Genomic DNA, 51,714 nt, shown 5'->3' on the forward strand with positions numbered 1-51,714 from the left:
TGTCATGCGCAACGCCAATCCTGCCGTCCGGTCCGCTCGGTCACGTTCCCGAAATGACCGGTCACGTTGCCGAAATCCCCGGTCACGATCCCGAAACGGCCGGTCACGTTCATCCGAAATACGCAATAAATACGCGGGCTTCGAGATCAGTCTTGCGAGCAGCCTTCACAGTCACCGAATTAACGGTAAATGGCGTCGGCCGGTCGAACACCTCCGGCATTGCGGCTTTCTCATCCGCTTGCGCGATCTTGGCGACCGCTGTCAGCGTCTGCGCAATTGCGAATGGCAACTGCTGCTTCTCGAGTTGCGACAGCGATTTCGTGAGCGCCTTCAGGTCTGCCGAGACGCTGATCGCGAAGTCCATGGACTAAAGAATAGAAAAGCCCGGCGCGTGGCCAGGCAGATCCGTCGACCGGGGTCGCGGGAGGAGACAGGTAGAGAACGTGTGCTCTCAGATTGACGTCGGCCGGATGTGCCCCGCGTAGCCGACCTACGCGTTGCGGCGTCAACCTGAAAACACATTGAGACCCGCTCGCGGCTCGTTACCCTCTGGGTTGCATATAGCTCCCAGACGCCGTTGGCCTTGAGCGGTCCCGACATATACGCGCCGTGTGCGCAGGAATCGAATCCAGTCTCAAGCACCGATAGGCGTCGCTATAGCTCACACAGAGCCGTTTTTGTGAAATCGTACGATGGTGAATGCCATGCTCGCGATTGAGCGTTTATGTGGCGGTCGTCTCGCTTATCGCTTCATGGCTCACCCCGGCTTCAAAACGCGCGCTGAAATGAAAAAAGCCCGCTAGCTTTCGCTTAGCAGGCTTTTTCTACCGACGCCTATGCCTCCCATCAGGGAAGCAAAAGCTCACGCGCGAGGCGGATTCGGTCATCGAGTCCCGACTATAAAACACTTTTCGCGGGTTTACAACCATCCGCGCGAACAATTTTGATGATTTCTTTCGCGGACAGCGCGGCGATGCGTTTCGAGATCGCCGCGTGCGCCTCGGCGAGCACGAGCTCGAAGCGCCGGCCGCGCAGCACTGCACGATGCGTCTTGCGCATTCTCGTCTGCACCTGCTCAGGCGACATGCGCAAAACGTACGTGTACTTCAGCACCCACTTCGACACGTGGTCGGGCATCGACGACCATGCCGCCTCGATCAGCCAACCGTCCTTCTCCACCGGCGTCACGGTCGACGGCGCACCGGCCCCATCCCGCAGCGCGACGCATAGCCGCGCCCATTGCGCGCACACGCCGTCATGGAACTTCGGGGAGCGCACGGTAAATCCCCAGTTGTCCAGCCGTTCCTCAATGCTCTGAAAATCGCTCATCTATCCCCCGTGCGGTATTTTGCTGCATCTGTCCTGTTGCCCTGCTGGCCTCACACGCAGCCCACCGACGCGCGGTACTTCGCGTAGGGCTTGCGAATGTGCTGGTCGAATTTCGCGCGCGCCGCGGCGTCGTGATCGAGCTGCGCGCGGCTGCCGATGCCGCACACTGCGCGGACGAATGCGGCCGCGCCGGCGGCGTTGTTGCACGGGTTGGCCTGGATCGTCTCCACCCATTCCCTAAACGCGCGCTCGCCGCACCACCGGCCGGCCAGCTTGGCGAGTTCACCGCCCTTCGGTCGTTGCGTTGTCGTGCTCATCACATGACCACCGTGAAGTGAATGCCGTGGTACCAGAACCAGTCGACCAACGAGTGGCGCAGATCTGGGCTGCGGGGAAACGGATACTCCACCTGCAACGACTTCCCTTGCGTGAGCTGGCCGCTCAGCGGGCAGCCTTCGAAAGCCACAATCTGAGCCTCCGTGATCTCGTCGATGTGTTGGCGGCTCGTGTCGATCAATCGCTGCGGCACGTCCGACCATTGGATGTATGCGTGTGCGCTCATGCGGTCACCTCGTTATGGATTTCCTCATCTACAGGAACGCCGCTTATCGGGCGCAGCCAAGAATCCAGCAAAGCACCGTCGAGAAACATGACGCCGTGGTCGTTAAACCACGCGGCCTTCCATGCGCACCACCACGCCGGTCGCTGGTCCCAATGCGGGTCGGGGCCACGCGGAGACACAAAGCGAATGACTTCGACCACAAGGCCGTCGAGTGTTCGCTTCATCGGCGCCGAACGCTTCACGCGGGCTCCTCGAGGAGTTCGACCACCGCATCCTGCGAGATCACCGCGAACTCGCCAGTGAGGCCGATCAGGTGCTTCGCCTGGAAGACTCGGAGACCGAGGCCACGCACGATGGCGTGCTCAAGCGTGGCGCCCCGCGATTGCTCCCAGCCCGGCAACAGCGCAACACCGTCGCAGTCGACCAGCTGCTTGATGTCGGCGCGCATGCAGTCGAGCCATTCGGCGGCCGGGTCGGCATTGATCTCTGCCGGGTTGACGATTTCAAAGCCGAGGCCGCGGAGTCGCGCCGTCTCGGCGTGGAACAGGGGGAAGTTGAGCTCGGGGTAACCCGTCATCGGGCCAGCGAGATAGAGCTTCATGCGGCCACCTGTTTTATGAGGGAGAAGAAAGGGTTGCCCTGACCGGCACGAATCATTCGGCGCTCCTGCGCATCGCGGTTCGCCACCGATGAGGCTTTCCGCGGCGGCCGAGGCGCGTCCGGGCCACCACCAAGCTCCCAGAGCCCTGCGTGATCGCCGTACGTCGCCAGGCGCGCCCACTCGCCGACGCGAAACGTGATCCCGCGCTCCTTGCGCAGCGCTTTGTCCACCGCACTACACGACGCGCCGGTGCGCTCTGAGAGTTGATCGATCGTCAGGCGCTGGCCGTCTTGCAGCACGTCTGCGCAAGCGCGAGCGACCCACGAATAGCCAGTGCGCCCAGTGCGTGCCTTGCACCCAGAAATGCCCAGCCGCTGCGCCTCCGCGCGCGCGGCAAGATAACCACGGTGCGGGAGCAAGCGCGCGACCGCTGCCTTGATCGATTCGTTGCCGCGCCAGATCTTCTTCAGCAGACGGATTTCCTCCGGCGACCACACTTCAGCGGCGCGGAGAGCAAGACCATTCCGGCATGCGTGGTTGCGAGCCGCAGCCCATGTGCGGCCGGGCAGGCGATGCATCTGAGACAGCAGCGTAAGATCGCTTTCCGCGACCTCTCTCAATACCGCCTCTTCGGCGGCGCTCCAGCGGCGCGCGCCCATTACGCTGCCTCTCCACTCAATTCCTTCACCTCGACCTCGACGCGCGGCTCCATCGCGTACTTTTTCGTCACCGCAATGTCGACCACCTGCGAGTCGTCCTCGTAGACGATCTCGTTCATGCCATCCTTGATAGCTTTCAGCACGTTGTCGGCGTCTGGCTTGTTCGTCGCGCAGATCACGCCGATGCGTGCTTTCGTCTGGCGAATCTTCGGCCAGCTCAGCGGGATTTCGAGATAGATCGCGACCTTCAGCGACACCGGCCGACCGAACGGGATGCGGCCATGCATCGCCACGCGCGCTGCGGTGCGGATCTTCCGCTCGTACGCCTTAGTCTTGGCCGGCGTGTGCATCCGGATGCCCTCGTCCGTCATTCCGGCCCGCGGCCGACCCTTGGCAACTGGCTGACCATCGACCACGAACGACACGCTGCTCAGCACCGGCGGCTCATGCAGCGTCACTCCGTCGAACTCGTCCGGCTCGCTCGCCGGCGGATTGCCGGTGTTGCGCTCGATCTGGCGCGCGGCGTAGCCAACCTCGCGCACGCGCGCCGTGCCGAACCGGCCATCCTCAATCGCGCCTTCCGGGAATCGAAGTGATGTCTTGCTCACGCTCGCTTTTCGCTGTCGATGTATCTGCGCAGTTCGCGCTCTTGAATCTCTGCTGCCTCGTCGCCGTACCGCTTACGCACCGATTCGACGAGATCCCATGCCTTGTTGCCCCTGCCTTCACGCGCCGCGCGCACCGCAGCCATAAACCGCTCGCGGCATTCCTCAGGCGTCACGCGGCGTCCGTGTTGCCGCTCTTGTCACGGGGGATGTCGTTAAAGTAGCCGTACAGAGCGTCGTATTGCTCGTTGCCGAAGCGCGCCGCGTCGCGCAGCATGTCTTCCATCCATTCGCCGGGGCCCGACGCTTTGACGACCCGCGCCTTGAAGCGCATGAACACTTCGCCCTCTTTCTGCGTGATGCCGAACCGCTTGCCCTGTTCCGCGACGCCCGCATGCGACTTGTGCCAATCGGCCGGCACCGAGCCTGCAGCAGCAGCCACTGCTTCGTCTTTGGCTTCCCAGATCCCGGTCCAGCCGCGCAGCACCGACTCCTCAATCGCAGCGATAACATCGAGACCGCGCTCGTGCAGTTTCGCCAGCTTCTTCAACGAGACCGCGCAAGCGGGGCGAGTCCATGGAACGTCAGCCTTCTTTTCTTTCGCCTCGCGGTGTTCGCACCACATGTCCCACGAATCGAACGGCAGCCATGCGGGCAAATCGATGTTCAGCAGTTCGGCATGCAACGCAATTCGCGGCGCTCGCCGCGCGCCTTGACGGTTCTCTGACGGTTCAGTGGTGGTTCCTGACGAGTCGGGTGCAAAGCTTTTGCACCCTTTAGCGTCGTCGTTTGCACCCTTTGTGTCGTCAGTTGCACCCTTTATGTCGCCGTTTTCACCCTTTCCATTCGGTGCAGAATCTGCGCCCTTTGATCCAGCCAAAATGGGTGCAAGGTCTGCGCCCTTTAGCCAATCAGGGCTGATGCGGTATTCGCGGGCACGTCCACGACCGCCGCCCTGGTTTGCAACGAGGATCAACCAGCCGCGCTTGATCATTCGCTTGATCTGGTATTGCACCGCGCGCTCAGACTGACGCGTCTTGGCCGCCATCGTCTCGATGCTCGGAAAGATGTGCGTACCGTCGTCGTCGGCGTAGTCAGCGAGCTTCAGCGCGAGATTGAGTTCGCCACCACCCTCGGGGTAGCGATCCCACACCTTGTCCATGACCTTGATGCTCATGCGGCCGCTCCGAGCTTCACGCGGTAGACGATGCCATCCGCCTGCTTCTCGATGTCGACGAGGCCGGCCTTGTTCAGCGCCTTGATCTGAGCGCGCACAGCCGATGCGGACAGGCCACACTTAGCCGACAGCACGCGGACGGATGGGAAGCACTCGCCGGTCGACTGAACCGCGAAATCGGCGAGCGCGAGCAGGACGATCTTCGGCGAGTGCGTCAGATCCTTCCGCCAAGCGAGATTGACGAGGTGGAAGCTCACGCGACCGCCTTCGGTGCGATGTCCAGAAGCTGCTGCTTCGTTTGCGTGGCCAGATCCTTGCGCGTACCGACAACCACGAGGCGGCCAGCGTCGAGCAGTTCGCGCACGCGGCCACAGACGCTGCTCAACTTCAGATTTGTGATCGCGGCAATGTCCTCGCGCGTCAGCGGCGGACGGCCGTCGCGGAACGCGTCGATCACCATCTGCTGCTTGGCGGCGAGAAGCTTCACCGGCATGGCGTGATATGCGTCGCTCTGCGTTTCGGCGACGCGACGGTCTGAGCGACCGCTAAAAAAGCTCGCTTCCATATGGGCTCCAATGAGGAGTACTAAATCGGAACATAAGACGCCTGGCTCGCAAGAGGCTTATGTCTCGACTCATCCCATCTGAGGCGCCGGCCGGTCCCCGGCTTGCTGCACTGCCCTACTTCGTCCCCTCGTGTCCCTTCTTGGGACGCGCTTCAAATGCCATCACCAGCGGGTGTGAGTACCCGTATGCGCTTTTCAGGACGTGATACCCCAGCAATTCCGGCGTCGAGACACCTTCACGCGCCGCGCGCACCGCCAAATCGGCCGCTTCCGGAGCAGGGAGCTCAACAACGAGGCTGGTATTGCTCTGCGTCATGCGGCCACCGGCGTCCCAGTGTCGGCCGAGTTGGCACTGCGATCGATCAGGTTCGATGGCAAATTCCCAACCGTGCCAAACAAAAACAGATCTGCCATGCGAGCCATCGCCGCCGAATCACTCTCAATGCCCTGCAATGCCTTGAAAGCCTGCATGCCGTCATATGTACGATCGGAAAGCCGTGTTTTCACTTCGTTTCGGTACTCGGTGCGACGAGACATTTCTTCCTCCTCTCTAAAGGGACTGCCAATGAAACCGGTAAGCGCCCGCGATCTCTTCAAGAGTTCAGATCGCCATCCGCGCAGACTTGGTGCTCTTGTTCGTGCCACCGACTGGCGGCTGAACGTCGTCGGAAGCATCCTGCCTCGCCGGCTCGACCAGTTCAGGCCAGATCGACTGCCAGTCATCGGGCCGCAGCATCTGTCGGGTTACGATCCCGTTGGTAGCCTGCTCGATCGGGGTACAGTGTTCGATGGGAACCTTGCGCTCGGGAGACATCCACTGATGGACAGCACCCTTCGTTACGCCGAGCTTTTCAGCAAGCGCTTTAAAGCCGCCCACTTCGGCTGCGGCAATCGCTATGGGGTGCTTGTTCATGTCGGGGCCGGGCAATGAGTGGTGTCCGAAGCAAGTATAGAGATTCTAGACATGAAAGTAAAGAAAATCGCGACCCGTCTCGTTTAGATTTCCTATACTCTCCGCGCATGGAAATGAGAAACTGGATCCGGTCTGCCCGAAAGAAAGCCGACCTAACACAAGAACAGCTCGGCGAAAAGCTCGGAGTGACCAAGGGAAACGTGTCTGCTTGGGAAAACGGCAGGCACGAGCCCAGCTATGCTCAAATCCAAGAGATTTCGGTCGTCACCAAGTGCCCGATGCCAGACTCTCAGCCAGGCGCTTCCGCCGCAGCCGCCATCGATAGCAAAGATGTGGCAGAGCGCGTCCAAGAAATGCTGACGGAAACAGGTATGGATGCAGCCGCTTTCGCTGCCAAGATCGGCATCCCGCTGGATCGCGTCGGAGCGTGGCTCAAGGGCGCGGCAATTAGCGTGGCCGAGGCAGTCGCGATCCAGAACGTTTTTGGCTACAACAGCGCCTGGGTCCTAGCCCGTGTGGGCGAGAAAAAGGCCGCTATCCAGTACAACGACGAGTACCGGCCGAAGGCACTCGGTAAAAGAAAGGCACTTGCGGTGGTCGGAATGGCTCAGCTGGGAGATAACGGTTTTTGGGCGGAAGTCGAGTACCCAGTCGGTCATGGCGACGGTTACATCGACTGGCCGACAACAGATCCAGATGCATACGCAATCGAATGCTCAGGCGACTCGATGCGGCCCCGTATTAAGCATGGCGAGTTCGTGATTATCGAACCGAACCACCCGTTCCAACCGGGAGACGAGGTCATTGTCAAGGCGAAAGACGGTCGTGTCATGGTCAAAGAGCTCGCATACAAAACCAGCGGCCGCTACACGCTGCTCTCGATCAACGAAGCGCATGGGAAAGTCGTGATCGAAGAAGCGCAGATCGACAAGATTCACTATGTCGCCGGCATCGCGAAGCCGTCGATGTGGCGCCCAGACTGAAGATGCAGTGATGCGCTCGGGGGAGCGCAAAAGGATAAGGGCCGACCTGAGACGGCCTTCGTAGGAGACCAATAATGTCTACGATTAAGGACAACGACGGCCAGCCCGTCATTCGGGGATTCCGCGCAACCGCTGTCACCCAGCGAAAAATCGATGAGCTGCTTGGCATTATCAAGGGCGTGCTTGTTGACGGCGTCGTTAGCCAAGGTGAAGCCGAATATCTCCTCAACTGGATGCAAACGAATCGCGAAGCCGCGAACGTTTGGCCAGCGAGCGTCATCTATCCACGTATCGCCGATGTATTAGCTGACGGTGTCTTGGACCTAGACGAATCCAAAGAAATATTGGATTTGCTCATGTCCACGGTCGGCGGAAACACTGCACCAAATATCGGCGAAGCCTCGAATTCGACCAAACTTCCCGTAACCGACCCGGCTCCTCGAATCGAGTTCGCAGACCGCACTTTTTGCTTCACGGGCAAGTTCTTCAGCGGATCGCGAGATTGGTGCCGCGAACAGGTGACCGCTCGAGGCGGAATCGCCATGGACTCGATCACAAAAAAACTGCACTACCTCGTCATAGGGGAAATCGGATCCCGCGACTGGCTGCATTCCACCTTTGGGACGAAGATCCAAAAGGCGGCGACGTATGCCAGCGACGGCGCACCGCTCGTGATCGTTACGGAGCAGCACTGGGTCGAGCATCTGGACGCCTAACCTCCGGCACAAAGGAAACGACATGAAACGAGTTCCCGCCGGTGCGATAGATTTTGCAGACCACCGTGGCGAGATCGCAGGCTTTGCGCGCGATTGGTTCTTCTGGGTACATCAAAGCTTCAAGCCAGCCTTGGACATCACCTATTCGGAGGTGATCGACCCAGACAAGACTAAAGCGATTCGCGATGCGGAGGCACAACGCCGCGGCTACCGATCGCTCGAGGCGATGCAGGCTTCCATAAAGGAAGCGGGCGAAACACTTGGTGATTCAGTGGAGAATGCTGCTGTGATGCGCTACGCAGTCCACAAGTCATTTGAATCACAAGGGATGCCTCCGCTGTACCGTTTTCGCGCCACTGACGGGTTCGAGAGCCGGTGCGGCAGATGGTATTTGCAGATCTTGCAGGCAACCGAAGATAGAGCCGGCGACGATGGTCCGTCGACAGGCGGCGTGGGCGTGCAAATCTACGCGCGCAGCACAGACGACGGAAATTTGCCTTGGAGCGCCCATCAATGGCATTCCATGAGTCAAGCGCAGTTTGTTGAACTACTCAAAAGCGGGCAAAACGACACTCTCAGCTTGCTTCCCGACGCACCAGACGCGGCGACGACGCCGCCCCTGATCCAAGCTGATCTATTCGCTATGTAAACGTAGGGTTGGGCTTTCGTAAGCACACCCCGTCATCTGTTACAAATCACGGGTCACGATTTTCTTGACTTCCGTTGTCTAGTTTTTCTATACTTCATCTCAAGCGCTGAGTGATCAGCGCGGACGTGCGGAGTGCCCTAAGCGGTGGAGATTGCTCAGTTCAGTCTCCAGTACTTAGGGCGCATCTCACATACCACCAGATTTTCTGGAGTGAGAGATGAACGTCAGAAAAGCCATGCAGCGCGCTCAAGCAAAAAGCCTCGACGGCCATTGCCGGTTCGTCGCGCAGCTCGGCCGCACCGCCGTTGTTCTCTCACTCTCAGATCTGGCCCATTGTCCGAAGGTCCGCATTCAAATGGCCTTCGAGCGCGGTCGCGAAGGTTCGCCGCGGTGACAGGAGCCCATGAGATGAGCACTTTGCACGTACCAGCGCCGCGATTCACGGAGAAAACGCGCGCTCACAATGAGATCGACTACTTCGTCGACGGTGGCATGACCGATGCCGAGCTCGAGCAGTACGCTCGCCGCACCACGAAACGCCCGCTTCTCTGCTTCGCGTTCCTCGCTGCTTCGCCCTTCATCGTCGAAGGCATCTGCCGATGGCTGGGAGTGTGGTAATGCGCGACGTGAAATTCTGCCTGCGCTTGTGCGCTGCTTTCGTCGCGATCGTCGTCATCCTCGGTATCGCCCAGAAGGGGGACGACGAGCAGACCGAGCAAGTGCGCGTTTCGATGCCCAACACCTGATCCCGTAAAGGCTCACCGATGACTTCCTTCTTTTGGTCTCAGTTAGTACTTCTACTGATCGTGGCGTTCGTCTGTGGGTGCTTCGGGTTCATCTTGGGAAGCCTTTGCACCACCAGTGCGCGCGTAGATCGGATCGCCCCCTTCCTGCCGCGCGAGTACGAACACGAATGCGATGCGCACTATCCGTGCATTGGTGATTGATTAGCCCCGACTTGTGGGCGCTGTACCGGCCCACTCTTTTTGGATACCGATATGGCCTCATCAATACGAAGCACGAGTTCAGTCGATGCGACCTTCGGAGTTCAACTCGTCAAGCTGGTTTGCAATTTCATGACTTACCGATCTGATGAGCGGCGGCATAACCTCGCATTCGAACGCTTCCTCACTGCTCAAGCGCCGCTGTCTGCAAATGGAAATCAGCTTCGTCATGCAGGTACGGGTCCTAGTGACGGCTACGACGTGCGGTCGACTGAGTTGGTTAAGCGGCAAGTCATCAAACGCAGAGCGACGATCACGAAGAACTTCGACCGCATTTTCGCTTTCCCGCTTCGCGAATTCCATTTTCTTGGACGACAGTTCGAGTGCCTTACTTGTTTCAAGAGCGTGTTCAACAAAGACCTGCGCAAGTCTGAGCGCCGTTCTTTGATCTCGCTGTGCATCTTTCCTTCGATTCGATTCCAGCAACCAATGTTGATAAAAAACGACCGCGAATGCGCCTATCACAGCAAGCGTGGCTGCAATTGCCTGTGCCAACGAAAGATAGTCTCCATGGTGCCAAGACATGCGTGAACTCCCGATTTTATTTTCTGGCGCGATGGTACGGGTGAACCTCGACCGCAGCAAGACCGCAGCCGCGGCCAGCACAAATGACCTCACCTGAGCGAGACAGCGGTGCAACGCGAACTTCCCCTCAGCACAGACAGCTTCGATCCGGCCACGTATTGGGCCGACAAGCCGTTCAAGAAATGGGTTGTCATGGTCGGACGCTGGAACGGCAACCGGATTGTTGGCCAGACGCTCTACGTCACCGCGTCCACTCGAGAGGGCGCCGAACAAACGGCGCTCGACAACGTCGCAGGTACGAAGCGGCTTGAGGCGCGCGCTCGGCTCGCAACTCCGCGCGATCTCGGCTGCGTGCGCGATGACTCGGCAATCCGCAAGCCGTACGCGTACGAGGTGACCAACGCCCTCGGCGAGCGCGAGCTGATCTTTGCGGATCTCGCCACTCCTGACGACTTGAAGCGCGCTGCCATGCCGCTCTACCGATGAGCCGACCGCAATGAGCACCAACGTTACGACAGCAATGCTGCTCCCGGGCGAGACGACATATGAAGCCGCCGAGCGCATCCGCAGAATTCGCGTGCTGCGCCGCGAGCGCCGCGCGCCAATCGACAAGCTGGTGGAGCGCGACAGGCTGGTAAAGCTCTGGAAGGTGTCCTATCCCATGCACCAGCCCGAACTCTGCCGAATCAAGCCGAGCTTTGCGCTAGTCCACGTTGGCTCGTTCCGGCGTGGGTTGCTTCACGGCCACTTGAGCCTGCTTCCGGGTCGAGTCCCCGCGCACTTGCAGTCGAAATACCGGCGGCATTCGAAGATCGAGCCGCGCGCCCAAGGCGATCTGTTCGCCGCCTAACCGAGTACAACACCATGACCACTAATACAGACGCATTGCCGACAGAAGCCAAACGCGGCACCGATGCCCAGGTCCTGTTCGAACGAGAGCTGACTTGCGAAGCGATCAATGGCGCGATGGCGTTCGGCTACCAGAACACGAACGTGCCGCCGAGCGACGACCACTGGCTCGCACCGTTCTGGAAGATCGGCTGCAAGCAAGCAGAGCTCGAAGCCGCTCTCGGTGCTGGTCGGGCGATGCAGCTTGCCGAAGTTTGCGAAGACGCTGACGGCACGAGGCATATCGAATCGGTCGTCGAGGATCTGGACGATGTGCCCGCGGGCACGAAACTCTACGCCGCTCCACTCCCTCGCGAAGCCGCGACTGCGCCGAGCACCGATGCGCAAGTGCTGGACGGCTCGACCAAGAAGCTGATCGAAGCTGTTTCTGAGCTTTGCGACGAAATGTTCAGTCACGCCAACAACAAGGACAACTCTGCCGGGTTCAGAACGACCACGAACACCGTAGCGCTTCGACTTAACAAAATCGTCGAATCCCACGCCGCACATATCGCCACCGCTCCCCAAGCTACTGCGACTGTGCCACTGAATGACGCAGCGCGCGATGTGCTGGCCGAGCGTCAGCGCCAAGTGACTGCCGAATGCTGGACCCCTGCGCATGACGACGAGCACGACAGCGGTGAAATGGCTGATGCGGCTGCGGCCTATGCGCTGCACGCCTCTGGCTGGACTGAAACGATGCCGCGCGAGGTTTGGCCCGCCGACTGGTCGCAAAAGTGGTGGAAGCCCACCACCTCGCGCCGTGACCTTGTGAAGGCCGGTGCGCTAATCCTCGCTGAAATCGAACGCATTGACCGCGCCGCTATCACGGCATCCGCCGATAAGGAGACTGATCGTGCCTAGACCGCTAGCCCGTAACGCCCAAGCCGAGCTCGTCGTCATCGTCGATGGCGTCGGGATCCTCGCCCAACGCTCGCAACACGTCGCGCAGAAATTCCTCCTCGGCAACCATGAATTCGGGCGTACCGGGTACGAGGTCCTTGAGGCTCTTCTTTCCCTGGGCTTTACGGATAGCGTCAACGCTCATTCCCAATGCCTGCGATTCCAAAAATCGCGGGTGACCGGGGCCAAATTTGGGTTCTTTATCGTCTTCCATTAATCCGTTGTCGGAAATGGATACAAAAACTTTAGGGTGATGGTGTGAGCGAGAACAGCAAAATCGAGTGGACAGACCACACGTTCGGTCCACGGGAGTTTTACCACCTAGCCCTGCGGTCTTGCTGCACGTTGCGGTGGCGTATCGTCCGGTGCGATTCTAATTGGTCGCCTCCCTCCGAACACTTCCGCTGCGCCGTCCAGCATTGCCAACTGCTTTTCTTCGATCATGCCGTGGGCCATCGGCGCGTAGGCTCCCTTCTTGAGCTGCACACGATCGAACGAGAAACGGCGCTCCTTAGCGAGAGCCACGAGGAGGTTTATGAAAAGCTCTTCCCTGCTCCCGTAGAAAGCAGATTTGGCAGCCTCTTGCGTCGGCTCTGCGGTCGAAAGATGGTCGAGATATTCCTTCCATGCGTCCAAAACAGCCTGTTCAGCCTTGCTACGCTGATTACGTCCAAGGCGGACAGGCCCGTAGTAAGTCAGGTCAATCATATTCAGAGCGCCAACATGCTCCCGAGAAAGCCGCGCGCCACGCGTCGCCATAAGCGTTTGGAAGAGCGCTTTCTTTCGGTTTTCCGAATCTTTACTGAGTTCGATCCACTTTTGCGCTTGCACCGCAAAAACTGGCCCCGCAAATGTCGCGAAGGCGATTACCCACTCACCCGTTGTCATTTCCAAGCATCCCATAGCGAAAAAAGAAAGTATGACCGAAGCCGCACAACAAATGATTGAAACCAAGCGCAAACAGTGGGGTGTAAATTGAGCATCGTCACGAATGCAGAGCTGGTCGAACTGACCGGCGGCCTGACGCAAGGCGCAGCGCAAACGCGCTGGATTAAAAAGGCGCTCGGAATCGATGCGCCAAGGAAGGCGGACGGCCACCCGATGTTGACGTGGGAGCAGGTCAACCGTGAGCCGGGCGCTGCCGCGCGCCGCACGGCACCGAAATGGAAGAACGCAGCATGAGAAAACCAATGCGCGACGGCCTCCTGCCGCGAATGGAAGCTCGCCCGACGAAGTCCGGCTTTACATACCGCTATCACCCGGTCGGCGCGAAGCCGATCAACCTCGGCAGCGATCGCGTTGAGGCTATCCGGAAGGTGCTCGACATCACAGGCGCCGGCGACGACCTTGGCACCATCCGGCGCCTGTGGGAGCAGTTTCAGGAGACGCCGGGCTGGAAGCGCTATTCGCCGTACACGCGCGCCGATTACACCCAGTGCTCGCTGAAGCTGCTGGAGATCTTCGGCGACATGCGCGCCTCGGACATCGACGCAACCGACGTCGCACGATACCTTCGGAAAGAGCGCGCCGACGCGCCGGTTCGCGCAAACCGCGAGGCGGCGTTGCTTTCCAATTTGATCGGACTGGCGATCGAGCGCGGTGAGGCGAAGCACAATCCCTGCCGCGAGGTGAAACGCAACGAAGAGCAGCCGCGCACGGAGGCGCCCGAGCCGGCCGATTTCACCGCGTTCGCACATTGGCTCGCGGAGCAGCGTGGCCAGCGCGCAATGATCGGCATGGCCGCCGAATACGCCGCATGCGCCGGCAACCGAAAAGTCGAATTTCTCGACCTGTCCTGGCCACAGATCGACGAGGTGGCCGGCCACATCCGGATCAAGCGCGCGAAGCAACGAGGCAAGAAGCGTGGCGAGGTGATCGAGCAGATAGAGATAACGGCGCAGGTCGCCGCACTGATTGCCCGGCTGAAGGTCGCGCGCGCCGCGCTGAAGAACGACGAATGCATCTACGTCTTCCCAACCCGATACGGTACCGCCTACACGCAGGCCGGGTTCAAGGCGATGTGGCAGAAGTTGATGGTCGAGGCGCTGGAGAAAAAAGTGATCGTGCACCGGTTCACGTTCCACGATCTCCGCGCCTACTACGTGACCCAGCACAAGGCGGAACGCGGCGCACTTCCAGACCTGCACGCCAACCCGGCGACGACCGCGCGCGTCTATGACCGCAGCCGGATTGTGAAGCGTAAAGCGCTTTGAATTGTAAAAGTCGGAATCCAACCTTAAAGATTGTTAAATAAATGCCGACATAAGTTCCAACTCGGCTGCGAGCCATATCTCTCGGTAGAACCACCGGTTATCAAACAATGAAGAAAACTCTGATCCTTCTCGTACGAGTACCCGACCTAGGTGCCCATGGTGAGATCAATGTGTTCACTTATGGCGCCGATGGAAAGGCCGGTGGCGACGGAAGCGACGCCGATATTAGATCGTGGCAGTGAAAAGGGGCCGACGGCGTCGCAAGCGGCTGCCCACTGTGACCGTGGCTGCCCGACCGCCCGTAAATGAAGCCGCAACAGCTTCGACGGCGACAATGGCTTGCGAACGTACGCGAGGCAAGTTAGCAATCACATAACTACGGAAGCGAGAATGACAACAGAGTCGAAGGGGAAAATTAGCCCCAAAAAAGGATTTAAAAAAATAAAGCCCGCCACGGCTGCCGTAGCGTTGTTAGTGGAATTCATAGCGCTCCATTTTTTATATTCCGCAATTTATGATTTCTCCGATGTCAAAAGCGTTGTGGCGGAAGTTGAATTTGGCGCGACATTGATTTCAATCGTCCTCGCCGTGGTCGCAATTCTCTACACATTTTGGCAGGGAACTTCTCAAGCCAATTTTAATGCCGATCTAATGGGGCAAATGGGAAGATTGGAGGCCGTCGGTGATAGTTTGACCACGAATAATGAGAGACTCCACGAAAATGTTCTACACTCCCAGAAAATTTCTGATGGATTGTTGAGAATAGAGTCCGGCGTTTTTAGCGCAAAAAACGAAATATCGAATCTCGGGGGGGCATTGCAATCAATGCTGCCCGGGGAGAAATCGACGACTCCTCCAAACAACGACCAAGCGCGCGACACCACATCGAAAACGAGCGGAATAAAGCCTAATAAATCTGAAATTTATAAATTACGAGATCTACTTAGTTCTGAAGTTGCGAAGAAAAGCTTGCTTTACATGATTTTCGGTTGCGCATCTGAGATGGAAAAGGTACGTAAGCACGTCTTTGATTTTTCTTCGCATTTCGATGGGAAACCGAAGGACGAAAAAAATGAAAGTCGCCTCATGTTCGTCGGCGTTTTTTTAACCGTGATGACGGCGCTTAGACGGACCGGAATTATCAAGACGAAAAACACAGATAATTGGATAGATTGCTCTATTGAAGTTGCAGAAGAATGGCGGGATGCAGTTAAAGACTATATTGATGAGCAACGCAAGAGCGGCAAATATACGGCGTTCATAGAATCGATTTCCAATTCAGAATCGGAAGATGAAAAATCAGAGACGGCGATGGAAGTGTAGCCATTTATTTTGCATAGCGATCTGTACCGCACACGCTCGGCACGTGCGCACACCAACGCCATTGCGGCTGAAGTCACCCGCCGGAGGGGCGACAACCGGATCCATGCCAGTTCCGAAGTCCAAGGCTGTCCTTCGCGTATCGGCATAGAAGCAGGCGCGGAGGTCCATTTCTGCTCCGAACTGAGCTAACGATCTGACATCGCGTGTCCGATCATGTCCAGTTTCACGTTTGAATCGTGGGAACGAAGCTTGAAAATGCCTTATAAATCAGTGGGCAATTTTTGATTTGCATTCCCATTTATGGGTCTCAAACCCGTGTCGGTACTGGATGGATGTACAAGATTGTGATTCCTGTCGTCGTGGGTTCGAGTCCCATCAGCCACCCCAAAGAATTCAAGCAAACGGCGGTGTGAGCAATCACAACGCCGTTTTTGTTTTGCCGGCCGCTTTTCCCGTTTCCCATGATGAACGTGCGGTCTTCCGGGCCCGCACCGCTCCTTCCCGCCCTGTTCCGAGCCGCAAAAAACCGTTTGGCCAACGGGGACGGATCCCCGCTCTGCCTTGCCGCGCTTACGTCTGAACGATTGTTTCTTCGCCGGGAATAGTAATTTCAGATTATCGGCACAAATTCTCGATAGTAGGGGTATACACTGCCTTCCATCGACGTTGCAGACACCTGGTTCACTGGCTCCTGCAACATCTTCCTGAAATGCAGTCGAAACGTTATCGGAGTCCTACCATGAAGACCAAGTTTATCGCCGCCCTGCTGGTTGCCGCTTCCGCCTCGATCGCCGCTCCCGCTTTCGCAAGCGGCTATGGTCCGGCGCCGTATTATCGTCCGTCGGTTGGCGCGCCGGCTTCGCAACAAGGCCAGAACGCGCAGACCGTCGCTGCGGAACGCGCCGACGCGCAATCGAATGCGTACGGTGGCGTGAATAGCGTGTCGACCCAATCGGGCTCGCGCAGCGAACCCAAGTCGGGCCCGCAATCGGTGTACTTCGGCCACTAAGCCACCAGCAGTAGCAGTACCGTCAGATCCGCTGCCGCTGAAGGCAGCGATCAAACTGGGCGCCGCGCATGCAGTATCGATGCCGGCGCCCAGTTGCGTTTACGCCGGCCGGCTCTAGTGCGCCCGGCATCCTTCCGTCGCGATCCGGCTATCCGCCTTAGCTTGCCAGCCCCGCATCGATCAACTCGCGCGCCGCGCTAAAAGCCGCCTGGGCGGCCGCATTCTCGGTGGACCACAAGCTATCGATATGCACGAGTTGCCAGTCGACCACCGTCGAATCCTCGCGCAGCACGCGGAAATGCGCCTTGACGCCGGTCAGCACCTGTTCGACGGCCACCTCGATGTCATAGTCGCCATAGCGCGCCTCGTAGTCGCCCATGTCGACGCCCTTCGGCTCCATGTTCGTCTCCGTGGTTTCGCTGATCGCGGGCAAATGAACGAAACGAACGCGCGCGACTCACCCGCGACGCGCCGCCTCGCTCTTCACCCCCGCCATGCGGCCGGCCGCCTAGCAGCAGATCAATTGCAGTCGCCGGAAAGATACTGCCGGCCGTTGCAGTTGATTTCGACCCCACCGCTGCCCGCTTCGGCAACGAGGTCGCATGCCAGCAACTCCGCCGCGACGGACTGCGCGACTTCGGGCGCCGTCTGTCCGACGCCGACGTCGTTCAGACGCCGCAACGCTTCGACCGCTTCGGGACTCAAGGACTTCGACATGGCCGTCTCCGTCGGAATGCTCAATTCATCGTAGCAAGTTTCATCGGCGGATGCAGGCGTGCCGCGTCCGCAGCGGCCCCGGAACACGGTCTGCTACTAGTGAATTGTGCACACAGCCGCGTGTCTACAAACGACGCGCGACATCGAAGGAGAACGACATGAAGCGAGGCAATTGGGCCACTGTAACGGCCACTGCTGCAGCGCTGGCGGCGCTGCTCGCGAGCGGTGTGAACGCCGTCGCGCAGACGGCGTCCAGCGCGCCGCCGGAAAGCCATGCGCCGATGGTCAAACCGCCCGAGGCGGCATCGGGCGCCGGGGGTTCGAGCAACCCGGACAACATGCCGATCAAGCGACCGGCGAAGCCGACCAACGACCACATGTCGCACGAGCCGCCGGCAAGCGGCGCAAACGCGAAGTAGCCGCCGCGCACGCCGCTCGCACTAGCGCAACGTGATCAAAGCCGCGCGATCGACACCTCGGTCGACTTCACCAGCGCGACTACCTCCGAGCCGACTTTCAGTTCGAGTTCGTCGACCGAGCGCGTCGTGATCACCGACGTAACGATGCCGAACGGCGTCTCCACGTCGACTTCGGACACCACCGAGCCGCGGATGATTTCCTTGACCTTGCCTTTGAACTGATTGCGCACGTTGATGGCGGAAATGCTCATTTCAGATGACTCCACAGAAGCGGTTGATAACGGAATGGATCAAATGGGATCGACTTGCTGGAAAGCTCAGACGGCCCAGCGCACCTCGGTCGGCCGCGTCAGACGGCCCGGTTCCGGCAGGCCGTACGGGTCATAGGCCTCGTACGCGCGATGCGCGAGCGTGTCGTCGTTCGGCGCGTTTTTCAGTACGCGTTGCAGCACGTGGTCTTCGAGCGCCGCGAAGCCCGCCGACGCCCGCGCACGCGGCCGCGCAAGCGCGACCGGCTGATCGAGCGCGATGCGGCCGTCCTCGATCAGCAGAATCCGGTCGCCGAGCGCGACGGCTTCGTGCACGTCGTGTGTGACGAGCAGCGCGGTGAAGCGATGCTCACGCCACAGCCGTTCGATCAGCGTGTGCATTTCGATGCGCGTCAACGCATCGAGCGCACCGAGCGGCTCGTCGAGCAGCAGCAATTGCGGACGATGCACGAGCGCCCGCGCGAGCGCGACGCGCTGCCGCTGACCGCCCGAGAGTTGCGCGGGCCAGTCGTTCGCGCGTTCGAGCAGGCCGACTTCGGCGAGCACCGCGCGCGCATCGTCGCGCGCGCCTCGGCCGCGGCCGAGGCCGAGCATCACGTTCTGCAGCACGCTTTTCCACGGCAGCAGACGCGCATCCTGAAACATGATGCGGGTGTCGAGCGGACCGCCATTACCAGCGCGTTTTTCGAGCACGCCCGAGCTGGCTTCTTCGAGACCGGCGACGAGTCGCAGCAACGTCGACTTGCCGCAGCCGCTGCGGCCGACGATCGCGACGAAGCTGCCCCGCTCGATCGACAGATCAAAGCCCGACAGTACCTCGCGCTCGCCATAGCGTTTGCCGACACCGCGCAACTGCACCGCGTAGTCGCTTGCTGGGCGCGCGTCGCTACGGGTCAGTGCGATGGCGGGTTGCAAGCCGGCCGCCCCGTCCCGCTCACTCTCCGCGGCCTCGTTGGCGTCGTGATCCGCGAGCCGCGGCTGCGCGAGTTCGGTCTCGAGGTCGCTGCCGGCGATGCCGCCGAACGTCGTCGCTAGTGTCGTTGCGCTCATGCTTTTGCTCCTCGCTGATAGGCCGGATGCCAGCGCAGCGACACGCGCTCGAGGCTCTTCGCGAGCATGTCCGCGAGCTTGCCGAGCGCCGCGTACAGCAGAATGCCGACCACCACCACATCGGTTTGCAGGAATTCGCGCGCGTTCATCGTCATGTAGCCGATGCCCGATTGAGCGGAAATCGTCTCGGCGACGATCAGCGTGACCCACATCAGGCCGAACGCGAAGCGCACGCCGACCAGAATCGACGGCAGCGCGCCCGGCAGGATCACGTGGCGGTACAGCGCGAAACCTTTGACGCCATAACTGCGCGCCATCTCGATCAGGTTCGCATCGACCGAACGGATGCCGTGGAACGTGTTCACATAGACCGGGAAGAACACGCCGAGCGCGACGAGGAACACCTTCGCCTGTTCCTCGATACCGAACCACAGGATCACGAGCGGAATCATCGCCAGCGCGGGAATGTTGCGAATCATCTGCACCGTCGAATCGAGCACGATTTCCGCGGGCTTGAACAAACCCGTCGCGAGTCCGAGCACGAGGCCGATGCCGCCGCCGATCGCGAAACCGGACACCGCGCGCCACGTGCTGACCTTCACATCCGCCCACATTTCGCCGGACTGGATCAGCGACCATGCGGCCTTCACGACCGCGAGCGGCTCGGGCAGCACGCGTGTCGAGAGCGCGCCGCTGCGCGCGGCGATTTCCCACGCGAGCAGGATCGCGATCGGCGCGAGCCACGGCACCAGATGCGCGCCGAAACGGCGCAACGCGGCAGCGCGGGCGTTGGACGCGGGCTGCGGGGTTGCCCCCGTGGCCGCGCTCAAAGCAGTGTCACTCATGTTGGCTTTTCTCCTTGCCGGTCGATCAGCTCGCGCTCGCCGCCTTCGGCAGATCGCTGGTCCCGACGATTTCGCCGAACGGTCCCGACAGCGGCCCGTTGGCGACCTTGCTCAAGCGTTGCGGCAGCAGCGGAAACACGAGTTCGGCGAAGCGGTAGGATTCCTCGAGATGCGGATAGCCGGACAGGATGAACGTCTCGATGCCGAGCGCCGCGTACTCCTTCATACGCGCGGCCACCTGCTCCGGACTACCGACCAGCGCGGTGCCCGCGCCGCCGCGCACGAGCCCGACGCCCGCCCACAGATTCGGATAGACCTCGAGCTGCTCGCGCCCGCCGCGCTTGCCGCCGTGCAGCGCGGCCATGCGGCGCTGCCCTTCGGAATCCATCTTTGCGAACGACGCCTGCGCACGCGCAATCGTGTCGTCGTCGAGCTTGCTGATCAGCTTGTCAGCGGCGGCCCACGCTTCTTCCTCGGTCTCGCGCACGATCACGTGCAGACGGATGCCGAAGCGGATCTGCCGGCCGCGTGCCGCGGCGCGTGCGCGAATGTCCGCGATCTTCTTCGCGACCGCTTCGGGCGGCTCGCCCCACGTCAGATAGGTATCGATGTGCTCGGCCGCGATATCGTGCGCGGCCGCCGACGAGCCGCCGAACCACAGCGGCGGATGCGGGTTCTGCACCGGCGGATACAGCGCCTTGCCGCCCTTCGACTGCAGATGCTCGCCGTCGAAATCGATCGCTTCGTTGCTGTGCGAGGCCGTAAGCAGCTTGCGCCAGATATGCAGGAATTCGTCGGTGATTTCGTAGCGCGTGTCGTGATCGACGAACACGCCGTCGCCGGCCAGTTCGGCCGCGTCGCCGCCCGTCACCACATTGATCAGCAGCCGCCCGTTCGACAGCCTGTCGAACGTCGCCGCCATGCGTGCGGCGAGTCCCGGCGACGACAGTCCCGGGCGAATCGCGACGAGGAACTTGAGCCGCTGGGTCGCGGGAATCAGGCTCGACGCGACGACCCAGGCGTCCTCGCACGAGCGGCCGGTCGGCAGCAGCACGCCCTCGTAGCCGAGCGTATCGGCGGCGACGGCGATCTGCCGGAAGTAGTCGTAATCGGCTGCGCGTGCGCCTTGGGACGTACCGAGATAGCGGCTGTCGCCGTGAGTCGGAATGAACCAGAACACATTCATGTTGTTGCTCCTGCCTGCTCTTGAAAGAAAACGGTGGGCGCGAGCGCCGGCCGCACGCATCGAGCCGGCAATCGGCAAGGCGCTGCGACGTGTTGAAGGATTGCGAAACGGACGGTGGACTCAGGCCACCGGCAAAAGCGCTGAAAGCCTATGCGCCGGGCGGACGACACCGCGGACACGACCACGCGCGGGCCCTGCTGCAACGAAGATTCGGCATGAGGCTCGACATGGCGACGGTTTTCCTCGACCAACGTGCGCGTGGTGCGCTCGATTCAACGGATGACGGCGACACCGGCGCCGTCTGCATGAGGAAACAGTCTATGGAGCGGTCCGCGGCTTTTGAACGATTTTTTTTAGCTTAGGAATTCCGCTTTCGTGATTAGCCCGGCGCTACCGCATACGGTTGTTGCGCTTTACACACGCGGCCCCGGCCGCCGCACCCCGATCGATATAATGGCGCTCGTTTCCAATCACCCGGTACAGGCCTTGCGATTCGCGTCGCCAGTACGTTGCCGGTGCAATGCATGCACAAAATAATTCTGCCGTTCGTCGCCGGTTTTCTGGCTTCCTTGTTCTTCCGCGAATCGACGCTGGCGCTGATGCACGCCGCCGGCATGATCGACCCCACAGGTTTTTCGACCGCGCCGTTTTTGCCGCTCGGCCTGCCTGAATTCGTCGCAAACGCAATCTGGAGCGCGTGCTGGGCCGTGCTGATGGCCTGGCTCCTGCGCGTCGCGCCGCATCGACACGCGCCGTGGGTACCGGCGTTCGTGTTCGGTGGCATCGTGCTGACGGCCGCGAGCGTGTTCGTCGTCGATCCGCTGCGCGGCATCTGGCCGAGCGGCAACATGCTGCCGCGCCTCGCAGTGGGCTTCGCGGCCAATGCGATGTGGGGCTGGGGCGCGCTCGTGTTCATGCGCGCGTTCATGGCGAGCGAGGCTGAGGAATAAGCGCGTAGCGCGTCAGTTCGCGCAACGCGTAGATTCGCGCGGGCGGGTTCGGGAGACGGCGCGCTCAGTGCACGTTCACCCGCGCAGCGCGGCTAGCGGGTGTCCGTCCGCCGGCCACGGACTGTCGAACATCTTCTCCACATCGGCCTGGTCGACGTCCTCGATGCGCGCGAAACGCCAGCGCGGCGCGTTGTCCTTGTCGATGATGCGCGCGCGAATGCCTTCCACCGTATCGCCGAGCAGGAAGCTCGAGCGAGTCAGATCGAGATCGACACGCAGCACATCGGCCATCGACCCTTCCGCGCGCGTGACCACTTCGAGCGAGACCGCCATCGACAGCGGCGAGCGCTCGCGCAGCACCGCGATCGTCCGCTCGGCCCACTCGGCCGAGTCGCCGCCGCGCTCGCGTTCCTGTTCGAGCGACGCGAGTATCCGCGCGACGTCGGGCAGCGCGAAATGCCGGTCGATCAACGGGCGCGCCTTCGCGAGCGCACTCTCCTCGGGCTGCGGCGAGACTTGATACGCGAGCGTCTCGCGCTCGACGCATGCAACCACATCCGCGCCGCGCTCGAACTCTTCGCGGCTCAACGTAGCGACGAGCGCGGGCAACGCCGCGTCGTCAATATAGACATCGGCGAGGCCCGCGTACAACGCGTCGGCCGCGCCGATCGTCTCGCCCGTCACCGCAAGATAGCGACCGATCGCGCCGGGCGTACGCGCGAGAAACCAGCTCGCACCGACGTCCGGAAAAAGGCCGATACGCGTTTCGGGCATCGCCATCTTCGTCGATTGCGTGACGACGCGCAGGCCGCCGGTGCGATGCGCGCCCTGCGAAATGCCCATGCCGCCGCCCATCACGATGCCGTTCATCAACGCGATATACGGTTTCGGGTACACGAAGATCGCGTGATTGAGGCGGTATTCCTCGCTGAAGAACGTGTCGCGTGCCTGCTGGTCGCCGCGTTGCGCCGCCTCGTACATGAAGCGGATGTCGCCGCCCGCGCAGAACGCGCGCTCATGCCGGCTGCGCACGACGACGGCCAGCACCTCGGGGTCGTCGCGCCACTGGTCGAGCGCCGCATGGATCGCGCGGATCATGCCGGTCGACAGCGCGTTCAGCGCTTTCGGCCGCTCCAGTTCGATGAAACCGATGCGGTTGGTTACGTGGGTCGCGATTTCGTCGCTAGTGGCGGGCGAGGCGGACGTGGACATGGAGAACTGGGCGCGGCGGCGCGGGTTGACGTGGAACTGAACGTTATCACGTGCCTGCCGCTTTGCGTTTGGTGACGGGCTTGGGGGCCGTGTCCGGGGATTCGGCAGGTTCGGATTGGCGCCGCGCGACGGTTTTCTTGCCGCGCACTGCGGCGCTCTTCGATGCGCCCGCTGCCACGGGCTGCGGCGCGCCAAGCCATGCGTCGAGCGTGACGCCGACGAGCGTCTCGAGCGGCGCACTCGGAAACACCGGACACGTGAGATTCAACGCGACGATGCCATGCAGACTCGCCCACAACGCTTCGGCCCACACGGCCGACTCCATCGATGCAACCGACGCCGACAGACGCCCCGCTGCTCGCAATTCGTCGAGCGCGTCGATCATGATGCGCAGCGCAGCGTCGCCGGGGTCGTCGTCGGCGTTGCCTCGGGACGCGGTTGAACCACCGGTCCCGCCGTTCGCGCTTGCATCTTCCGCGTTGCCGCCGTCTTTGCCAGCAGCCGCCGCGCCACCGAGCGCCGCGCCCGTATAGCTCGGATCCTCCATGAAAATCAGCCGGTACGTTTCCGGATGCTCGACGCCGAACGCGACGTACGCGCGCCCGAGCGCCTTCAGCCGTTCGGCGGGATCTGCGATGTGCACTCGCGGCACGAAGCTCGCGAGCAACTGCGCGTAGCCCTCCTCGCACAAGGCCCGCGCGATGTCGTCGCGACTCGCGAAATGCAGATACAACGTGGCGGGCGAATATTCGATTGCGTCGGCGATCTTGCGCATCGACAGCGCGGCAAAGCCTTCGCGCACGACGATGCGCCGCGCGGCATCGAGGATGCGTTCGCGCAGCGCCTGTTTCTGGCGGTGTTTTCGTTCAGCGATTCCCATGATCCGCAATTTACAGGTTGACAAACTGAAAAGTCAATTTAAACTGAACACCGTTTACTGAACGTCGTTTAGTAAATTTTCGTCAGTCAACGAAGTAGCCACGAGCGCACGCGACGAGGTCGCGCCGCCATCTGAAGGAGTCGTCATGCAAGCCACGGGAAAGGTCGGTTTATTCGGTGCCGCGGGCGCGGCGGGTCAAAGCATTGCCGCGGCGCTTGGTGCGGCGGGCCGCGATTATCGGGTGGTCGGCCGTTCACGCGAGGCATTGCAACGGACCTTCGGTGACGACCCGCACGCGGAGATCGTCACCTGGAACCCCGACGACCCCGCCTCGATCCGCGCCGCTGCCGCCGGTCTGCAGACCGTGATCTACCTCGTCGGCGTGCCCTACGACCAGTTCGCGCAGCACCCGCCGTTGATGGAGAAAACGCTGGCTGGCGTGACGGCCGCCGGCGTCGAGCGCTTCATTCTGATCGGCACCGTCTATCCGTATGGCCGCGCGCGCGGCAATCCGATTCGCGAAGATCATCCGCGCGAGCCGCATACGTTCAAGGGCCGCATGCGGCTCGAACAGGAAAAGCTCGTGCTGGCCGCGCATGGCCAGAAAGGTCTCGAAACGCTGGTATTGCGGCTGCCCGATTTCTACGGACCGGGGGTTGAGCGCAGCCTGTTGCACGGTGTCTTCGTTGGCGCCGCTACCGGTAAGCGCGCGCAGGTGCTCGGTCCCATCGACGTACCGCACGAATTCATCTTTCTGCCGGATGTCGGTCCCGTGGTCGAACGACTCACGCGCACGCCCGAGGCTTACGGCCGCTGGTGGCATCTCGGGGGCGCCGGCACGATCACGCAGCGGGAAGTGGCACGCGAGGCGTACGCGCTCGCGGGCCGCGAGCCGAAGCTGATGGTGGCCGGTAAGGGCATGCTGCGCGTGCTCGGGTTATTCAATCCGCTGATGCGCGAACTGGTCGAGATGAACTATCTGTTGACCGAGCCTGTCGTGCTCGATGATTCGGCGCTGGCCACGTTGATAGGGCCGCTCAACAAAACTTCGTATCAGGAAGGGATCAGGCGGTGCTTCGAAGCGGCGCGCGAGGCAGTGCCGGTGCACGGAGTGAATTAGCGGCAACGCGTTGGCGATGCGTTGGCGGAAGGACAGTTCCGCTCAGCCTGCCATCTGCCCGGGCGGAAAATGACCACTCTTGAGTAGTACGGGTGTGCCGTTGCTGATCTGCAAATGCTCGCGCGCAACGGCCTCGATGCGCGGCCGGCCCGCATCGAACGCACGCAGCCAGCCGTCGAGGTCCTCGCTGTAAGCGCCGAAATGATCCTCGAGCGCTTCCACCGAGATCGCGCACGGCACCGGCTCACCGTCTACCAGCGCGGAAAACACGACGGTCAGGTTGGAGTCGCGGTAAGCAGGCGCGTCTTCGGGAAAACGGATTTCCATGGTCGCCTCGTCAAAAGGTGGCGGCGGGAACGTAGCACGCGAGGAAGGCCGCTATGCGCCGCCGATCCTCGCGGGTCCCGCTATGGTACTCGCGCCGCCGGATCACGGTCCAGCGTGCGCGGGCGCCTGATTCAGGGCATCGCGCGCTACGGTGGCGAGTGCTTCGGCCGGCGCTTCGCGCGGCAATCGCCGACACGCTCACTGCCCATCCAGCAAGCGGTCGACGTACTCGCGGGCCGCCCGTTCGACGAACGCGAGCGCCTCTTCTTCGCTGCTGAAGCGTTGCCGGTCGCCGAGTTCGAGCAACGTTTCCATCCGATGCGGATCGTCCGGGCCGGCTTCGGCGAGGCTCACCGAGCCGACGTAAGTACCATCCGCTTTGGCGTGCGCTTCGCCCGACGCGCCCGACGTGCTGCCCCCTGGCACGAGGCGCGCGGCGGCGCTGATGTAATAGCCGCGATAAGGGCCACTGACCCGTTCAGCCATCTTCGTCCTCCTGTTGCGGTTGCGGAGCTGGCGCCAGTCGCGACGGCGCCGCCTTGATGCTTCAGCATGCGGCGCGCCGCTGCACTGGAGGTGTGCGGGCGGCCCGCCCCATTACGATAAGGCGCGTTGCAGCGCGATAAGTTCTGCCCGCGAGCTGCACTCTCCCCGTACCGGAGTCGCGCTGCACGTCAGCCACGCGCGCCGGTCGAACGGTGCAGATCGGCATGCTCCATGCTGTCGAAAAGTACCTATGACGACGCCATTTCGAGGCCAGCGAGCGCAATATGGGAAAATATTTTCTGCAGAATCACGAACTGCCCGAGCCGGATGCGGCGAACCGCTGGTTTGAGTACGCCGAAAGTCATGGCATCGACATCCCCAAAGCGATCAGCATCTGGGAAGACGCGGCCACCGTAGAAGGCGCGGAAGCCCGGCGGCTTGTCAGCGCGGCGGGCATCACCGTCGAAACGACCTGAGCCTCGGCGCGCGCCCCCGCGTTGCACACCGACCGCCTCCAGCCCGGCAGCAACCTCTATCTGAATGAAAGGACACAACACGATGCAATTCACGACGCAACCGCGGCGCGCCGGCCGATTCCACCGCCTCCGATCCAGCGCCGCGCTTGCCCTCGTGCGTCGCGCGTCGCTGTCGGCCGCATTGCCCGCCGCGCTGCTGCTCGCCGCGGGACTGGGCGGCTGCGCGTCGTCGAACACGACCACGCTGATCAATCTGCCGAACGGCCAGACCGGCTTCGCGGTCAACTGCAGCGGCGCCAACGCCGGCTCGAGCTGGGCCTCGTGCTACGTGCAAGCGGGTAAGGCCTGCGGCGCGACCGGCTACGACATCGTGTCGAAAGATAACGACGAAGGCGGCACCGCTGGAGGCAGCGTCGCGAACGTGGCGTCGGCGAATGTGAAAGGCCGCTCGATGATCGTGCGCTGCAAATGAGCCGATTTAAGTTCCGTGCGGCGAGCGAGCCGACTTACGCGGGCGCTCAATGCGCCTGCATCTTCGAGAAGAGATTCAACACCGCGACGCCAGCGACGATCAATCCCAGCCCGATGATCGCCGGCACGTCGGGTACCTGCCGGTACAGCACCAGCGCGACCAGCGTGATCAGCACGATCCCGGCACCGGACCAGATCGCATAGACGATGCCGACCGGAATGCTCCTGAGCGTCAGCGACAGGCAATAAAACGCGATGCCGTAGCCGAGCACGACGACTATCGACGGCAGCAGGCGCGAGAAACCGTCAGAGGCCCGCATCGCGGAAGTCGCGATGACTTCGGCGACGATCGCGATCGCGAGCAGCGCATACGGGGGTACGCGCATCGCGTCAGCTTTTCGCGAGCGCGAGCTTGCCGTAATCGTGACCCAGATGCGCGCACAGCGCTTCGACCACCAGTTCATGATCGGCGCGCTGCGGCAGACCGGACACCGTGATCGAACCGATCACGCCCGCGCCTTCCACCGTCAGCGGGAACGCGCCGCCGTGCGACGCGTACTCGGTGGCCGGCAGACCGTGCTTGTCGGCGAGCGTCGCGCCCGCGAGCTGCATTTTCAGACCGATCGCATACGAGCTACGGCGAAATTGCGCGACGGTGTTGCCCTTGCGGCGCACCCAGTCGACGTTGTCGGGTGTCGCGCCGTCGAGCAGGCTGAAGAACAGCGGCTGGCCGAACGTGCGCACGTCGATCGCGGCGCCAATGCCGCGCGCTTTCGCGACCTCGTGCAGATACGCGCCGACTTGCCACGCACGATCGGCATCGAAACGGGGAAACACAAGGGTCTTTTCCTGAAGGGCGATGACCTGCAGATCGTGAGCGATATCCATGGAGTTCAGAACGGGTCGGAGAATCGGAGTCGATGAGGTCGCCGTCGTGAAGATCCGGCGAGCCTCGTGGAGAATCTGAATTCTAGCGCAGCGTCTGCGCCCGGCTTTCCAGAGCCTTTCCGATAGATGCCGTAGCGGTGGCGGCGCGAAGCTCAATGAAGCCAATCCTTACATGGCTATTGCGCTGGCTGTCTGGCTGGTCTATAATCTTTTCTTCGACGGACGCGGGGTGGAGCAGTCTGGCAGCTCGTCGGGCTCATAACCCGAAGGTCGTAGGTTCAAATCCTACCCCCGCAACCAGAACGAAATCATTGAAGGGTTACAACGCATTGGCGTGTAACCGTTTTTTGTTTTTGTAGCCATGAGCTGACGATTCTCTTGACCGTCAAACCTCAGTCCAACCTCAGGCGAAAAAAAAAAGCGCGTCAACTGAATGGCGCGCCAAACTACGAGGCAATGTACAAGAGAGAAAAGATGACTGTGACGGACGCGGGAGCCTCCATCGCAACCATCACGACCGATGCTATCAGCGCATCCGAAAATCGACTGTCAAGCAACGTCAGACGCGGCGGCGCTCGCCGCATCGAACCTCCCATCGCGCAGTCCCTGCCGGCGCCTCAGTAATCGCCCGGCCGGGTGATAAACTCCTATCACCCTTTCTCGTTCCCTTTCCAATGAAATTCTGTTCTGTCTGCGGCCACGGCGTCAGCCTGAGCATTCCGCCGGGCGACAATCGCGAGCGCTTCGTATGCGGCAGTTGCGGCACCGTGCATTATCAGAATCCGCGTAATGTGGTCGGCACCGTTCCCGTATGGGACGACAAGGTGCTGCTGTGCCGTCGCGCGATCGAGCCACGCTACGGTTACTGGACGCTGCCCGCCGGCTTCATGGAAATGGGAGAAACAACGGCCGAAGCCGCCTCGCGCGAAACGCTTGAGGAAGCCGGCGCGCGCGTCGAGGTGCAGAACCTGTTTTCGCTGCTGAACGTGCCGCACGTGCATCAGGTGCATCTGTTCTACATGGCGCGTCTGCTCGATCTCGACATCGCCGCCGGCGAGGAAAGCCTCGAAGTGAAGCTGTTCGAGGAGCACGAGATTCCGTGGGACGAGATCGCTTTTCCAACCGTCGGCCAGACGCTGCGCTTTTTTTTCGCCGACCGCGCGGCCGGCAGTTTCGGCCTGCATACCGGCGACATCTTCCGCTCCCTGCGCGAAGGTTGAGCGGCGCGCATGGTTCCCTGGCTCGGAGCTGACGATCCGTTTCCGCCCGTCGAGCGCGCACTCGGCGCCGCGAGCGGCGCGCCCGGTCTGCTCGCGGCAAGCGGCGATCTGCTGCCGTCGCGCCTGATCGACGCTTATCGGCGCGGCATTTTCCCGTGGTATTCGGACGGTCAGCCGGTGTTGTGGTGGAGCCCCGATCCGCGCATGATCCTGCGCCCCGTCGAATTCAAGCTGTCGCCGTCGCTGCGTAAGACGCTCAAGCGGATGTTGCGCGACGACGCGTGGGAAATCCGCGTCGATCAGGATTTCGCCGCCGTGATGCGCGCCTGCGCGCAGGCGCCGCGCCGCGGCCAGCGTGGCACGTGGATTACCGCCGACGTCGTCGAAGCCTATTCGTCGCTGCATCGCCTCGGCGACGCGCACAGCATCGAAACCTGGTTCGAGGGTAAGCGTGTAGCGGGCTTGTACGGCGTGTCGCTCGGCCGGATGTTCTTCGGCGAATCGATGTATACCGACGTCACCGACGGCTCGAAAATGGCGCTGGCCGCGCTGGTCGGCCACTTGCGACGTCACGAAATAGAAATGATAGACTGCCAGCAGAACACGTCGCATCTGGCGTCGCTCGGCGGCCGCGAGATAGCGCGCAAGGCGTTCGTCGCGCATGTTCGCGCGTCTGTCGGCGCACCGGCCATCCCTTGGCGCTTCGACAAGACCGCCCTGCTCGAAATCCTCGCGCGCGCGGCGTAGGAAAAATCAGGCCGAATCCGGGTCCGCCGCCCATCGAATCGCGGCATCAACCGCCAGGCGCGCCGGGTTTGCATTACCAGAGACGCTTCGAGAGCTGCCAACGTGACTCATCCCAACGAGCTGCCTCTTTCGCCGCTTTCCGCGCTGCAATTTTATGCAACGGCGCCCTATCCCTGCAGTTACCTGGACGGCCGCATCGCGCGCTCGCAGGTCGCCACACCCAGTCACCTGATCAATTCGGACGTCTACACGGATCTCGTCAAGGCCGGCTTCCGGCGCTCGGGCGTGTTCACCTACCGTCCGTATTGCGACGGCTGCCGCGCGTGCGTGCCGGTGCGCGTGCCGGTCGAGCGTTTTCAGCCGAACCGCACTCAGCGGCGGGTATGGAGAAAGCACGGCGACCTGATCGCGACCGTCGCACCGCTGCATTACGACGAGGAGCATTACGCGCTGTATATGCGCTACCAGTCGGCGCGCCACGCGGGCGGCGGCATGGATCGCGACAGCCGCGACCAGTACGAGCAGTTCCTGCTGCAAAGCCGGATCAACTCGCGGCTCGTCGAGTTTCGCGAGCCGGCGCCGCTGCGGCCCGATGGACGGCCTGATCCGCGCCCCGATGCCCAAGGCGCGCTGCGCATGATCAGCATGATCGATATCCTCGGCGACGGCTTGTCGTCGGTATACACGTTCTTCGAGCCGAGCCAGCCGCATGCGAGCTTCGGCACCTACAACATCTTCTGGCAGATCGAGCAGGCGCGCAGCCTGAACCTGCCGTATGTGTATCTCGGCTACTGGATTCGCGAGAGCCCGAAGATGGCGTACAAGGCGAATTTCCGCCCGCTCGAAGGCTTGATCGACGGCGAGTGGCGCGTGCTCGATCCGGCCAGCATCGACCTTCCGCCGGTCGATCTGCCGATGCATGGGCGACGCGGACCGCTCAGGCCGTAGCCGAAGCGCCGTCCGTCGAGTCGTCGCCAGGTCCGGCTCGCCGCCAGCAACGCCCTGCCAGTCTCATCGAAGCCCAAAGCCGGTAAAATAGCGGGTTCCCATTTTCCGGCCGTCCGGCTTCATCCCGTGTTCAGTTCCCTTTATCCGCTCGTTCGCGCCCAACTCTTTCGCATGGACGCGGAAGACGCTCACCATCTGACTTTGCGCATGCTCGGCGCCGCCGGCCGCACCGGCCTCGCGGGCGCGCTCGCCTCGCGCGTACCGGATTCGCCGCGCACCGTGATGGGCCTCACGTTCCGCAACCCGGTCGGACTCGCGGCGGGCCTCGACAAGGACGGCGCGTGCATCGACGGTCTGGCGGCGCTCGGCTTCGGCTTCATCGAAGTGGGCACCGTGACGCCGCGCGCGCAGCCGGGCAATCCGCGCCCGCGCATGTTCCGGCTGCCGCAGGCGAACGCGGTGATCAACCGGATGGGCTTCAACAACGCCGGCGTCGACCAGTTCGTGAAGAACGTCCAGGCCGCGCGCTATCGCGGCATCCTCGGTCTGAACATCGGCAAGAACGCCGACACGCCGATCGAGCGCGCCGCTGAAGACTACCTGTACTGCCTCGAGCGCGTGTACCCGTTCGCGAGCTACGTGACGGTCAACATCTCGTCGCCGAATACGAAGAACCTGCGCCAGCTGCAAGGCGCCGACGAGCTCGACGCGCTGCTCGCCGCGCTGAAGGACAAGCAGCAACGGCTCGCCGACATGCACGGCAAGCTCGTGCCGCTCGCGCTCAAGATCGCCCCGGACCTCGACGACGAGCAGATCAAGTCGATCGCCGACACCCTGCTGCGCCACCAATTCGAAGGCGTAATCGCGACCAACACGACGCTGTCGCGCGCTGCCGTCACCGGCATGCCCCATGCTGACGAAGCCGGCGGCCTGTCGGGCAAGCCGGTGTTCGATGCGTCGAACGAGGTGATCCGCAAGCTGCGCGCCGAAGTCGGCGAGGCGGTGCCGATCATCGGCGTCGGCGGGATCTTCTCGGGGGAAGACGCACGCGCGAAGCTCGCGGCCGGCGCGTCACTGGTGCAGCTTTATACTGGTTTCATCTACCGCGGTCCGGCGCTCGTCGCCGAATGCGCGCAGGCGCTGCGCTAAGTATCCGCATCGGCGGCGCATATAGACATAAACAAACGGTATTTAGATGGCGATAGTCTCGTTTGCTATGCTCTCGACCGTCAAAACGTCAGACGTACAAAGGAACACGATGAAATTTGGCCTGCTCAAGAAACTCCTCGCCACCGCGCTGATCGGCGCGTCGTTGACCGCCGTCGCCGCGCACGCGGAAGACCTGCTCGACCAGGTCAAGCAGCGCGGCACGCTGCGCGTCGGTCTCGAAGGCACCTTCCCGCCGTTCAATTCGAAAGCGCCGTCGGGCGAGCTGGTCGGCTATGACGTCGACATCGCCAAAGCCGTCGCGGCCAAGCTCGGCGTGAAGCCGGTGTTCGTCACGACCGAATGGAGCGGCATCATCGCCGGTCTGCAGGCGGGCAAGTTCGATGTGATCGTCAACCAGGTCGGCATCACCGACGCGCGCAAGCAGACCCTCGACTTCTCGCCGGCCTACACGTACTCGGCCGCGCAGCTGATCCAGCGCAAGGACGACACGCGCCAGTTCACGTCGCTCGAAGACCTGAAGGGCAAGAAGCTCGGCGTCGGTCTCGGCACCAACTACATGGACATGGCGAAGTCGGTACCCGGCATCGACGTGAAGACCTATCCGGGCGCACCCGAATACCTGCGCGATCTGGCCGCCGGCCGGCTCGACGCGGCGTTGAACGACCGGCTGATGCTCGCGTACCTGCTGAAGAACTCGAACCTGCCGCTGCGCACCGGCGCTAATGTCGGCACCGGCAACCCGTCGGGCATTCCGTTCAAAAAGGGCAACCCGAAGTTCGCGCAGGCGATCGACGAAGCGATGACCCAGCTCGAAGCGGACGGCACCTTCACGAAGATCTCGGACAAGTGGTTCGGCATCGACGTCAGCAAGCCGATCAAGTAACAACCGCGTAGTCAAACGAAGGGCGGCATCGATCACGATGCCGCCCTTCGCGTTTTTGCGGCCCGTGCGGGGCCTTGGACCCGAACCGCGCGTCGCGTATACCCCAAGCCGCATTGCGCGACCCGCGCCTGAACGCGCGCCAAAGTTTATGATGTGCGCTTTGTGCGTCAATAAGAACACTACCCATGTCCATCACATCCCTGCTGCTCCAATCGCTGCCGGTACTCGCACAAGGCGCCTTGCTGACGATCAAGTTCGCGATCCTGTCGATGATCTTCGGCCTGATCGGCGGCGCCGTGCTCGCACTGATGGGAATCAGCCACAGCCGGCCGCTGAACTGGATCGCACGCGTGTATGTGAGCGTGATGCGCGGCACGCCGCTACTGGTGCAGATCTTCGTGATTTACTACGGCCTGCCGAGCTTCGGCATTTCGCTCGAACCGACGCCGGCCGGCGTGATCGCGCTGTCGGCGAACGTCGCCGCCTATCTGTCCGAGAGCATGCGCGGCGCGATTCTGGGCATCCACCAGGGCCAGTGGCTCGCGTCGTATAGCCTTGGGCTGTCGCGGCGCCAGACGCTGCGCTACGTGATCGCGCCGCAGGCGCTGCGCATCGCGGTGCCGAGTCTGTCGAACAGCCTGATCAGCCTGGTCAAGGACACCTCGCTCGTGTCCGTGATCACGGTGACCGAGTTGCTGCGCAGCGCGCAGGAAATGATCGCGTCGACCTATCAGCCGCTGCCGCTTTATCTGGCCGCCGCGGCCGTGTACTGGGTGCTGTGCCAGGTGCTCGAGTGGGCGCAGCGCTGGTACGAGCGGCGGCTGTCGCTGCCGACGCGGCACTGAGCGCCGCGCACACCCTTTCTTCGCCGTGGCGGCTCATTCGCCAGCGAACTTGAGCCCCAACGCCGCGCGCGCCGCGTCGGCCATCGCGATCATCTGTCGCGACTTGTCGTGCGGCATCAGCGGACTCTCCAGCACACCCGCGCGGATCAGCTCGCAAAAGTGCGCGGTCTCGTAGTTCAAACCACCGCCTTCGAACGGCTCGTCGAGTTCGACGACGCGGCCGTCCGCGTAACGGATGGTCGCGCGCGACGGGTTCCACCACGGCTCGTGCAGCGTCACGTGACCGCCTTTGGCCATCAGCAGCGCATCGCCCTTGCCATGCAGATCGAGCCCGCAGAAGAGCTGCGCGATGCCGCCGCGCTCGTGCTGGCTGTTCAGACTCGCGAACGTATCGACGCCGGTCGTGCCGAGCCGGCCGAAGGTCTGCACGTCGCGCGGCGCGCCGAGCCAGTCCACTGCGAGAAACATCTCGTAGATGCCGATATCGAGCAGCGCGCCGCCCGCGTGCTCGAACGACAGCGACGGATGATCGGCCGGCACGCCAGGCACCGAGCAGCCCGCGCGCACAAGGCCGACCTCGCCGATCGGATCGGCCGCGAGGTGCTCGCGCAACCTTCTGTAGAGCGGATAGAACGGCGGCTTCATCGCTTCCATGAAGAGCCGTTGCGAAGCGCGCGCGGTCTCGAGCACGCGCTCGAGCTGGGCACGATTGATACACGCGGGTTTCTCGCACAGCACGTGCAGCCCGGCTTGCAACGCGGCGATCGCATAGTCGGCGTGGCTGTCCTGCAGCGTCGCGATATAGAGCGCGTCGATGCCGCTCGCGAGCAGCGTATCGAAACTGTCGTAGACGGTACCGCCGAATTCATCGGCGAACGCCTGGGCCGGTTCCGCGCGACGCGACCACAGCGCGGCGAGCCGCGCCCGCGGCACGAAGGCGAGACCTTGCGCGAAGCGGCGCGCAATCCGGCCGGTGCCGACGATCCCCCAACGGATCTCACGTGATGAAGTGGTGTCCCGCGCTGCCCGATCGGTCGGTTGGGCGGTGGCTGCCTGCGGTGCCGCTGTCGTGTCTGTCATCGTGTGTGCAAGGGTCCATGCGGTTCAGAACAGCCGCTATTGTCGCCGATGCCGTTTGAGAATGCGGCGCCCGCGACCAATACGAACCATGCGGCATCACCGCCGCGCACCGACCTTCCACACCCGCGCCGCCGCTGTCACGGCCAGGCACTCACGCATCCAGGCTCACACCGAGGCTCAAACCCGCGCCGGCGGCTCCGCGGAAAACCGGCCGCCGACTTCCTCGGCCGAGTAATCGATCATCGCGAGCGAGGCGAGCTCGGCCTCCTTCGGATCGCGCCGCTCGATCGCTTCGACGACACGCTGATGCGACGCGATCGCGCCCTCCCACTCCCCGCTCCGGTCGTGCACGATCGGGGTAACGGTCGACAGCGCGCCGCGAATGATCGCCGCCATCTGCTTGAAGAACTGGTTGCCGCTCGCGATCACGATACGCGTATGGAACAGTTCGTCGGCTTCCTGATAGCCGGGCTCGCCCGGACGGATCACGCGAAACGCCTCGAAGGCCTCGCGAATCGCCGCGACGTCCGCGGCACTGCCGCGCGCGGCCGCCTGCGCCGAAGCGCGCGGTTCGATCAGGATGCGAAACTCGATCACGTCACGCAGAAACATCGGATCGGGCTTCGCGCGAAAACGCCAGTTGACGACGTCCTCGTCGATCATGCGCCAGTCGCTCATCGGCCGGATGCGCGTGCCGATCTTCGGGCGCACGTCGAGCATGTCGCGCGCGAGCAGCATCGATAGCGCCTCGCGCATCACGGTGCGGCTCACGTCGAATTCCTTCGACAGCACATCCTGCGGCGGCAGAATCGCGCCGTACTTTTCCTCGACGATGCCGCTGACGAGCCCGTCCATTACTTTGCTCACCAGCGAGCGATCCTTGTTTGCGTGTTCCATGACATATCCCCGAAGCGGTGTTGACCCCGCGTGGCCTGTTAATGAAGGGCCCGTACGTATCTGTTATGCAAATAGGATCGTTTTCCGATACGTTGCTAGCTTCGAAACGGTTGCGCCAGTTGGGACACTTCCTGACAGGGTTATCCCTCTGAAGATTTGTTTCGTTCGTGTAACGCAATCTGTTCCGCCAGGCTCAAAGCTCGCTCGTCAAAGCGTGCCTGCGTTACTGGGTTTAATTAGTGCGCATTCGCACGTTGGCGCGATGAAATTGTCTGATTTGCACGGACGTGGTCCGGCGATTGCGTGTTACGGCGAACAAACATGCGGTGGCAAGCCGATCAGGCCGAGTCTTCGTTCGACGCGCTCGCCGCCACCGACGCATAGCGGCCGCCAAAGAACAGCAGCGGCGCGTGCTCGTCGAGCGAGAACACCAGCACCTCGCCGACGAACAGCGTATGGTCGCCGCACGGATGGCGGTCCACCACGCGCGCCGCGAAGCGCGCGGCCGCGTGCTCGAGCAGCACGACGCCGGCAAGGCCATCGACCGCCGCGAAGCGCGGAGCGCAAGTGGGCGCGAAGCGGCTTTGAGCCTCGCCCGCGAAATGGCGGCTGTGCGACTCCTGCGCCTCCGACAGCACGCTGACGCCGAACAGCTCGGCATCCATCAGCCGTGCATGCATGCGCGCACGATGCCCGACCGACACGACGATCAGCGGCGGCTTCAGCGACCCCGACATGAACGCGTTGGCGGTCATCGCGTGAAGGCTGTCGCCGCTGCCGGTCGAGATCACCACCACGCCGGTTGCGAAGCGCCCGAGCGCGTGACGAAAGCGCCGCTCGTCGAATGACGGCGACCGCGCTTCATCGGCTGGCCTATCGGTTTGAGCTGCATTGACGCGCATGGGCGCTCCCCTGCTCGCGGCCGTGCCGCTCGTGGAAGCGCACGATGTCGTCTTCGCCGAGATAGCCGCCCGAATGCACTTCGATGATTTCCAGCGGCGTCTTGCCGGGATTTTCGAGCCCATGCGTGACACCGAGCGGAATGAACGTCGACTGATTCTCCGACAGCGCGAAGCGCTCGATGCCGCGCGTGACGAGCGCGGTACCGCGCACCACGACCCAGTGCTCGGCGTGATCATGATGCCTCTGCAGCGGCAGCCGCCCGCCCGGCTTCACGACGAAGCGCTTCACCTGCAAGCGCTCTCCGTGTTCGAGCGAATCGTAAAAACCCCACGGCCGCGCGACCTTGCGATACCCGTCGGCCTCGCCGGCTTGCTGCGTCTTCAGCTGTGCGACGATCGCCTTCACGTCCTCTACGTGATCCTTCGCGGCGACCAGCACGGCGTCGGCGGTCTCGACCACCACCACGCCGCTCACGCCGACACACGCGACGAGCCGGCCGTCCGAATGCGCGAAGCGGTCGCGCGAACCGTGGAACATCGCGCGGCCGTGCGCAACGTTGCCATCGCTGTCCTTGTTCGACGCATCCCACACCGGATCCGCCGCGCCGACGTCCGGCCAGCCCGCGCCGAGCGGTACCGTCACGCCGACAAGACGCGCGTCGGTACCGATGCGCTCCATCACCGCATGGTCGACCGAGTCGGACGGACACGCGGCGAACGCGTCGTGCGCGAGATGGAGCGCACCGGCATCGTCGATGCTCGCGCCCGCGAATGCGTCCTTGCAGGCCGCCGCGATCAGCGGACGGCACAAGCCGATCGCGTCGAGCCACACCGACGCGCGCACCACGAACATGCCGCTGTTCCACCAGTACTCGCCCGCTGCGAAGTAGCGCTCGGCCAGCTCGGCATCGGGCTTTTCGACGAAGCGCTCGATCGTCCGCGCGCCCCGGTTGCCCAGGGGCGCGTCGGTGCGGATATAGCTATAGCCGATCGCCGCGCGCTGCGGCGGCACCCCGAACGCGACGATCGCGCCGCGCGAAGCATGCGCGAGCGCCTCGTTGAGCGCCGCGCCGAATGCAGCGTGATCGGCGCTCGGATGATCGGCGGGCAGCGCGACCAGGATCGGATCGTCGCCAGCCACGGCCGACGCGCGCGCGGCGAGCGCCGCGACCGTCAGCGCCGGCGCAGTGTTGCGCGCCATCGGTTCGAGCAGCAAGCGCGCAGGCTTGCGGTACGGCTCGACTCGCTCTAGCGTCGGCAACCGCAGATCCTCGCGGCAGACCACCAGCGGCGCGGCGCACGGCGTGGTACGGGCCGCGTCGTGCGCGGCCGAGTCGAATGCATTGCCGAGCCAACGCAGCGTCGCTTCGAGCCGCGAGCGGTCGTCCATCGGACCGGCCAGCTGCCTCGAATTGCGTTCGCGCGACAGCGGCCACGGCCTCCTACCGGAGTCGCCCACGAGAATCACCGGTTGCGCGGTCAGCTCGTGAAGCGCGGCGGCGGATCGGGCCCGCGGCGCGAGCGGATTACCTGGCTCTACTATTCGGTTCATTTGCGATCCTCTCGAATCCAACTCCTGTTCACCGGCCGTTATCACGCCAGCAAGTGCCTCGTGGTCGCAATCGTTTCTAGTCGTACGCGCGTGCCCCTCTGTGCGCGCGTGCTCCCTATGCTTCTCCAAACGGACGCAACGCCCCCGCGCCGCGATGCTCATCGTGTTCCGGCTGCTGCCTGTGCAGCTCGCCGTCGAGCGCGGCGCTGTCGGGCTGACGCAGCTTCGTGAAACCGCCGCGATAGACGTTCTCGACGTAGGACATGATGTTTTCCTGCGCCACCGACGACAGGATCGCGTGATCGGTGTGCTTGCAGAAGGCCACGTGAATGCGCGTGAAACGCGCGAGCCGCGTGCCGCGAGCACCGAAGTAGCGCTCGAGTTCCTCGACGCCTTCGTCGAGCACACCGAACACGAGGTGCGTGTCGACGCCCCGCGCATCGAGGTTGGCGAACATATGCCGCTCGTCCCGAGCGCCGAGTTCGAGGCCGCATAGCCGCTCGATCCGGTCGGCCAGCGTTTCGCCGGTCTTCGCGAGCTGGCGTACCACCAGCTCGCGCACGAGGCCCCAGCCGCCCGTCTCGCCCTTGAGCACGCGCAGCCATTTGCCCGGCTGCTTCATCGAGCGCATGTAGTTGCGCGTCGATCCGAACGCGGAGACGGGAATCATCGGCTTGCCGTGTTCATCGCAGACGTTATGCCATCTGAACTTCTGCACGTTGACGATCACCGCGCCCACCACCGCGGGTTCGCGCGTCGCTGCATGCAGGCCGGTGTAGGCGCCCGAGCAGATACCGACCGGCACCGCGCCCGCATGACCGCGCGCGACGAGCCAGCGCGATGCGCACGCAGCGTCGGCGGCGCCCGCTTGCGAGTACAGCGCGTCGAGGCTCAGCGTGTCGCACGACGGCATGCTGTCGCCGACACCGCCGACGTCGATGCGCAGCGAAGCGATCCCCTGGCGGGCAAGCCGCCGCGCGAAATGTACGCCGAAACGCCCGTTGCCGATTCGCGACACCGCGCCGGTATTGAGCAGCAGCACCGCCGGCGCGTGCGCCGCCGCGGCGCCGTCGGGCCGGCAGTAGATGCCGAACACCTTGCCGTCGTTCAGCCATACCGGCGTCTCGTGCAGCGTCGGCGCGACATAATGGCCGCCCGCCGGCTCTTCGCCTCGCTCGGGCACGCGCGCCACCGCCTGGCTTGTTCGCGTGCTGCCCGCGAGCAGCCAGTTCTCGATGGTTTCGAACGCGGCGTGCGGTATTTCGCTTTCGAGCGGCTCCATCATGAAGCGGCTGTATTCGTCGAACGGGTGACGTTCGAGCTCCACGCCATGTTCGCTGTAATGCGCGGCGAGCGCACCGGTACGCACGGGGTTCAGTGAATCGAGCAGCAGCACGCGCGCGGCCGGCCGGCTCGTCGCGCGATACAGATCCGCCGTGTGCAGGCTTTCCAGCGTATCGCGGTACATGCGAAAGCCATACGCTTCAATGAACTCGTCGGTATCGGGTTCGACCACGCAATCCATCGCCGCCGGATCGTTCAGCCACTGCCGGTAATGCGCGCGCAATTCACGCTGGTAATTCTTGCCCGACAGCACCGGCGACATCAGCACGAGACCGTGCACGTCGCCGAGTTCCTGCGCGGCAAGCGCGGCCAGCATGCCGCCAAGACGCAGACCGCACAAGCTGACCCGCTCGACGCCGGTCGCCGCGCGCAGCTGCGCGACCGCCTGTTTGACGCTGTCGATCCACGCGCGCCACAGGCCGGCGTCGGTCGGATCGCCGGCCGAATCGCCGGTCGCCGGGTAATCGAAGCGCAGCACCGGCATGCCGCGGGCGGCGAGGCGCTCGGCGAGCCGCCGCATGCCGCGATAAGTGCACAGCGTGTCATAGCCAAACGGGGAACACATCACAACGCCATCCGGGCCGTGGGCTGAATGCAACCAGCCGAAGTTGCCGTCGAAGACGATGGGTCTCACAGTCCGCTCCTTACGTTTTCTTTCTTTTGATGTGATTACAACAAAGGTGCTGTCGCCCATATGTGCGTCCTGCCACATTGGTTTGGGCTCCGAATCGAGCAGGGCTCGCGTGTGTCGATGAGCAGGCTGTGCAGTGCAGCATGCCCCGCGCATGGACCGAAGCGCGGCTGATCGCGTCGTTCATGCGCTGTATTGAATGCCGGCGGCCAGGTTGCGCGTGCCGCGAGCATCAGGTGATGGAGAAGGTGCGCCGCGCTCGGACACGCGACACCAAGGCTCGTGGCCAATCACCACGCTACCCTATGACCATTGCCATTTAACTCCCCCCGATCGCGGCTATCTGTACGGCCACCCACACAGTTACGCGGCGCGTGGGGGCAAGATGCAAGACCTGCGACGGCGCCGACCGGGAAAGTCATACGATTGGCTCGCCCGTCACCCGCCGGACAAGGGACCATGGAACGAAGCATCGTCAGGAACATCTTCATCAACTTTGCCGGAGCCGTCGCGCCGACCTTCGTGTCCCTCGTGACCGTGCCGGCCTACATTCATCTGCTGGGCGCCGAGCGCTATGGGGTGATCAATCTGGTGTGGGCTCTGATCGGCTACTTCAGCGTCCTCGATCTGGGCACCAGCCTCGCGACGGAAAACCAGATCGCCAAGGCGCGCGCAACCAACGACGATTCGATCGAACCGATTTTCTGGAGTGCGTGGTTCATGAATCTCGGCACCGGCATCATCGGCGGGGCGCTGATTTATGGCGGCACCATCGTCTACATCACCTACGGCGTAAAAATCGAGCCGGCGTTCCAGCGTGAAGTGATGGCGAGCCTGCCGTGGATCGCGGTCGCGGTGCCGATCACGAACGTCACTTGGGTATTCGCGGGCGCGATTACCGGCGTCGAATGCTTCGCGAGCTACAACATCAACCAGATGCTCGGCACCGCGCTGTTCCAGCTGCTGCCGATCGCGGCGATCTTCTGCTTTTCGCCGTCGCTGGCGTTCGTGATTCCGGCCGCGGTGATCGCGCGCTTCATCGCCGGCCTGATGCTCGGCGTGGCCGCGATTCGCGCGCTCGGCATTCGCCGCATGCGGCTGCCGCAATGGCGCCTGATGATCGGGCTGTTCCGCTACGGCCGCTGGCTGCTGATGTTTTCCGGCGCCAACATGATTGCCTCGACGCTCGACCGCGTGTTCGTCGGCGGACTGCTCGGCGCGCGCTTCGTCACCTACTACGCGACCCCGCAAAATCTGATCAATCGTTTGAACATGCTGCCGCTCGCGATGGTGCGCACGCTGTTTCCGCGCCTGTCGGCGGCGTCGCGCGAGGATGCCGATGCGCTCGCGCACCACGCGCTCGCGTTTCTCAATGGCGCTTTTACGCCGTGCGTGATCGTCGCGCTGTTCGCCTTGAAGCCGTTCCTGCTGCTGTGGCTCGGTCCGCAGCTCGCCGCATCGGCGCCGGTCGCGAGCGTGCTGATCGTCGGCGTGTGGCTGAGCGGCCAGTCGAGCATCCTCGGCAGCCTGTTGCAGGCGCAGACCCATCCCGCGGCGGTAGCGAGCGTCAGCTGGCTTCAGTTGCCGTTTTTCACCGGCGCGTTGTGGTGCGGCATCCACTGGTTCGGCATCATGGGCGCGGCGCTCGTCGTCGTGCTGAAGGCGCTCTTCGATTACGCGGTGCTGCTCGCGTTTTCACGGCTGCATGCGTGGACGATCGTGCGCAACATGCTCGCGCATCTGGCGTTTCTCCTCGTCGCGCTCGCGCTCGCGGATTCGCTCAACTCTCTGCTGCTGGCGATCGTCGCTGCGCTCGCGTTGAGCGCAGCGAACTTCGGCATGTCGCTGCGCGGGTCCAGCGAGTTGCGCGCCGCGCTTTACCGGCTCTGGCTGCGTTTGGTGCCGTCCTCCGGTCGGGCACAAGGCTGAGACCCCCCATCACAACAGTTCGAACGTATTGACGAACGATGCGCCGTCGCGCTCGCGCCGCCGCTGCCCGAAGCGTGCCTGAGCGCCGCGCACCTGACGCGTGAGACCGATGTACGGCACACCGTGTTCGAGGTACGGGCCCTCGGTTTTGCGAAAGCCGAACTGCTCGTAGAACCCGCGCAAGCCAAGCGGCGCACTCACGCGCGTGGCGCGGCCCGGCCAGCGTTCGGCGACCGCTTCGAGCACACGCTCGATCAGCATCTCGGCGGTGCCGTCGCCGCGCCGCAGCGGACTCGTCAGCACCTTGTCGATCGTGACTTCCGGATCTTCCGAATCGCCGGGCTGCACCCGCGCATAGGCGAGCACCGGCATAGGACGTGCCATGTCGTCGACCGCGAACACATGCAAAGCGTGCTCGTCGCGACCGTCCGCGTCGAGGCACACATGCGACTGCTCGACGACGAATACCGCACTGCGCGCACGCAGCAGGACATACAACTCACGTGCAGATAGCTGATCGAACTCCAGCGTTTTCCAGTTCATCACGCCCCCGGCGGTCAAAATATTTGGCGAGACCGGCGATGGCTGCCGTGCGCGACGGCAGGCCGATCCATGACGGTCCCTCATCATCGACTACACGGTAGCCTGCGCGAAAGACGTGCTTCCGTGCGCCATCGCACTGACGCTCGGGGTTGCCGATTCTTAAATACGAGCCAACGAAGCGCAGTCTCACCACGTGCCCCGGTATCGCAGATGGCTTCACACAGCCCGCCTGCATCACCGCACTGCACCATCGCGCACACACACTGCGGTCTTCGCACCGCACGAACCCACCTACGAAAATCAGGCGCCCACGATCATTCGATCGCGGCACCCATCGGCAGACCTTTGACCATAAGGGGGAGCACTGCATGAAAACTGCATTGAGACGCATCCTTTCAGAATCCGCACGCCTGGATGTCCCGGTGGAAAACCTCGCCGACGACGCCGATCTCTATGCTGCCGGACTCTCATCGCTCGCGACCGTGCATCTGATGCTCGCTATGGAAGACGAATTCAACGTCGAAATTCCTGACCGAATGCTGACGCGCCGCCTGTTCTCGAGCATCGACTCGATGGCCGCCGCGATGACGGAGTTGCAGCAGGCCAAGGCGGCAGCATGAGTGCGCCGCTGCTGGATCAGGCCGCCGCAGCGGCCTGCGGGGCGGCCGCGAACTCGACTACCGATGCACAGACCGGCGCTGGCGAGAGCCCTGCCGCCGGGGCGCTGACCGCGCTCGACAGCGGTCCCGAATGGCGTGCTGCAGCGCATCGGTGCGCGGCGATCGCCGCGCAGTACGCGGACGCCGTCGACCGTGACGCGCGCTTTCCGGTCGAGGCGTTCGACGCGCTGAAGGCCGAGCGTTTGTTATCAGCGATGGTGCCGACCGCTTACGGTGGCGCGGGTCTGTCGCTTGCCGATATCGGCGCGATCTGCGAAACGCTTGCCCAGGGTTGCGCATCGACGGCGATGATCTATGCGATGCATCAGATCCAGGTCGCGTGCATCGACTCTCATCGCGGCAACTCGGCCTGGCAAGCGAGCCTGCTCTCGCAACTGGCCGAGCAGCAATGGCTGCTCGCGTCGGCGACCTCGGAAGAAACGATCGGCGGCAACATGCGCACGAGCGCGTGCTCGGTCGAGCTCGATGGCGCGCGTTTCCGGATCGAAAAGCTGGCACCGACGATCTCGTATGGCGCGCACGCCGACGGCATTCTCGTTACCGCGCGGCGCACCGCCGAAGCGGCCGCGTCCGACCAGGTGCTGATCGTCGCGCTGCGCGCCGAAACGCAGCTCGAGCGACGCGGCGGCTGGGACGCGATGGGCATGCGCGGCACCTGCAGCGAGGGCTTCCGGCTCATCGCGACGGGACTCGCAGAACAGATCCTCGCGACGCCGTTCGCCGACATCGCAGATCAGACCATGCTGCCCGTGTCGCACACGCTGTGGGCGTCGGTGTGGACCGGCATCGCGATCGACGCGGTCAATCGCGCGAAAGCGTTCTTCCGCGCACAGGCGCGCGCGAAGCCCGGCACCATGCCGCCGGCCGGTCTGCGGCTTGCCGAAGCGGTCGGGCTGCTGCAGATGATGCAGGCGCGTCTGTCGGTCGCGCTGGAAGCCGCGCGCGCCGCGCATCAGGCGCGCGAGGGCGCAATCCCGGCGGACGCCCCGCTCGCGGCGATGCTCGGGTTCGCGTCGGACATGAACACGCTGAAGACCAGCATCTCGACCACCGCGCTGCAGGTCGTACAGGAAGTGCTGATGATCTGCGGCATGGCGGGTTACAAAAACGGCACCCCGTATAGCGTCGGCCGCCATCTGCGCGACCTGCACTCGGCGCCCCTGATGATCAATAACGACCGTATCGCGCAGAACACCGCGAGTCTGCTGCTCGCGCAACGTCCTGCCGCGCCGGGGAGACCCTGAATGAAGCTGATGACCGATACCGCCGCTGCTGCCACTGCAGCGGCGGCCTGCGCCGCCGAAGTGAGGCCTTCGCTCACGCTGCGCGACGAGATGCTGGCCGCCGGCCTGCTGATCGACACCGGCGAGAACGGACTGTATGGCCGCAGCCAGATTTTCGAGGACGTGATCGATCGATTGAACGTGGCGATCACGCATCTCGGCAAAGATCAGCAACCCGAAGTGCTGCGCTTTCCGCCCGCGATGCGCCGCACCGACTTCGAGGACAGCGAGTATCTGAAGAGCTTTCCGAATCTCGCGGGCACCATCCATTCGTTCTGCGGCGACGACATGGGCCACCACCGTCTGCTGCGCGCGCTCGACGATGCGATGGCCGACAGCGACGACGACCGCGGCGACGCGTGGCTCGCGCAACAGAAACCGACGCGCGTCGTACTGACGCCGGCCGCCTGCTATCCGATCTATCCGGTGATGGCGCGGCGCGGCCCCCTGCCCGCCGGCGGCCGCACTATCGACGTGCTGTCGTACTGCTTCCGCCATGAGCCGTCGCTCGATCCGGGCCGGATGCAAATGTTCCGTCAACGCGAATACGTGCGTCTCGGCAGCCCCGAGCAGGTGATGGCGTTCCGGCAGATGTGGATCGAGCGCGGCTCGTTGCTCGTGAAGCTGTTGGGCCTGCCCGCCGAAGTCGATCTCGCGAACGATCCGTTCTTCGGCCGCGGCGGCAAGATCGTCGCCGATAGCCAGCGCGCGCAGGCGCTCAAGTTCGAATTGCTGATCTCGGTCGCCGATCCGCGCGGCAAGACGGCCTGCCTGTCGTTCAACTATCACATGGACCACTTCGGCGCGATCTGGAAGATTGCGTGCGACGACGGCACGACCGCGCATACCGGTTGCGTCGGCTTCGGCATGGAACGCATCACGCTCGCGCTGTTCCGTCATCATGGGCTCGACGTCGACGCGTGGCCCGACGACGTGCGCGCGCTCCTGTGGGGCGATACCGGGACCCGCGTCGCGGATGCGCTGCAGGCGGCGCAATCTACGCAAACCGCAGCCGTCGCCGGGGAGCACGCATGAATCCAGCGCCGACTTCCGCGCTTGCCGGCTCGCTCACCGACTCGTCGCTGCCGCAACGCGCAGGCGCTCCGCCGACGCATCGGGAGACCCACGCGGCGCCCCGTGCCGGCAGGCAGCCGCGCGAGCACGTAGCGCACGCGCTGCATCAGGGCGAACGCGTGTGGCAGGAGACCAACTGCTACGTCGATCTGTGGATCGAGCTGCTGCACGGCTTCGGGCTCGATCCGCGCGCGGCGCTCGCGTTCACGGTCACGCAGGATTTCGAAGGCGATCAGTTCACTTTCTTCAAGTTTCCGCTCGACGATCTCGAACGGCTGTATGGCACCCAGGTGCAGGAGCTCGCGATCTACGATTCGCTCGAAGAACGCGTGCTCGCGCAAACATTGCGCGGCCACACCGTGCTCGTCGAAGTCGACGGCTACTACCTGCCCGATACGCGCGCGACCTCGTATCGCAGCGAGCATCCGAAGACCACGATCGGCATCGACTTCGTCGACACCGCCGCGCGCCGCCTCGGCTATTTCCACAATACCGGCTACCACCAGCTCGAAGGCGACGATTACGACGGCGTGTTTCGCAAGCTGCCGCATTTCACCGGCCAGCCCGATCTGCTGTTTCCGTACGTCGAGTTCGCCAAGCAGGCGCGGCCCGCGCTCGAAGGCACCGCGCTCGCAAAGGCGTCGGCAGAACTGCTGTGCGCGCATCTGGAGCGGCGTCCGTTGAGCAATCCGATTTCGCAATGGCGTGCGGCGTTTCCCGCGCATCTCGATACGCTGTTCGAGCGCGACGAGGCGTACTTCCATCTGTACTCGTTCAATCTGATGCGGCAGCTCGGTGCGAACTTCGAGTTTCTGTCGAAGTATCTGCAATGGCTGTCCGCGCAAGGCTTCGAGACGCCGCCGACGATCCCGGCCGCCGCGCAACGCATCGCGTCGGAGTCGATGGTGATGCAGTTCCGGCTGATTCGCGCGCTCGCGCGCGGTCGTCGCGATAGCTGTGAAGACTGCTTCGATGTGCTTGAAAGCGCCTATGAACAAACGCTGCCGCCGCTAGCCGCTCTGGTGCGCTAATGCGTTGATCCGTTGATGCGCGTGCTTCGTGCCGCGCGGCTTTTCCGGGAATTGACCGTGGATGTATCGACACTCGATCCGGCGGCTGACGAGAGCGGCGCCGGCCGTCCGCGCGCGGCCGGCGCGCTCTCTCTATGGCCGCAACGGCTCGACACCGGCTGGGCTTGTCTGAGCACCCCACCCAACGCCTATGCGTCACCAGTCGATCTGCCCGCGCAAGGTTGGCTCGCCGCGCCCGTACCCGGCACCATCGCGAGCGCGCGGCGCGCCGCCGGACTGCTCGATGTCGATCACCCGCCGCCGCTCGCGTTCGACGATCACTGGTATCGCGTTACGCTGATCGGCACCGGTCGGCGCCGCTTGCGCTTTCATGGACTCGCGACGCTCGCGCAAGTGTGGCTCGACGATGTGAAGCGGCTCGATTGCGCATCGATGTTCATCGCCCATGATCTGGATATCGAACTGAATGGCCGTGCGACGCTCGTGCTGTGCTTTCGCTCGCTGACGCCGGCGCTGGCGGCTAAACGCCCGCGTGCGCGCTGGCGGCCACGGCTCGTCTCGCCGCCGACGCTTCGCAACGTGCGCACCACGCTGCTCGGCCATATGCCCGGCTGGTGTCCGTCCATCCAGGCGGTCGGGCCGTGGCGTCCGATCGAGATGCTCGGCGACGCGCCGCACGCATTCGACACCATTGATCTGACCAGCCGGCTCGAGCACGAGGATGGGGTTGTTTCGTTGACGTTACGTTTCGTACACCCCCACGACGTCGCCGCCTGCCGCGCGTCACTTGCGTGCGGCAACCATGTTTCGTCTTTGCAATGGCACGATGCATATACACTCACCGGCGACGTGCGCGTGCCTGACGCGAAACGCTGGTGGCCGCATACGCACGGAGAGCCCGCTTTATATCCTCTGACGTTGCAACTCGCCGATGGCGACGTGATCAGTGAGTCGCTGGGCTCGATCGGCTTTCGTCGTATCGAAGTGGATCACGGCGCCGATGCCGCGGGCTTTACCTTGCGCGTGAATGACGTGCCAGTGTTCTGTCGCGGTGCGTGCTGGACCAGCGCCGATCTCGTCACGCTGGCAGGCACCGAAACGCAGTTGCGCCATACGTTCGAGCTCGCGCGCGCCGCCGGCATGAACATGCTGCGCGTCGGCGGCACGATGCTCTATGAATCAGATCTGTTTTATGTCCTCGCCGATGAGTACGGCATGCTGATATGGCAGGACTTCGCGCTGGCGAATTTCGATTACCCGAACGATGCCGCATTCAGCGCACTGATCGAGCGCGAAGCGAGCCAGTTCCTGACCCGCACGCGTCGCTTCGCGTCGCTCGCGGTGCTGTGCGGCGGCAGCGAGGTCGACCAGCAGGCGGCGATGTTCGGACTGCCCGCGGCGCGACGCGCGCAACCGTTGTTTACCGAGCTGCTGCCCGCGCTCGTCGCGCGCGAACGCGCGGACGTGCCCTATGTCAGCAATTCGCCATCGGGCGGCGCGTGGCCGTTTTCGACTAACGAGGGCGTCACGCACTACTACGGCGTCGGCGCGTATCAACGGCCGCTCGCCGACGTGCGACGCGCGCAGGTGCGCTTCGCGGCCGAATGCCTGGCATTCGCCAACGTCCCCGACGACGCGACACTGCACGACTCGCTCGGCACGATCCACACGCACGATCCGCGCTGGAAAGCCGCCGTGCCGCGCGATGCCGGCGCAGGCTGGGATTTCGACGACGTGCGCGATCATTATCTGCAGGCGCTTTACGGCGTCGAGCCGGCGCGCTTGCGCTATGAAGACCCGGCGCGCTATCTGGATCTGTCGCGCGCGGTGGTTGCCGATCTGATCAGCGACGTGTTCGCCGAGTGGCGGCGCGCGGGCTCACCGTGCGGCGGCGGCCTCGTGTGGCAGTTGCAGGATCTGCGCGCGGGCGCGGGCTGGGGCTTGATCGACGCGACGGGACGGCCGAAAAGCGCGCTGCACGGCTTCGCGCAGACGCTTCAGCCATTGCAGGTCACGCTGACCGACGAAGGCCTCAACGGCCTCGATATCCATCTGATCAACGAGCGGGCGCAAACGTTTAGCGGCGAACTCGAACTGGTCTGTCTGCGCGACGGCAGCGTGAAGATCACGTCCGCACGCAGCGCGCTGACGCTTGCCCCGCGCAGCCTGCAACGCCTCAGCGCGGCCGCGCTGCTCGGCCAGTTCTTCGATCTGACGCACGCGTACCGCTTCGGCCCGCGCGCGCACGATGTCACCATTGCAACGCTATACGATGGCGCGAGCGGCGAGATCGTCTCCGAGGCGTTTCACCTGCCCGAGCGTAGCGTGCACGCGCATCATGACCTCGGTATGACCGTTGAGGTCGAGCGTCGTGGCGACGGCAGCGGCTGGCAGCTCGCGATCGAAACGAAGCGCTTCGCGCGCTTCGTTCATATCATTGACCGGCACTATCGCGCGGCGCGCGACTGGTTCCATCTCGCGCCGAACCGGCGCTGTATCGTGCCGCTTCATCCGCTCGAACCGCTGCTGCCGAGCGCGTTCGCCGCATCGCCGCAAGAAGTCGTTGCACCTGCATCGAACGCGGCCTTTAAAGTGGATGAAACAAGCGCGGCGCCCCAAGGGGAAGTCCGCGCGATCAATGCGCTTTCCGCCATCTTTTACGGCTAGTGGTGATTCCGAACTAGTCGCAGGCCCGCGAGGCGCGCCAGAGCCCGCTTCGCATCTCTCGAACTGTCTGCTCCGCGCACTCACTGTTGGCTCGAACGCGACTGTTAGCGGCTCTGAGAGGCTTTGCGTGCGACAGCGTACGCACTCCATTTAACACTTCTGAATCATTTCCGACACTTCAGGTCGAGCGCTTCAAAACGTGCATGCGGCGCCAGGTTCAAATCTGAGACAGCTTCGACAGCCCCCCTGTTTTTGGCCGTGAAGCCTTTGATATCAAGGGGTTCCCCGAAACCCGAAGCTTTCATCGGATGCATTGCCCATCCGGAGGGGGTGTGCAGAACTGAAACAAAAAGCCGCTTTTCCCCTCCCGACGCACTGCGGGTTTGTTCGCTGCGCCGCATCAGCACGCGTTTTCCCTAACGTTGGCACGGTCCTCGCTATTACCTTCACGCAACAGAGTGCCACCGCACACGAGCGCAACAACAGAGGCGGCGGCAGACAGGCCTAAAACGGGGCCGGTGCTGTTCATCCTAGCTGCTCGCCGGGCAGCCCTGTCCCGAGGATGCGGGCATCGGATCAAATAAACGGAGAGAGTCGCGCGAGGCGCGGCTGTCATGCGAGGACCGATCATGTTGACACTTCAATCCGATTTGCACGGTAACCATCTGCTGGGCGCATTGCCGTCGCACGAATGGCAAGCACTGGCCCCCCACCTCGAACTGGTTCATCTGCGCACCGAGCAACTGCTATGCGACTCGGGTCAACGGATCCATCATGTTTACTTCCCCACCACCGCGATCATCTCGATGCTCTCGACGATGGAAGACGGCAGCTCCGTCGAGATCGCCGCGGTCGGCCGCGAAGGCATGACCGGCGTACCGGTCCTGACGGGCGGCGAAACCATGCCCAACCGCGTGCAGGTGCAATGCGCGGGCTTCGCCTACCGGATGAGCGCACAGGCGCTCAAGCAGCAGTTCGCGCGGTCCGACTTTCTGCGCCGCCTGATGCTGCTGTACATGCACGCTCTTCTGACCCAGGTCGCGCAGACTGCCGCATGCAATCGCCATCACGCGCTCAACAAGCAACTGTGCCGCTGGTTGCTGATCGAGGTGGATCGCGTCGCGTCGAACGACCTGACCGTCACGCAGCAGCTGATCGCCGACATGCTCGGCGTGCGCCGCGAAGGCATCACCGAAGCGGCCGGCAAGCTGCACGACGAAGGCCTGATCCATCATAGCCGCGGTCACATCAAGGTGCTCGACCGCAAGGGCCTCGAAGCCCGCGCGTGCGAATGCTACGGCCTCGTGAAACGCGAATTCGATCGTCTGCTGCCGCGCCTGCGCCAGGCGGAGACCGTCGAATAAGCGGGACGCCGCTCGATGACCGCGGTCGATTTGCCTATGTTTAGGGCTACTTCTCGATGTCTCGACGTTCTCTTCGTGATTGCAGGCGGTCTGCTAGCGCACTGGATGCGCTTTCCCACAGCAATCGCGCTAGCCGATACCCAGCGCCTTCTGATTGCGTTCAACTGTGTGCTAGTTCTGCTGCTGTTTCCGGGCTTCGGTGCCTATGAGACGTGGCGCGGCAAGGCGCTCGCGCCAGTGCTCGCGAGAATCGCCGCCGCGTGGGTCGTGGTGGTCGCAACCTCGCTCGTGCTCGCGTTTACGCTGCATCGGACGGATGCGGTGTCGCGCCTATGGTTCGGATATTCGACGCTGATCTCCGGCGCGTTGATCATCGCGACCCGCTGCTTCATGCACGTGGTGCTGCGCTTCGTGCGCCGCCGCGGCATGAACGCGCGCACCGTCGCGATCGTCGGCGCACCTGGCTTTGCGCGCACGCTGCTCGCGCATCTCGAGCATGCGCCGCAAGCGGGCTTCAGACCGGTGTGCGTGTTCGACACCAGCGTGGAAGGCCCCGACGCGTATGGCGCGCGTCTGGCCCGCCTACCCGTGCTGACAGATCTGGAAGCGTTCGCGACGAAGGTGCGCGACGAACGCGTCAACGAAGTGTGGCTCGCGTTACCACTTTCAGAGGAACACACGATCTACCGCTTCACGCGCATCTTCAGACACGACTTCGTCAATCTGCGCTTCATTCCCGACGTGCGCGGTCTGTCGCTGTTCAATCATGCGATCGCCGATGTTGTCGGTTTGCCGACGCTGAATCTGAGCGCGACGCCGATCTCGCCGCCGCAGATGTGGCCCAAGCTGATATTCGACCGCCTGTTGGCCGCGCTCGCGCTGCTCGCGCTCGCGCCGGTGTTCGTCGTGCTCGCGATCGGCATCAAGCTCACGTCGCCGGGACCCGTGTTTTTCCGGCAGATCCGCAAGGGCGTCGATGGTCAGCCGTTCTGGATCTACAAGTT

The 51,714-nt window shown here is 63.2% G+C and carries 70 protein-coding genes, 1 tRNA gene and 1 pseudogene (1 of these 72 only partly in view); 36 read left to right on the forward strand and 36 right to left on the reverse strand.

The annotated features are described in order from the left end of the window. Positions 1-371: hypothetical protein (locus ACLFKU_RS33220; protein WP_410851935.1), on the forward strand; the 371-nt coding region annotated here is incomplete at its 5' end. Between the two features lie 526 nt (positions 372-897). Here ACLFKU_RS33220 and ACLFKU_RS33225 read toward each other — a convergent pair. The 14 genes from ACLFKU_RS33225 to ACLFKU_RS33290 form a co-directional block, all read right to left on the reverse strand. After that, positions 898-1,329, reverse strand: coding sequence for a hypothetical protein (locus ACLFKU_RS33225; protein WP_410851936.1), 432 nt, complete (start codon positions 1,327-1,329; stop codon positions 898-900). A 50-nt stretch (positions 1,330-1,379) separates the two neighbouring features. Further along, positions 1,380-1,646: a hypothetical protein gene (locus ACLFKU_RS33230; protein WP_410851937.1), complete on the reverse strand. Its 267-nt coding sequence runs from the start codon at positions 1,644-1,646 to the stop codon at positions 1,380-1,382. After that, entirely contained in the window at positions 1,646-1,891 is a 246-nt protein-coding gene (locus tag ACLFKU_RS33235; protein ID WP_410851938.1) for a phage portal protein, read from the reverse strand. Before ACLFKU_RS33235 ends, ACLFKU_RS33230 begins: the two co-directional genes overlap by 1 nt. Continuing rightward, a complete protein-coding gene (locus tag ACLFKU_RS33240) occupies positions 1,888-2,133 on the reverse strand; it encodes a hypothetical protein (protein ID WP_410851939.1) in 246 nt (81 codons plus the stop codon). The genes ACLFKU_RS33235 and ACLFKU_RS33240 overlap by 4 nt, the downstream gene beginning before the upstream one ends. Continuing rightward, complete coding sequence (locus ACLFKU_RS33245) at positions 2,130-2,492, reverse strand: DUF4406 domain-containing protein (RefSeq protein ID WP_410851940.1); 363 nt, start codon at positions 2,490-2,492, stop codon at positions 2,130-2,132. The genes ACLFKU_RS33240 and ACLFKU_RS33245 overlap by 4 nt, the downstream gene beginning before the upstream one ends. Next, positions 2,489-3,151, reverse strand: a complete 663-nt coding sequence (locus ACLFKU_RS33250) for a hypothetical protein (protein ID WP_410851941.1) — start codon at positions 3,149-3,151, stop codon at positions 2,489-2,491. Before ACLFKU_RS33250 ends, ACLFKU_RS33245 begins: the two co-directional genes overlap by 4 nt. Next, the gene (locus ACLFKU_RS33255) at positions 3,151-3,759 is read right to left on the reverse strand and encodes a RusA family crossover junction endodeoxyribonuclease (protein WP_410851942.1); all 609 of its coding nucleotides are present in this window, start codon (positions 3,757-3,759) and stop codon (positions 3,151-3,153) included. Before ACLFKU_RS33255 ends, ACLFKU_RS33250 begins: the two co-directional genes overlap by 1 nt. Further along, the gene (locus tag ACLFKU_RS33260; protein ID WP_410851943.1) at positions 3,756-3,932 is read right to left on the reverse strand and encodes a hypothetical protein; all 177 of its coding nucleotides are present in this window, start codon (positions 3,930-3,932) and stop codon (positions 3,756-3,758) included. The genes ACLFKU_RS33255 and ACLFKU_RS33260 overlap by 4 nt, the downstream gene beginning before the upstream one ends. Beyond that, positions 3,929-4,933, reverse strand: a complete 1,005-nt coding sequence (locus ACLFKU_RS33265; protein WP_410851944.1) for a helix-turn-helix domain-containing protein — start codon at positions 4,931-4,933, stop codon at positions 3,929-3,931. The genes ACLFKU_RS33260 and ACLFKU_RS33265 overlap by 4 nt, the downstream gene beginning before the upstream one ends. Further along, entirely contained in the window at positions 4,930-5,190 is a 261-nt protein-coding gene (locus ACLFKU_RS33270) for a helix-turn-helix domain-containing protein (RefSeq protein ID WP_410851945.1), read from the reverse strand. The genes ACLFKU_RS33265 and ACLFKU_RS33270 overlap by 4 nt, the downstream gene beginning before the upstream one ends. Continuing rightward, positions 5,187-5,426 carry a hypothetical protein gene (locus ACLFKU_RS33275; RefSeq protein WP_410851946.1) on the reverse strand — a complete coding sequence of 80 codons (240 nt, stop codon included), beginning with the start codon at positions 5,424-5,426 and terminating at the stop codon, positions 5,187-5,189. Before ACLFKU_RS33275 ends, ACLFKU_RS33270 begins: the two co-directional genes overlap by 4 nt. Positions 5,427-5,613: 187 nt before the next feature. After that, a complete protein-coding gene (locus tag ACLFKU_RS33280; protein WP_176367836.1) occupies positions 5,614-5,814 on the reverse strand; it encodes a hypothetical protein in 201 nt (66 codons plus the stop codon). Continuing rightward, positions 5,811-6,035, reverse strand: coding sequence for a hypothetical protein (locus ACLFKU_RS33285; RefSeq protein ID WP_410851947.1), 225 nt, complete (start codon positions 6,033-6,035; stop codon positions 5,811-5,813). Before ACLFKU_RS33285 ends, ACLFKU_RS33280 begins: the two co-directional genes overlap by 4 nt. A gap of 64 nt (positions 6,036-6,099) precedes the next feature. Next, positions 6,100-6,411, reverse strand: coding sequence for a transcriptional regulator (locus ACLFKU_RS33290; RefSeq protein WP_410851948.1), 312 nt, complete (start codon positions 6,409-6,411; stop codon positions 6,100-6,102). A 113-nt stretch (positions 6,412-6,524) separates the two neighbouring features. On the opposite strand from ACLFKU_RS33290, the gene ACLFKU_RS33295 reads away from it, so the two are divergent. The 6 genes from ACLFKU_RS33295 to ACLFKU_RS33320 all read left to right on the forward strand — a co-directional run bounded on the left by ACLFKU_RS33295 (position 6,525) and on the right by ACLFKU_RS33320 (position 9,505). Continuing rightward, complete coding sequence (locus tag ACLFKU_RS33295; protein ID WP_410851949.1) at positions 6,525-7,394, forward strand: helix-turn-helix domain-containing protein; 870 nt, start codon at positions 6,525-6,527, stop codon at positions 7,392-7,394. 74 nt (positions 7,395-7,468) lie between these two features. Further along, positions 7,469-8,110: a BRCT domain-containing protein gene (locus ACLFKU_RS33300; protein WP_410851950.1), complete on the forward strand. Its 642-nt coding sequence runs from the start codon at positions 7,469-7,471 to the stop codon at positions 8,108-8,110. A 22-nt stretch (positions 8,111-8,132) separates the two neighbouring features. After that, positions 8,133-8,759: a hypothetical protein gene (locus ACLFKU_RS33305; RefSeq protein ID WP_410851951.1), complete on the forward strand. Its 627-nt coding sequence runs from the start codon at positions 8,133-8,135 to the stop codon at positions 8,757-8,759. A gap of 217 nt (positions 8,760-8,976) precedes the next feature. Then, a complete protein-coding gene (locus ACLFKU_RS33310; protein ID WP_410851952.1) occupies positions 8,977-9,153 on the forward strand; it encodes a hypothetical protein in 177 nt (58 codons plus the stop codon). Between the two features lie 14 nt (positions 9,154-9,167). Further along, positions 9,168-9,377, forward strand: coding sequence for a hypothetical protein (locus ACLFKU_RS33315; RefSeq protein ID WP_410851953.1), 210 nt, complete (start codon positions 9,168-9,170; stop codon positions 9,375-9,377). Beyond that, entirely contained in the window at positions 9,377-9,505 is a 129-nt protein-coding gene (locus ACLFKU_RS33320; RefSeq protein ID WP_410851954.1) for a hypothetical protein, read from the forward strand. The genes ACLFKU_RS33315 and ACLFKU_RS33320 overlap by 1 nt, the downstream gene beginning before the upstream one ends. A 279-nt stretch (positions 9,506-9,784) precedes the next feature. Here ACLFKU_RS33320 and ACLFKU_RS33325 read toward each other — a convergent pair whose 3' ends face one another. Beyond that, the gene (locus tag ACLFKU_RS33325) at positions 9,785-10,288 is read right to left on the reverse strand and encodes a hypothetical protein (RefSeq protein ID WP_410851955.1); all 504 of its coding nucleotides are present in this window, start codon (positions 10,286-10,288) and stop codon (positions 9,785-9,787) included. Between the two features lie 108 nt (positions 10,289-10,396). Here ACLFKU_RS33325 and ACLFKU_RS33330 point away from each other — a divergent pair, with 108 nt between their 5' ends. The 3 genes from ACLFKU_RS33330 to ACLFKU_RS33340 are packed head-to-tail and all read left to right on the forward strand — an operon-like array spanning position 10,397 to position 12,040. After that, positions 10,397-10,774 carry a hypothetical protein gene (locus ACLFKU_RS33330; protein WP_410851956.1) on the forward strand — a complete coding sequence of 126 codons (378 nt, stop codon included), beginning with the start codon at positions 10,397-10,399 and terminating at the stop codon, positions 10,772-10,774. A 10-nt stretch (positions 10,775-10,784) separates the two neighbouring features. Next, positions 10,785-11,138 carry a hypothetical protein gene (locus ACLFKU_RS33335; protein ID WP_410851957.1) on the forward strand — a complete coding sequence of 118 codons (354 nt, stop codon included), beginning with the start codon at positions 10,785-10,787 and terminating at the stop codon, positions 11,136-11,138. Between the two features lie 14 nt (positions 11,139-11,152). Next, the gene (locus ACLFKU_RS33340; RefSeq protein WP_410851958.1) at positions 11,153-12,040 is read left to right on the forward strand and encodes a hypothetical protein; all 888 of its coding nucleotides are present in this window, start codon (positions 11,153-11,155) and stop codon (positions 12,038-12,040) included. Positions 12,041-12,044: 4 nt separating this feature from the next. On the opposite strand, the gene ACLFKU_RS33345 is transcribed toward ACLFKU_RS33340, so the two are convergent. Continuing rightward, the gene (locus ACLFKU_RS33345; RefSeq protein ID WP_410851959.1) at positions 12,045-12,293 is read right to left on the reverse strand and encodes a hypothetical protein; all 249 of its coding nucleotides are present in this window, start codon (positions 12,291-12,293) and stop codon (positions 12,045-12,047) included. Between the two features lie 107 nt (positions 12,294-12,400). Further along, a complete protein-coding gene (locus ACLFKU_RS33350) occupies positions 12,401-12,967 on the reverse strand; it encodes a DUF6680 family protein (RefSeq protein WP_410851960.1) in 567 nt (188 codons plus the stop codon). Positions 12,968-13,054: 87 nt separating this feature from the next. On the opposite strand from ACLFKU_RS33350, the gene ACLFKU_RS33355 reads away from it, so the two are divergent. From ACLFKU_RS33355 to ACLFKU_RS33375, 5 genes and pseudogenes are all read left to right on the forward strand, one after another. Next, positions 13,055-13,261: a DUF4224 domain-containing protein gene (locus ACLFKU_RS33355; RefSeq protein ID WP_410851961.1), complete on the forward strand. Its 207-nt coding sequence runs from the start codon at positions 13,055-13,057 to the stop codon at positions 13,259-13,261. An 8-nt stretch (positions 13,262-13,269) separates the two neighbouring features. Continuing rightward, positions 13,270-14,292 (forward strand): tyrosine recombinase XerC, encoded by a 1,023-nt coding sequence (xerC, locus tag ACLFKU_RS33360; protein ID WP_410851962.1) that lies wholly within the window; start codon positions 13,270-13,272, stop codon positions 14,290-14,292. 149 nt (positions 14,293-14,441) lie between these two features. Continuing rightward, positions 14,442-14,534, forward strand: a pseudogene (locus ACLFKU_RS33365) (type II secretion system protein GspG); the annotation flags it as partial. A 148-nt stretch (positions 14,535-14,682) separates the two neighbouring features. Then, entirely contained in the window at positions 14,683-15,615 is a 933-nt protein-coding gene (locus ACLFKU_RS33370; RefSeq protein WP_410851963.1) for a hypothetical protein, read from the forward strand. Positions 15,616-16,354: 739 nt separating this feature from the next. Further along, positions 16,355-16,624, forward strand: a complete 270-nt coding sequence (locus tag ACLFKU_RS33375; protein WP_368582832.1) for a hypothetical protein — start codon at positions 16,355-16,357, stop codon at positions 16,622-16,624. Between the two features lie 157 nt (positions 16,625-16,781). Here ACLFKU_RS33375 and ACLFKU_RS33380 read toward each other — a convergent pair whose 3' ends face one another. Both ACLFKU_RS33380 and ACLFKU_RS33385 read right to left on the reverse strand, forming a co-directional pair. Further along, positions 16,782-17,024 (reverse strand): DUF6566 family protein, encoded by a 243-nt coding sequence (locus tag ACLFKU_RS33380; RefSeq protein WP_410851964.1) that lies wholly within the window; start codon positions 17,022-17,024, stop codon positions 16,782-16,784. Positions 17,025-17,143: 119 nt separating this feature from the next. Beyond that, positions 17,144-17,341 carry a hypothetical protein gene (locus tag ACLFKU_RS33385; protein WP_013089281.1) on the reverse strand — a complete coding sequence of 66 codons (198 nt, stop codon included), beginning with the start codon at positions 17,339-17,341 and terminating at the stop codon, positions 17,144-17,146. A 158-nt stretch (positions 17,342-17,499) separates the two neighbouring features. Here ACLFKU_RS33385 and ACLFKU_RS33390 point away from each other — a divergent pair, with 158 nt between their 5' ends. Beyond that, the gene (locus tag ACLFKU_RS33390; RefSeq protein WP_368582829.1) at positions 17,500-17,760 is read left to right on the forward strand and encodes a hypothetical protein; all 261 of its coding nucleotides are present in this window, start codon (positions 17,500-17,502) and stop codon (positions 17,758-17,760) included. A gap of 35 nt (positions 17,761-17,795) precedes the next feature. On the opposite strand, the gene ACLFKU_RS33395 is transcribed toward ACLFKU_RS33390, so the two are convergent. From ACLFKU_RS33395 to ssuD, 4 genes are all read right to left on the reverse strand, one after another. Further along, positions 17,796-18,011, reverse strand: coding sequence for a molybdopterin-binding protein (locus ACLFKU_RS33395; protein WP_008922916.1), 216 nt, complete (start codon positions 18,009-18,011; stop codon positions 17,796-17,798). A 66-nt stretch (positions 18,012-18,077) separates the two neighbouring features. Then, the gene (locus ACLFKU_RS33400; protein ID WP_410851965.1) at positions 18,078-19,079 is read right to left on the reverse strand and encodes an ATP-binding cassette domain-containing protein; all 1,002 of its coding nucleotides are present in this window, start codon (positions 19,077-19,079) and stop codon (positions 18,078-18,080) included. Continuing rightward, complete coding sequence (gene ssuC, locus ACLFKU_RS33405; RefSeq protein WP_368582827.1) at positions 19,076-19,924, reverse strand: aliphatic sulfonate ABC transporter permease SsuC; 849 nt, start codon at positions 19,922-19,924, stop codon at positions 19,076-19,078. Before ssuC ends, ACLFKU_RS33400 begins: the two co-directional genes overlap by 4 nt. Positions 19,925-19,949: 25 nt before the next feature. Beyond that, entirely contained in the window at positions 19,950-21,110 is a 1,161-nt protein-coding gene (gene ssuD / locus ACLFKU_RS33410) for an FMNH2-dependent alkanesulfonate monooxygenase (protein ID WP_410851966.1), read from the reverse strand. A gap of 89 nt (positions 21,111-21,199) precedes the next feature. On the opposite strand from ssuD, the gene ACLFKU_RS33415 reads away from it, so the two are divergent. Beyond that, positions 21,200-21,472, forward strand: coding sequence for a hypothetical protein (locus ACLFKU_RS33415; RefSeq protein WP_368582825.1), 273 nt, complete (start codon positions 21,200-21,202; stop codon positions 21,470-21,472). 162 nt (positions 21,473-21,634) lie between these two features. Then, complete coding sequence (locus ACLFKU_RS33420; RefSeq protein WP_410851967.1) at positions 21,635-22,060, forward strand: hypothetical protein; 426 nt, start codon at positions 21,635-21,637, stop codon at positions 22,058-22,060. Between the two features lie 75 nt (positions 22,061-22,135). On the opposite strand, the gene ACLFKU_RS33425 is transcribed toward ACLFKU_RS33420, so the two are convergent. Both ACLFKU_RS33425 and ACLFKU_RS33430 read right to left on the reverse strand, forming a co-directional pair. Next, positions 22,136-23,272: an enoyl-CoA hydratase/isomerase family protein gene (locus ACLFKU_RS33425; protein WP_410851968.1), complete on the reverse strand. Its 1,137-nt coding sequence runs from the start codon at positions 23,270-23,272 to the stop codon at positions 22,136-22,138. 46 nt (positions 23,273-23,318) lie between these two features. Next, the gene (locus tag ACLFKU_RS33430; protein ID WP_410851969.1) at positions 23,319-24,152 is read right to left on the reverse strand and encodes a TetR/AcrR family transcriptional regulator; all 834 of its coding nucleotides are present in this window, start codon (positions 24,150-24,152) and stop codon (positions 23,319-23,321) included. 145 nt (positions 24,153-24,297) lie between these two features. Between ACLFKU_RS33430 and ACLFKU_RS33435 the strand changes: the two genes are divergently transcribed. Beyond that, a complete protein-coding gene (locus ACLFKU_RS33435) occupies positions 24,298-25,272 on the forward strand; it encodes an NAD-dependent epimerase/dehydratase family protein (RefSeq protein WP_410851970.1) in 975 nt (324 codons plus the stop codon). Positions 25,273-25,314: 42 nt separating this feature from the next. On the opposite strand, the gene ACLFKU_RS33440 is transcribed toward ACLFKU_RS33435, so the two are convergent. Then, positions 25,315-25,599, reverse strand: coding sequence for a DUF1488 domain-containing protein (locus ACLFKU_RS33440; protein ID WP_013089272.1), 285 nt, complete (start codon positions 25,597-25,599; stop codon positions 25,315-25,317). A 198-nt stretch (positions 25,600-25,797) separates the two neighbouring features. Next, on the reverse strand, positions 25,798-26,085 hold the full coding sequence (locus ACLFKU_RS33445; protein ID WP_410851971.1) for a hypothetical protein: 288 nt from the start codon (positions 26,083-26,085) through the stop codon (positions 25,798-25,800). A gap of 284 nt (positions 26,086-26,369) precedes the next feature. Between ACLFKU_RS33445 and ACLFKU_RS33450 the strand changes: the two genes are divergently transcribed. Together ACLFKU_RS33450 and ACLFKU_RS33455 are read left to right on the forward strand one after the other, a co-directional pair. Next, complete coding sequence (locus ACLFKU_RS33450) at positions 26,370-26,561, forward strand: hypothetical protein (RefSeq protein WP_410851972.1); 192 nt, start codon at positions 26,370-26,372, stop codon at positions 26,559-26,561. Positions 26,562-26,643: 82 nt separating this feature from the next. Further along, positions 26,644-27,033, forward strand: a complete 390-nt coding sequence (locus ACLFKU_RS33455) for a hypothetical protein (RefSeq protein ID WP_410851973.1) — start codon at positions 26,644-26,646, stop codon at positions 27,031-27,033. Between the two features lie 46 nt (positions 27,034-27,079). On the opposite strand, the gene ACLFKU_RS33460 is transcribed toward ACLFKU_RS33455, so the two are convergent. Next, entirely contained in the window at positions 27,080-27,418 is a 339-nt protein-coding gene (locus ACLFKU_RS33460; protein WP_368582815.1) for a DMT family transporter, read from the reverse strand. 4 nt (positions 27,419-27,422) lie between these two features. Then, positions 27,423-27,920: a heme-degrading domain-containing protein gene (locus tag ACLFKU_RS33465; protein WP_368582814.1), complete on the reverse strand. Its 498-nt coding sequence runs from the start codon at positions 27,918-27,920 to the stop codon at positions 27,423-27,425. A gap of 223 nt (positions 27,921-28,143) precedes the next feature. Here ACLFKU_RS33465 and ACLFKU_RS33470 point away from each other — a divergent pair. The 7 genes from ACLFKU_RS33470 to ACLFKU_RS33500 all read left to right on the forward strand — a co-directional run bounded on the left by ACLFKU_RS33470 (position 28,144) and on the right by ACLFKU_RS33500 (position 33,733). Beyond that, positions 28,144-28,220 (forward strand) — tRNA-Met (locus tag ACLFKU_RS33470). Between the two features lie 374 nt (positions 28,221-28,594). Then, positions 28,595-29,140: an NUDIX hydrolase gene (locus ACLFKU_RS33475; protein WP_074284429.1), complete on the forward strand. Its 546-nt coding sequence runs from the start codon at positions 28,595-28,597 to the stop codon at positions 29,138-29,140. Between the two features lie 9 nt (positions 29,141-29,149). Continuing rightward, positions 29,150-29,887, forward strand: a complete 738-nt coding sequence (aat, locus tag ACLFKU_RS33480; RefSeq protein WP_368582813.1) for a leucyl/phenylalanyl-tRNA--protein transferase — start codon at positions 29,150-29,152, stop codon at positions 29,885-29,887. A gap of 102 nt (positions 29,888-29,989) precedes the next feature. After that, positions 29,990-30,835: an arginyltransferase gene (locus tag ACLFKU_RS33485; protein ID WP_368582812.1), complete on the forward strand. Its 846-nt coding sequence runs from the start codon at positions 29,990-29,992 to the stop codon at positions 30,833-30,835. A gap of 126 nt (positions 30,836-30,961) precedes the next feature. Continuing rightward, a complete protein-coding gene (locus ACLFKU_RS33490) occupies positions 30,962-31,984 on the forward strand; it encodes a quinone-dependent dihydroorotate dehydrogenase (protein WP_368582811.1) in 1,023 nt (340 codons plus the stop codon). Positions 31,985-32,093: 109 nt separating this feature from the next. Further along, positions 32,094-32,888 (forward strand): cystine ABC transporter substrate-binding protein, encoded by a 795-nt coding sequence (locus ACLFKU_RS33495; RefSeq protein ID WP_410851974.1) that lies wholly within the window; start codon positions 32,094-32,096, stop codon positions 32,886-32,888. A gap of 185 nt (positions 32,889-33,073) precedes the next feature. Further along, positions 33,074-33,733 (forward strand): amino acid ABC transporter permease, encoded by a 660-nt coding sequence (locus tag ACLFKU_RS33500; protein WP_176108727.1) that lies wholly within the window; start codon positions 33,074-33,076, stop codon positions 33,731-33,733. A gap of 33 nt (positions 33,734-33,766) precedes the next feature. On the opposite strand, the gene ACLFKU_RS33505 is transcribed toward ACLFKU_RS33500, so the two are convergent. From ACLFKU_RS33505 to ACLFKU_RS33525, 5 genes are all read right to left on the reverse strand, one after another. Next, the gene (locus ACLFKU_RS33505; RefSeq protein WP_410851975.1) at positions 33,767-34,813 is read right to left on the reverse strand and encodes a Gfo/Idh/MocA family protein; all 1,047 of its coding nucleotides are present in this window, start codon (positions 34,811-34,813) and stop codon (positions 33,767-33,769) included. A gap of 177 nt (positions 34,814-34,990) precedes the next feature. Next, entirely contained in the window at positions 34,991-35,710 is a 720-nt protein-coding gene (locus tag ACLFKU_RS33510) for a FadR/GntR family transcriptional regulator (protein WP_368582808.1), read from the reverse strand. A 338-nt stretch (positions 35,711-36,048) separates the two neighbouring features. After that, positions 36,049-36,612 carry a flavin reductase family protein gene (locus tag ACLFKU_RS33515; protein ID WP_410851976.1) on the reverse strand — a complete coding sequence of 188 codons (564 nt, stop codon included), beginning with the start codon at positions 36,610-36,612 and terminating at the stop codon, positions 36,049-36,051. Then, a complete protein-coding gene (locus ACLFKU_RS33520) occupies positions 36,584-38,164 on the reverse strand; it encodes a mannose-1-phosphate guanylyltransferase/mannose-6-phosphate isomerase (RefSeq protein WP_410851977.1) in 1,581 nt (526 codons plus the stop codon). Before ACLFKU_RS33520 ends, ACLFKU_RS33515 begins: the two co-directional genes overlap by 29 nt. Positions 38,165-38,279: 115 nt before the next feature. Continuing rightward, positions 38,280-40,142 (reverse strand): alpha/beta fold hydrolase, encoded by a 1,863-nt coding sequence (locus ACLFKU_RS33525; RefSeq protein ID WP_410851978.1) that lies wholly within the window; start codon positions 40,140-40,142, stop codon positions 38,280-38,282. Positions 40,143-40,598: 456 nt separating this feature from the next. Here ACLFKU_RS33525 and ACLFKU_RS33530 point away from each other — a divergent pair, with 456 nt between their 5' ends. Next, the gene (locus ACLFKU_RS33530) at positions 40,599-42,068 is read left to right on the forward strand and encodes an oligosaccharide flippase family protein (protein ID WP_410851979.1); all 1,470 of its coding nucleotides are present in this window, start codon (positions 40,599-40,601) and stop codon (positions 42,066-42,068) included. Positions 42,069-42,077: 9 nt separating this feature from the next. Here the strand turns inward: ACLFKU_RS33530 and ACLFKU_RS33535 are convergent, their stop codons facing one another. Next, the gene (locus ACLFKU_RS33535) at positions 42,078-42,611 is read right to left on the reverse strand and encodes a GNAT family N-acetyltransferase (RefSeq protein ID WP_368582802.1); all 534 of its coding nucleotides are present in this window, start codon (positions 42,609-42,611) and stop codon (positions 42,078-42,080) included. Between the two features lie 368 nt (positions 42,612-42,979). On the opposite strand from ACLFKU_RS33535, the gene ACLFKU_RS33540 reads away from it, so the two are divergent. From ACLFKU_RS33540 to ACLFKU_RS33560, 5 genes are read left to right on the forward strand one after another with little or no spacing between them, the layout of a single operon-like run. Continuing rightward, a complete protein-coding gene (locus tag ACLFKU_RS33540) occupies positions 42,980-43,231 on the forward strand; it encodes an acyl carrier protein (RefSeq protein ID WP_368582801.1) in 252 nt (83 codons plus the stop codon). Next, positions 43,228-44,535: an acyl-CoA dehydrogenase family protein gene (locus tag ACLFKU_RS33545; protein ID WP_410851980.1), complete on the forward strand. Its 1,308-nt coding sequence runs from the start codon at positions 43,228-43,230 to the stop codon at positions 44,533-44,535. Before ACLFKU_RS33540 ends, ACLFKU_RS33545 begins: the two co-directional genes overlap by 4 nt. After that, positions 44,536-45,609 (forward strand): amino acid--[acyl-carrier-protein] ligase, encoded by a 1,074-nt coding sequence (locus ACLFKU_RS33550; RefSeq protein WP_410851981.1) that lies wholly within the window; start codon positions 44,536-44,538, stop codon positions 45,607-45,609. After that, entirely contained in the window at positions 45,606-46,679 is a 1,074-nt protein-coding gene (locus tag ACLFKU_RS33555; protein ID WP_410851982.1) for a DUF1839 family protein, read from the forward strand. The genes ACLFKU_RS33550 and ACLFKU_RS33555 overlap by 4 nt, the downstream gene beginning before the upstream one ends. A 15-nt stretch (positions 46,680-46,694) precedes the next feature. Beyond that, positions 46,695-49,346: a glycosyl hydrolase 2 galactose-binding domain-containing protein gene (locus tag ACLFKU_RS33560; RefSeq protein ID WP_410851983.1), complete on the forward strand. Its 2,652-nt coding sequence runs from the start codon at positions 46,695-46,697 to the stop codon at positions 49,344-49,346. A gap of 164 nt (positions 49,347-49,510) precedes the next feature. Here ACLFKU_RS33560 and ACLFKU_RS33565 read toward each other — a convergent pair whose 3' ends face one another. Beyond that, a complete protein-coding gene (locus tag ACLFKU_RS33565; protein WP_368582796.1) occupies positions 49,511-49,753 on the reverse strand; it encodes a hypothetical protein in 243 nt (80 codons plus the stop codon). Positions 49,754-49,975: 222 nt separating this feature from the next. Here ACLFKU_RS33565 and ACLFKU_RS33570 point away from each other — a divergent pair, with 222 nt between their 5' ends. After that, entirely contained in the window at positions 49,976-50,710 is a 735-nt protein-coding gene (locus ACLFKU_RS33570) for a Crp/Fnr family transcriptional regulator (RefSeq protein WP_006048767.1), read from the forward strand. A gap of 36 nt (positions 50,711-50,746) precedes the next feature. After that, positions 50,747-51,714, forward strand: partial view of an undecaprenyl-phosphate glucose phosphotransferase gene (locus ACLFKU_RS33575; RefSeq protein WP_410851984.1) — the 5' portion only. 418 nt of this gene lie beyond the right edge of the window; 968 of the gene's 1,386 nt are visible here — the first part of the coding sequence; the start codon lies at positions 50,747-50,749; its stop codon lies off the right edge, out of view.

Origin of the sequence: Paraburkholderia sp. EG304 (assembly GCF_046543485.1) — a bacterium.
GTDB lineage: Bacteria > Pseudomonadota > Gammaproteobacteria > Burkholderiales > Burkholderiaceae > Paraburkholderia > Paraburkholderia youngii.

What these genes read in the sequence shown, in the direction of transcription:
- ACLFKU_RS33430 (WP_410851969.1), bottom strand. Translation starts at nt 24,152, where the DNA reads ATGGGAATCGCTGAACGAAAACACCGCCAGAAACAGGCGCTGCGCGAA.
- ACLFKU_RS33295 (WP_410851949.1), top strand. Translation starts at nt 6,525, where the DNA reads ATGAGAAACTGGATCCGGTCTGCCCGAAAGAAAGCCGACCTAACACAA.
- ACLFKU_RS33570 (WP_006048767.1), top strand. Translation starts at nt 49,976, where the DNA reads ATGTTGACACTTCAATCCGATTTGCACGGTAACCATCTGCTGGGCGCA.
- ACLFKU_RS33440 (WP_013089272.1), bottom strand. Translation starts at nt 25,599, where the DNA reads ATGGAAATCCGTTTTCCCGAAGACGCGCCTGCTTACCGCGACTCCAAC.
- ACLFKU_RS33420 (WP_410851967.1), top strand. Translation starts at nt 21,635, where the DNA reads ATGCACAAAATAATTCTGCCGTTCGTCGCCGGTTTTCTGGCTTCCTTG.
- ACLFKU_RS33230 (WP_410851937.1), bottom strand. Translation starts at nt 1,646, where the DNA reads ATGAGCACGACAACGCAACGACCGAAGGGCGGTGAACTCGCCAAGCTG.
- ACLFKU_RS33400 (WP_410851965.1), bottom strand. Translation starts at nt 19,079, where the DNA reads ATGAGCGCAACGACACTAGCGACGACGTTCGGCGGCATCGCCGGCAGC.
- ACLFKU_RS33245 (WP_410851940.1), bottom strand. Translation starts at nt 2,492, where the DNA reads ATGAAGCTCTATCTCGCTGGCCCGATGACGGGTTACCCCGAGCTCAAC.
- ACLFKU_RS33325 (WP_410851955.1), bottom strand. Translation starts at nt 10,288, where the DNA reads ATGTCTTGGCACCATGGAGACTATCTTTCGTTGGCACAGGCAATTGCA.
- ACLFKU_RS33500 (WP_176108727.1), top strand. Translation starts at nt 33,074, where the DNA reads ATGTCCATCACATCCCTGCTGCTCCAATCGCTGCCGGTACTCGCACAA.
- ACLFKU_RS33435 (WP_410851970.1), top strand. Translation starts at nt 24,298, where the DNA reads ATGCAAGCCACGGGAAAGGTCGGTTTATTCGGTGCCGCGGGCGCGGCG.
- ssuC (WP_368582827.1), bottom strand. Translation starts at nt 19,924, where the DNA reads ATGAGTGACACTGCTTTGAGCGCGGCCACGGGGGCAACCCCGCAGCCC.
- ssuD (WP_410851966.1), bottom strand. Translation starts at nt 21,110, where the DNA reads ATGAATGTGTTCTGGTTCATTCCGACTCACGGCGACAGCCGCTATCTC.
- ACLFKU_RS33520 (WP_410851977.1), bottom strand. Translation starts at nt 38,164, where the DNA reads ATGAACCGAATAGTAGAGCCAGGTAATCCGCTCGCGCCGCGGGCCCGA.
- ACLFKU_RS33450 (WP_410851972.1), top strand. Translation starts at nt 26,370, where the DNA reads ATGGGAAAATATTTTCTGCAGAATCACGAACTGCCCGAGCCGGATGCG.
- ACLFKU_RS33285 (WP_410851947.1), bottom strand. Translation starts at nt 6,035, where the DNA reads ATGTCTCGTCGCACCGAGTACCGAAACGAAGTGAAAACACGGCTTTCC.
- ACLFKU_RS33560 (WP_410851983.1), top strand. Translation starts at nt 46,695, where the DNA reads ATGCGCGTGCTTCGTGCCGCGCGGCTTTTCCGGGAATTGACCGTGGAT.
- ACLFKU_RS33460 (WP_368582815.1), bottom strand. Translation starts at nt 27,418, where the DNA reads ATGCGCGTACCCCCGTATGCGCTGCTCGCGATCGCGATCGTCGCCGAA.
- ACLFKU_RS33390 (WP_368582829.1), top strand. Translation starts at nt 17,500, where the DNA reads ATGAAGCGAGGCAATTGGGCCACTGTAACGGCCACTGCTGCAGCGCTG.
- ACLFKU_RS33225 (WP_410851936.1), bottom strand. Translation starts at nt 1,329, where the DNA reads ATGAGCGATTTTCAGAGCATTGAGGAACGGCTGGACAACTGGGGATTT.
- ACLFKU_RS33540 (WP_368582801.1), top strand. Translation starts at nt 42,980, where the DNA reads ATGAAAACTGCATTGAGACGCATCCTTTCAGAATCCGCACGCCTGGAT.
- ACLFKU_RS33455 (WP_410851973.1), top strand. Translation starts at nt 26,644, where the DNA reads ATGCAATTCACGACGCAACCGCGGCGCGCCGGCCGATTCCACCGCCTC.
- ACLFKU_RS33465 (WP_368582814.1), bottom strand. Translation starts at nt 27,920, where the DNA reads ATGGATATCGCTCACGATCTGCAGGTCATCGCCCTTCAGGAAAAGACC.
- ACLFKU_RS33375 (WP_368582832.1), top strand. Translation starts at nt 16,355, where the DNA reads ATGAAGACCAAGTTTATCGCCGCCCTGCTGGTTGCCGCTTCCGCCTCG.
- ACLFKU_RS33290 (WP_410851948.1), bottom strand. Translation starts at nt 6,411, where the DNA reads ATGAACAAGCACCCCATAGCGATTGCCGCAGCCGAAGTGGGCGGCTTT.
- ACLFKU_RS33545 (WP_410851980.1), top strand. Translation starts at nt 43,228, where the DNA reads ATGAGTGCGCCGCTGCTGGATCAGGCCGCCGCAGCGGCCTGCGGGGCG.
- xerC (WP_410851962.1), top strand. Translation starts at nt 13,270, where the DNA reads ATGCGCGACGGCCTCCTGCCGCGAATGGAAGCTCGCCCGACGAAGTCC.
- ACLFKU_RS33505 (WP_410851975.1), bottom strand. Translation starts at nt 34,813, where the DNA reads ATGACAGACACGACAGCGGCACCGCAGGCAGCCACCGCCCAACCGACC.
- ACLFKU_RS33515 (WP_410851976.1), bottom strand. Translation starts at nt 36,612, where the DNA reads ATGCGCGTCAATGCAGCTCAAACCGATAGGCCAGCCGATGAAGCGCGG.
- ACLFKU_RS33340 (WP_410851958.1), top strand. Translation starts at nt 11,153, where the DNA reads ATGACCACTAATACAGACGCATTGCCGACAGAAGCCAAACGCGGCACC.
- ACLFKU_RS33235 (WP_410851938.1), bottom strand. Translation starts at nt 1,891, where the DNA reads ATGAGCGCACACGCATACATCCAATGGTCGGACGTGCCGCAGCGATTG.
- ACLFKU_RS33320 (WP_410851954.1), top strand. Translation starts at nt 9,377, where the DNA reads ATGCGCGACGTGAAATTCTGCCTGCGCTTGTGCGCTGCTTTCGTCGCG.
- ACLFKU_RS33345 (WP_410851959.1), bottom strand. Translation starts at nt 12,293, where the DNA reads ATGGAAGACGATAAAGAACCCAAATTTGGCCCCGGTCACCCGCGATTT.
- ACLFKU_RS33350 (WP_410851960.1), bottom strand. Translation starts at nt 12,967, where the DNA reads ATGACAACGGGTGAGTGGGTAATCGCCTTCGCGACATTTGCGGGGCCA.
- ACLFKU_RS33510 (WP_368582808.1), bottom strand. Translation starts at nt 35,710, where the DNA reads ATGGAACACGCAAACAAGGATCGCTCGCTGGTGAGCAAAGTAATGGAC.
- ACLFKU_RS33265 (WP_410851944.1), bottom strand. Translation starts at nt 4,933, where the DNA reads ATGAGCATCAAGGTCATGGACAAGGTGTGGGATCGCTACCCCGAGGGT.
- ACLFKU_RS33275 (WP_410851946.1), bottom strand. Translation starts at nt 5,426, where the DNA reads ATGCCGGTGAAGCTTCTCGCCGCCAAGCAGCAGATGGTGATCGACGCG.
- ACLFKU_RS33310 (WP_410851952.1), top strand. Translation starts at nt 8,977, where the DNA reads ATGAACGTCAGAAAAGCCATGCAGCGCGCTCAAGCAAAAAGCCTCGAC.
- ACLFKU_RS33305 (WP_410851951.1), top strand. Translation starts at nt 8,133, where the DNA reads ATGAAACGAGTTCCCGCCGGTGCGATAGATTTTGCAGACCACCGTGGC.
- ACLFKU_RS33550 (WP_410851981.1), top strand. Translation starts at nt 44,536, where the DNA reads ATGAAGCTGATGACCGATACCGCCGCTGCTGCCACTGCAGCGGCGGCC.
- aat (WP_368582813.1), top strand. Translation starts at nt 29,150, where the DNA reads ATGGTTCCCTGGCTCGGAGCTGACGATCCGTTTCCGCCCGTCGAGCGC.
- ACLFKU_RS33475 (WP_074284429.1), top strand. Translation starts at nt 28,595, where the DNA reads ATGAAATTCTGTTCTGTCTGCGGCCACGGCGTCAGCCTGAGCATTCCG.
- ACLFKU_RS33555 (WP_410851982.1), top strand. Translation starts at nt 45,606, where the DNA reads ATGAATCCAGCGCCGACTTCCGCGCTTGCCGGCTCGCTCACCGACTCG.
- ACLFKU_RS33385 (WP_013089281.1), bottom strand. Translation starts at nt 17,341, where the DNA reads ATGTCGAAGTCCTTGAGTCCCGAAGCGGTCGAAGCGTTGCGGCGTCTG.
- ACLFKU_RS33280 (WP_176367836.1), bottom strand. Translation starts at nt 5,814, where the DNA reads ATGACGCAGAGCAATACCAGCCTCGTTGTTGAGCTCCCTGCTCCGGAA.
- ACLFKU_RS33335 (WP_410851957.1), top strand. Translation starts at nt 10,785, where the DNA reads ATGAGCACCAACGTTACGACAGCAATGCTGCTCCCGGGCGAGACGACA.
- ACLFKU_RS33380 (WP_410851964.1), bottom strand. Translation starts at nt 17,024, where the DNA reads ATGGAGCCGAAGGGCGTCGACATGGGCGACTACGAGGCGCGCTATGGC.
- ACLFKU_RS33395 (WP_008922916.1), bottom strand. Translation starts at nt 18,011, where the DNA reads ATGAGCATTTCCGCCATCAACGTGCGCAATCAGTTCAAAGGCAAGGTC.
- ACLFKU_RS33300 (WP_410851950.1), top strand. Translation starts at nt 7,469, where the DNA reads ATGTCTACGATTAAGGACAACGACGGCCAGCCCGTCATTCGGGGATTC.
- ACLFKU_RS33535 (WP_368582802.1), bottom strand. Translation starts at nt 42,611, where the DNA reads ATGAACTGGAAAACGCTGGAGTTCGATCAGCTATCTGCACGTGAGTTG.
- ACLFKU_RS33315 (WP_410851953.1), top strand. Translation starts at nt 9,168, where the DNA reads ATGAGCACTTTGCACGTACCAGCGCCGCGATTCACGGAGAAAACGCGC.
- ACLFKU_RS33250 (WP_410851941.1), bottom strand. Translation starts at nt 3,151, where the DNA reads ATGGGCGCGCGCCGCTGGAGCGCCGCCGAAGAGGCGGTATTGAGAGAG.
- ACLFKU_RS33530 (WP_410851979.1), top strand. Translation starts at nt 40,599, where the DNA reads ATGGAACGAAGCATCGTCAGGAACATCTTCATCAACTTTGCCGGAGCC.
- ACLFKU_RS33425 (WP_410851968.1), bottom strand. Translation starts at nt 23,272, where the DNA reads ATGTCCACGTCCGCCTCGCCCGCCACTAGCGACGAAATCGCGACCCAC.
- ACLFKU_RS33495 (WP_410851974.1), top strand. Translation starts at nt 32,094, where the DNA reads ATGAAATTTGGCCTGCTCAAGAAACTCCTCGCCACCGCGCTGATCGGC.
- ACLFKU_RS33370 (WP_410851963.1), top strand. Translation starts at nt 14,683, where the DNA reads ATGACAACAGAGTCGAAGGGGAAAATTAGCCCCAAAAAAGGATTTAAA.
- ACLFKU_RS33445 (WP_410851971.1), bottom strand. Translation starts at nt 26,085, where the DNA reads ATGGCTGAACGGGTCAGTGGCCCTTATCGCGGCTATTACATCAGCGCC.